The sequence below is a fragment of the Ruegeria sp. HKCCD6157 genome (genome assembly GCF_013110685.1).
GTDB lineage: Bacteria > Pseudomonadota > Alphaproteobacteria > Rhodobacterales > Rhodobacteraceae > Ruegeria.
Genome location: NZ_WVRB01000001.1, coordinates 1,250,567 through 1,307,400, shown reverse-complemented (window position 1 = coordinate 1,307,400; position 56,834 = coordinate 1,250,567). Strand labels below are relative to the sequence as shown.

The 56,834-nt window shown below is 59.3% G+C and carries 54 protein-coding genes (2 of these 54 running past the window's edge); 31 read left to right on the top strand and 23 right to left on the bottom strand.

Annotated features, from left to right (window positions below; translation table 11 throughout):
* Positions 1–984, bottom strand: partial view of a HupE/UreJ family protein gene (locus GS612_RS06210; protein WP_171639409.1) — the 5' portion only. It extends 159 nt beyond the left edge of the window; the window shows 984 of its 1,143 coding nt (coding positions 1–984); it begins with the start codon at positions 982–984; its stop codon lies off the left edge, out of view.
* Between the two features lie 171 nt (positions 985–1,155).
* Between GS612_RS06210 and GS612_RS06205 the strand changes: the two genes are divergently transcribed.
* The 3 genes from GS612_RS06205 (at position 1,156) to GS612_RS06195 (ending at position 3,699) form a co-directional block, all read left to right on the top strand.
* Complete coding sequence (locus GS612_RS06205; RefSeq protein ID WP_152458128.1) at positions 1,156–2,049, top strand: PfkB family carbohydrate kinase; 894 nt, start codon at positions 1,156–1,158, stop codon at positions 2,047–2,049.
* Positions 2,046–2,957 (top strand): pseudouridine-5'-phosphate glycosidase, encoded by a 912-nt coding sequence (locus tag GS612_RS06200; RefSeq protein ID WP_171639408.1) that lies wholly within the window; start codon positions 2,046–2,048, stop codon positions 2,955–2,957. The genes GS612_RS06205 and GS612_RS06200 overlap by 4 nt, the downstream gene beginning before the upstream one ends.
* Positions 2,958–3,021: 64 nt before the next feature.
* A complete protein-coding gene (locus tag GS612_RS06195) occupies positions 3,022–3,699 on the top strand; it encodes a DUF502 domain-containing protein (RefSeq protein ID WP_152458130.1) in 678 nt (225 codons plus the stop codon).
* On the opposite strand, the gene GS612_RS06190 is transcribed toward GS612_RS06195, so the two are convergent.
* Positions 3,700–4,725, bottom strand: coding sequence for a patatin-like phospholipase family protein (locus tag GS612_RS06190; RefSeq protein ID WP_171614145.1), 1,026 nt, complete (start codon positions 4,723–4,725; stop codon positions 3,700–3,702).
* 64 nt (positions 4,726–4,789) lie between these two features.
* The gene (locus GS612_RS06185; protein WP_171639407.1) at positions 4,790–5,563 is read right to left on the bottom strand and encodes a 3-hydroxybutyrate dehydrogenase; all 774 of its coding nucleotides are present in this window, start codon (positions 5,561–5,563) and stop codon (positions 4,790–4,792) included.
* A gap of 297 nt (positions 5,564–5,860) precedes the next feature.
* Here GS612_RS06185 and GS612_RS06180 point away from each other — a divergent pair, with 297 nt between their 5' ends.
* Entirely contained in the window at positions 5,861–7,678 is a 1,818-nt protein-coding gene (locus GS612_RS06180) for an extracellular solute-binding protein (RefSeq protein WP_171639406.1), read from the top strand.
* A 558-nt stretch (positions 7,679–8,236) separates the two neighbouring features.
* Complete coding sequence (locus tag GS612_RS06175) at positions 8,237–8,476, top strand: hypothetical protein (RefSeq protein WP_170344111.1); 240 nt, start codon at positions 8,237–8,239, stop codon at positions 8,474–8,476.
* Here the strand turns inward: GS612_RS06175 and GS612_RS06170 are convergent.
* A complete protein-coding gene (locus GS612_RS06170; RefSeq protein ID WP_171167898.1) occupies positions 8,465–9,088 on the bottom strand; it encodes a helix-turn-helix domain-containing protein in 624 nt (207 codons plus the stop codon). The two genes, GS612_RS06175 and GS612_RS06170, sit on opposite strands and share 12 nt — an antisense overlap.
* Before the next feature lie 64 nt (positions 9,089–9,152).
* Here GS612_RS06170 and GS612_RS06165 point away from each other — a divergent pair, with 64 nt between their 5' ends.
* The 4 genes from GS612_RS06165 to GS612_RS06150 all read left to right on the top strand — a co-directional run bounded on the left by GS612_RS06165 (position 9,153) and on the right by GS612_RS06150 (position 14,328).
* Entirely contained in the window at positions 9,153–10,670 is a 1,518-nt protein-coding gene (locus GS612_RS06165) for a class I adenylate-forming enzyme family protein (RefSeq protein ID WP_171639405.1), read from the top strand.
* Entirely contained in the window at positions 10,667–11,326 is a 660-nt protein-coding gene (locus GS612_RS06160; RefSeq protein ID WP_171639404.1) for a DsbA family oxidoreductase, read from the top strand. The genes GS612_RS06165 and GS612_RS06160 overlap by 4 nt, the downstream gene beginning before the upstream one ends.
* Positions 11,327–11,402: 76 nt before the next feature.
* Positions 11,403–12,611: a multidrug effflux MFS transporter gene (locus GS612_RS06155; RefSeq protein WP_171204855.1), complete on the top strand. Its 1,209-nt coding sequence runs from the start codon at positions 11,403–11,405 to the stop codon at positions 12,609–12,611.
* Between the two features lie 58 nt (positions 12,612–12,669).
* Positions 12,670–14,328, top strand: a complete 1,659-nt coding sequence (locus GS612_RS06150; protein WP_171639403.1) for a tetratricopeptide repeat protein — start codon at positions 12,670–12,672, stop codon at positions 14,326–14,328.
* A 142-nt stretch (positions 14,329–14,470) separates the two neighbouring features.
* On the opposite strand, the gene mfd is transcribed toward GS612_RS06150, so the two are convergent.
* Together mfd and GS612_RS06140 are read right to left on the bottom strand one after the other, a co-directional pair.
* A complete protein-coding gene (gene mfd / locus GS612_RS06145; RefSeq protein ID WP_171639402.1) occupies positions 14,471–17,929 on the bottom strand; it encodes a transcription-repair coupling factor in 3,459 nt (1,152 codons plus the stop codon).
* 21 nt (positions 17,930–17,950) lie between these two features.
* A complete protein-coding gene (locus GS612_RS06140) occupies positions 17,951–18,475 on the bottom strand; it encodes a component of SufBCD complex (protein WP_152458141.1) in 525 nt (174 codons plus the stop codon).
* Between the two features lie 120 nt (positions 18,476–18,595).
* Between GS612_RS06140 and hemB the strand changes: the two genes are divergently transcribed.
* The 4 genes from hemB to GS612_RS06120 all read left to right on the top strand — a co-directional run bounded on the left by hemB (position 18,596) and on the right by GS612_RS06120 (position 23,447).
* Entirely contained in the window at positions 18,596–19,594 is a 999-nt protein-coding gene (gene hemB / locus GS612_RS06135) for a porphobilinogen synthase (RefSeq protein WP_171231541.1), read from the top strand.
* A 141-nt stretch (positions 19,595–19,735) separates the two neighbouring features.
* Positions 19,736–20,311, top strand: coding sequence for a YSC84-related protein (locus tag GS612_RS06130; RefSeq protein WP_171228223.1), 576 nt, complete (start codon positions 19,736–19,738; stop codon positions 20,309–20,311).
* Between the two features lie 168 nt (positions 20,312–20,479).
* Complete coding sequence (locus GS612_RS06125; protein ID WP_171639401.1) at positions 20,480–22,942, top strand: penicillin acylase family protein; 2,463 nt, start codon at positions 20,480–20,482, stop codon at positions 22,940–22,942.
* Positions 22,943–23,051: 109 nt separating this feature from the next.
* Positions 23,052–23,447, top strand: a complete 396-nt coding sequence (locus GS612_RS06120) for a nuclear transport factor 2 family protein (protein WP_171639400.1) — start codon at positions 23,052–23,054, stop codon at positions 23,445–23,447.
* Between the two features lies 1 nt (position 23,448).
* Here GS612_RS06120 and GS612_RS06115 read toward each other — a convergent pair whose 3' ends face one another.
* From GS612_RS06115 to trkA, 5 genes are all read right to left on the bottom strand, one after another.
* Positions 23,449–23,754: a putative quinol monooxygenase gene (locus GS612_RS06115; RefSeq protein WP_171639399.1), complete on the bottom strand. Its 306-nt coding sequence runs from the start codon at positions 23,752–23,754 to the stop codon at positions 23,449–23,451.
* Between the two features lie 20 nt (positions 23,755–23,774).
* Positions 23,775–25,046: a GTPase HflX gene (hflX, locus tag GS612_RS06110; protein WP_171639398.1), complete on the bottom strand. Its 1,272-nt coding sequence runs from the start codon at positions 25,044–25,046 to the stop codon at positions 23,775–23,777.
* Positions 25,046–25,285: an RNA chaperone Hfq gene (hfq, locus tag GS612_RS06105; protein ID WP_005982826.1), complete on the bottom strand. Its 240-nt coding sequence runs from the start codon at positions 25,283–25,285 to the stop codon at positions 25,046–25,048. The genes hflX and hfq overlap by 1 nt, the downstream gene beginning before the upstream one ends.
* Positions 25,286–25,417: 132 nt before the next feature.
* A complete protein-coding gene (locus GS612_RS06100) occupies positions 25,418–26,956 on the bottom strand; it encodes a TrkH family potassium uptake protein (protein ID WP_171115655.1) in 1,539 nt (512 codons plus the stop codon).
* On the bottom strand, positions 26,956–28,332 hold the full coding sequence (gene trkA, locus GS612_RS06095; protein WP_152458149.1) for a Trk system potassium transporter TrkA: 1,377 nt from the start codon (positions 28,330–28,332) through the stop codon (positions 26,956–26,958). The genes GS612_RS06100 and trkA overlap by 1 nt, the downstream gene beginning before the upstream one ends.
* A 96-nt stretch (positions 28,333–28,428) precedes the next feature.
* Here trkA and GS612_RS06090 point away from each other — a divergent pair, with 96 nt between their 5' ends.
* The gene (locus GS612_RS06090; protein WP_171639397.1) at positions 28,429–28,908 is read left to right on the top strand and encodes a hypothetical protein; all 480 of its coding nucleotides are present in this window, start codon (positions 28,429–28,431) and stop codon (positions 28,906–28,908) included.
* 18 nt (positions 28,909–28,926) lie between these two features.
* Here GS612_RS06090 and GS612_RS06085 read toward each other — a convergent pair whose 3' ends face one another.
* The 5 genes from GS612_RS06085 to dusB all read right to left on the bottom strand — a co-directional run bounded on the left by GS612_RS06085 (position 28,927) and on the right by dusB (position 36,156).
* Entirely contained in the window at positions 28,927–30,336 is a 1,410-nt protein-coding gene (locus GS612_RS06085) for a sigma-54 dependent transcriptional regulator (RefSeq protein ID WP_152458151.1), read from the bottom strand.
* Positions 30,333–32,597 carry a PAS domain-containing sensor histidine kinase gene (locus GS612_RS06080; protein WP_171639983.1) on the bottom strand — a complete coding sequence of 755 codons (2,265 nt, stop codon included), beginning with the start codon at positions 32,595–32,597 and terminating at the stop codon, positions 30,333–30,335. Before GS612_RS06080 ends, GS612_RS06085 begins: the two co-directional genes overlap by 4 nt.
* A 123-nt stretch (positions 32,598–32,720) precedes the next feature.
* Positions 32,721–34,088 (bottom strand): response regulator, encoded by a 1,368-nt coding sequence (locus GS612_RS06075; protein WP_171639396.1) that lies wholly within the window; start codon positions 34,086–34,088, stop codon positions 32,721–32,723.
* A complete protein-coding gene (locus GS612_RS06070; protein ID WP_171639395.1) occupies positions 34,088–35,176 on the bottom strand; it encodes a nitrogen regulation protein NR(II) in 1,089 nt (362 codons plus the stop codon). Before GS612_RS06070 ends, GS612_RS06075 begins: the two co-directional genes overlap by 1 nt.
* Positions 35,173–36,156 carry a tRNA dihydrouridine synthase DusB gene (gene dusB, locus GS612_RS06065; RefSeq protein WP_256367743.1) on the bottom strand — a complete coding sequence of 328 codons (984 nt, stop codon included), beginning with the start codon at positions 36,154–36,156 and terminating at the stop codon, positions 35,173–35,175. The genes GS612_RS06070 and dusB overlap by 4 nt, the downstream gene beginning before the upstream one ends.
* A gap of 182 nt (positions 36,157–36,338) precedes the next feature.
* Here dusB and GS612_RS06060 point away from each other — a divergent pair, with 182 nt between their 5' ends.
* The 7 genes from GS612_RS06060 to GS612_RS06030 all read left to right on the top strand — a co-directional run bounded on the left by GS612_RS06060 (position 36,339) and on the right by GS612_RS06030 (position 43,522).
* Positions 36,339–37,469: a bifunctional 2-C-methyl-D-erythritol 4-phosphate cytidylyltransferase/2-C-methyl-D-erythritol 2,4-cyclodiphosphate synthase gene (locus GS612_RS06060; RefSeq protein ID WP_171639393.1), complete on the top strand. Its 1,131-nt coding sequence runs from the start codon at positions 36,339–36,341 to the stop codon at positions 37,467–37,469.
* A complete protein-coding gene (locus GS612_RS06055; RefSeq protein WP_171639981.1) occupies positions 37,466–37,963 on the top strand; it encodes a phosphatidylglycerophosphatase A in 498 nt (165 codons plus the stop codon). The genes GS612_RS06060 and GS612_RS06055 overlap by 4 nt, the downstream gene beginning before the upstream one ends.
* Positions 37,960–38,436, top strand: a complete 477-nt coding sequence (locus GS612_RS06050; protein WP_171639392.1) for a CinA family protein — start codon at positions 37,960–37,962, stop codon at positions 38,434–38,436. The genes GS612_RS06055 and GS612_RS06050 overlap by 4 nt, the downstream gene beginning before the upstream one ends.
* Positions 38,437–38,632: 196 nt before the next feature.
* Positions 38,633–39,814, top strand: a complete 1,182-nt coding sequence (locus GS612_RS06045; RefSeq protein ID WP_171639391.1) for an ammonium transporter — start codon at positions 38,633–38,635, stop codon at positions 39,812–39,814.
* A 142-nt stretch (positions 39,815–39,956) separates the two neighbouring features.
* Positions 39,957–40,637, top strand: coding sequence for an orotate phosphoribosyltransferase (locus GS612_RS06040; RefSeq protein ID WP_171115637.1), 681 nt, complete (start codon positions 39,957–39,959; stop codon positions 40,635–40,637).
* Positions 40,638–40,862: 225 nt separating this feature from the next.
* Complete coding sequence (locus tag GS612_RS06035) at positions 40,863–42,353, top strand: replicative DNA helicase (protein WP_171167861.1); 1,491 nt, start codon at positions 40,863–40,865, stop codon at positions 42,351–42,353.
* Positions 42,354–42,475: 122 nt separating this feature from the next.
* Positions 42,476–43,522 (top strand): Hint domain-containing protein, encoded by a 1,047-nt coding sequence (locus tag GS612_RS06030; RefSeq protein ID WP_171228207.1) that lies wholly within the window; start codon positions 42,476–42,478, stop codon positions 43,520–43,522.
* 46 nt (positions 43,523–43,568) lie between these two features.
* On the opposite strand, the gene GS612_RS06025 is transcribed toward GS612_RS06030, so the two are convergent.
* Complete coding sequence (locus GS612_RS06025; protein ID WP_171639390.1) at positions 43,569–44,108, bottom strand: GNAT family N-acetyltransferase; 540 nt, start codon at positions 44,106–44,108, stop codon at positions 43,569–43,571.
* Between the two features lie 240 nt (positions 44,109–44,348).
* Here GS612_RS06025 and alr point away from each other — a divergent pair, with 240 nt between their 5' ends.
* The 4 genes from alr (at position 44,349) to GS612_RS06005 (ending at position 47,812) form a co-directional block, all read left to right on the top strand.
* Positions 44,349–45,383 carry an alanine racemase gene (alr, locus tag GS612_RS06020; RefSeq protein WP_171639389.1) on the top strand — a complete coding sequence of 345 codons (1,035 nt, stop codon included), beginning with the start codon at positions 44,349–44,351 and terminating at the stop codon, positions 45,381–45,383.
* Positions 45,380–46,162, top strand: a complete 783-nt coding sequence (locus GS612_RS06015; protein WP_152458163.1) for an ABC transporter permease — start codon at positions 45,380–45,382, stop codon at positions 46,160–46,162. The genes alr and GS612_RS06015 overlap by 4 nt, the downstream gene beginning before the upstream one ends.
* Positions 46,159–46,905 carry an ABC transporter ATP-binding protein gene (locus tag GS612_RS06010; RefSeq protein WP_171639388.1) on the top strand — a complete coding sequence of 249 codons (747 nt, stop codon included), beginning with the start codon at positions 46,159–46,161 and terminating at the stop codon, positions 46,903–46,905. Before GS612_RS06015 ends, GS612_RS06010 begins: the two co-directional genes overlap by 4 nt.
* 454 nt (positions 46,906–47,359) lie before the next feature.
* Positions 47,360–47,812, top strand: a complete 453-nt coding sequence (locus GS612_RS06005) for a paraquat-inducible protein A (protein WP_171639387.1) — start codon at positions 47,360–47,362, stop codon at positions 47,810–47,812.
* A gap of 181 nt (positions 47,813–47,993) precedes the next feature.
* Here GS612_RS06005 and GS612_RS20505 read toward each other — a convergent pair whose 3' ends face one another.
* Positions 47,994–48,149, bottom strand: coding sequence for a hypothetical protein (locus GS612_RS20505; protein WP_253283784.1), 156 nt, complete (start codon positions 48,147–48,149; stop codon positions 47,994–47,996).
* On the opposite strand from GS612_RS20505, the gene GS612_RS06000 reads away from it, so the two are divergent.
* The 4 genes from GS612_RS06000 to purF all read left to right on the top strand — a co-directional run bounded on the left by GS612_RS06000 (position 48,142) and on the right by purF (position 53,031).
* Positions 48,142–48,744: a DNA repair protein gene (locus GS612_RS06000; protein WP_253286103.1), complete on the top strand. Its 603-nt coding sequence runs from the start codon at positions 48,142–48,144 to the stop codon at positions 48,742–48,744. The two genes, GS612_RS20505 and GS612_RS06000, sit on opposite strands and share 8 nt — an antisense overlap.
* Before the next feature lie 121 nt (positions 48,745–48,865).
* A complete protein-coding gene (gene radA, locus GS612_RS05995) occupies positions 48,866–50,230 on the top strand; it encodes a DNA repair protein RadA (protein WP_152458168.1) in 1,365 nt (454 codons plus the stop codon).
* Between the two features lie 41 nt (positions 50,231–50,271).
* The gene (locus GS612_RS05990) at positions 50,272–50,865 is read left to right on the top strand and encodes a CvpA family protein (RefSeq protein ID WP_171639385.1); all 594 of its coding nucleotides are present in this window, start codon (positions 50,272–50,274) and stop codon (positions 50,863–50,865) included.
* A 642-nt stretch (positions 50,866–51,507) separates the two neighbouring features.
* The gene (gene purF / locus GS612_RS05985) at positions 51,508–53,031 is read left to right on the top strand and encodes an amidophosphoribosyltransferase (RefSeq protein ID WP_171639384.1); all 1,524 of its coding nucleotides are present in this window, start codon (positions 51,508–51,510) and stop codon (positions 53,029–53,031) included.
* A gap of 24 nt (positions 53,032–53,055) precedes the next feature.
* On the opposite strand, the gene GS612_RS05980 is transcribed toward purF, so the two are convergent.
* Positions 53,056–53,331 (bottom strand): hypothetical protein, encoded by a 276-nt coding sequence (locus GS612_RS05980; protein ID WP_171639383.1) that lies wholly within the window; start codon positions 53,329–53,331, stop codon positions 53,056–53,058.
* On the opposite strand from GS612_RS05980, the gene GS612_RS05975 reads away from it, so the two are divergent.
* Both GS612_RS05975 and GS612_RS05970 read left to right on the top strand, forming a co-directional pair.
* The gene (locus GS612_RS05975; RefSeq protein ID WP_171639382.1) at positions 53,330–53,578 is read left to right on the top strand and encodes a hypothetical protein; all 249 of its coding nucleotides are present in this window, start codon (positions 53,330–53,332) and stop codon (positions 53,576–53,578) included. The two genes, GS612_RS05980 and GS612_RS05975, sit on opposite strands and share 2 nt — an antisense overlap.
* 42 nt (positions 53,579–53,620) lie before the next feature.
* Positions 53,621–54,265 carry an SDR family oxidoreductase gene (locus GS612_RS05970; protein WP_152458172.1) on the top strand — a complete coding sequence of 215 codons (645 nt, stop codon included), beginning with the start codon at positions 53,621–53,623 and terminating at the stop codon, positions 54,263–54,265.
* 60 nt (positions 54,266–54,325) lie between these two features.
* Here GS612_RS05970 and GS612_RS05965 read toward each other — a convergent pair whose 3' ends face one another.
* From GS612_RS05965 to GS612_RS05950, 4 genes are all read right to left on the bottom strand, one after another.
* Positions 54,326–55,168 carry an ATP-binding protein gene (locus GS612_RS05965; RefSeq protein WP_171639381.1) on the bottom strand — a complete coding sequence of 281 codons (843 nt, stop codon included), beginning with the start codon at positions 55,166–55,168 and terminating at the stop codon, positions 54,326–54,328.
* 116 nt (positions 55,169–55,284) lie between these two features.
* Positions 55,285–56,166: a twin-arginine translocase subunit TatC gene (gene tatC / locus GS612_RS05960; protein WP_171167848.1), complete on the bottom strand. Its 882-nt coding sequence runs from the start codon at positions 56,164–56,166 to the stop codon at positions 55,285–55,287.
* Positions 56,163–56,621, bottom strand: coding sequence for a Sec-independent protein translocase protein TatB (gene tatB / locus GS612_RS05955; RefSeq protein ID WP_152458175.1), 459 nt, complete (start codon positions 56,619–56,621; stop codon positions 56,163–56,165). Before tatB ends, tatC begins: the two co-directional genes overlap by 4 nt.
* A gap of 6 nt (positions 56,622–56,627) precedes the next feature.
* Positions 56,628–56,834, bottom strand: partial view of a twin-arginine translocase TatA/TatE family subunit gene (locus GS612_RS05950; protein WP_152458176.1) — the 3' portion only. The gene runs 9 nt beyond the window's last position; 207 of the gene's 216 nt are visible here — the last part of the coding sequence; its start codon lies beyond the right edge, outside the window — the gene reads right to left on this strand; the stop codon is at positions 56,628–56,630.

Genomic DNA, 56,834 nt, shown 5'->3' with positions numbered 1-56,834 from the left:
ATTTCCGACGCCAAACCCCAAAACAGCCGGGGCCAGATGATCGGGCGGCACCCCGATCTTTGTCAAATCTGAAGCCAGCGCCAATCCGTAAACACAGCCTGCGGCAAGCACCGCCAGCAGGCGCCAGACCTGCAAGTGCCGGGCCACCAGGTTCCATAGCGCCAGAATGATGATCGAAGCCACCAGGGCCTGATCCTGCAAGCTTTCCGGCAGGTCCAACACGCCGTACATGTCCAACCCGAGCCCGAAAAAAACCCCTGCTGCCAAAAACGCCACCTGAGACATCACAGGCCGCAGGCTCAGCGTCAGCATCACGAGTGTCAGAACAACGACGGTTGGCTTGAGGGGGCTTTGAACAAATCGGCTGATCCCCTTTGCCAAAAAGGTCTGCAATGTCTGCTCGGTCGTCAACGACGCCCCGCCCTGCAACGGGATCAACGGGCTGATTTCTCCGGCCGCCAGAAAGCCAGTATACGGGGCCACAACCTTTTGCTGGCGAAGCACTACCGACCCGCCTTGCAACGGCCAAGCCAGGCGCAGGTTCGATGCCTGATCCGACAAATGTGCGGTCAACAACAATTTGGAAACACGCACTTTTTCCACATCCCCCACAACGGGAATGCGCACACCTTCATAAGACAGGTCCAGGCGTTCAGGCGCTTCGACCACAAGGTTCTGCTTCCAGACCTGAACGAAATTTCTGATCTGCGGTTCCAGTTCCGATGACACCATTCGCCGCAGAGATCGGTACTTTGAATTGCCGGAATAAGCGTCGGGTTGTGTCGGATCGGTACCGACCAGCATGGCCTCGGCGTTCAGTTTCACCTCGAGAAACAGAGTGTCATCCTTGACCCAGAAATCAATGACCGTCGGCGGGGCCGTTTGCGCCTTTACGGATCCCGGATGCAAGGTCAGAAGAACGATAAAACTCAGGGCGCAGGTATTGAGGGCTCGGAGGATGGCACGGAAGACTGGGCCATTCATACGAAATGCTCCAACAGGAAAATAAAACCACCAATCATTGCTATTGATTGTTTCCGCGAAGGCCACGGATCGCAAGCCCAAAGGCCATATCGGCCCGGGCCGGTCGGGAATCTCTTGTTGCGATGACGTTCCGGCTTGCACGGGCAGCACCGCTGCGGCATGACGTCCCCTATGACTCAGAACACCAATATCCTGTGCATCGGTTCGGTCCTGTGGGACGTGATCGGCCGATCGGCCAGCGCCATGCGACAGGGCTCGGACGTGCCGGGCCGGATCACCCGCCTGCCCGGCGGCGTTGCGATGAACATTGCCATGACACTGGTTCGGTTCGGCATGACACCCACCCTGCTGACAGCCATTGGCCGCGATCCCGAAGGCGACGAGCTTGTCCATGCCTGTTCGCGCCTCGGCATGGTGACGGATCACATCTATCGGTCGCAGGATTTGCCGACAGACCGCTATATGGCCGTCGAAGGTGCGAACGGGTTGATCGCGGCGATTGCCGACGCGCATTCGCTGGAGGCCGCAGGCGCCAAGATACTGCATCCCTTGATGCACGGGCCTCTGGGCTATGAGAATGCACCATTTGAGGGCCCGATCGCACTGGATGGCAATCTGACACTGGACCTGCTGGAAGAAATTGCCCAAAGCCCTGCTTTTGCGCGTGCGGATCTGCGCGTGGCACCGGCATCGCCGGGCAAGGCCGAACGACTGCTGCCGTTCCTGAAACACGCCCGCGCCACACTGTACGTGAACCTCGAAGAGGCCGGTATCCTGTGTCAGCGCGAGTTCACCGATTCCGAATCCGCGGCCAAAGGCCTTCTGGATCGCGGCGCGCTGCGTGTGCTGGTCACCGACGGCGGCAATTCGGCAACCATCGGCAGCTCGACAGAAATCCTGACGCAAACACCCCCTGCCGTCCTGGTCACCCGCGTGACCGGTGCCGGTGATACCTTCATGGCGGCCCATATCGCCTCAGAATCCGGCGGTGCATCCAGTGACGAGGCTCTGACCCGCGCCCTGCACGCCGCTGCAACCTACGTTTCCGGAGAAACCCCACTGTGATCGACATCCAATACTCTGCCGAGGTTCGCGCCGCCAAGGACGCGGGCCTGCCCATCGTTGCGCTGGAAAGCACCATCATCACCCATGGGATGCCCTATCCGCAGAACATCGAAGTCGCAGCCCAGGTCGAACAGGACATCCGCGATGCGGGTGCGGTTCCTGCAACCATGGCCGTGATCGAAGGCAAATTGCATGTCGGGCTGGAGCAGGATCAGCTGCAATGGCTGGGTCAGGCACAAGGCGTTGCCAAGATCTCGCGCGCGGACATGGCAGCGTGCATCTCGACCGGTGGTACCGGGGCCACCACCGTTGCCGCCACGATGATCGCCGCGCATTATGCCGGGATCGAGGTTTTTGCCACCGGCGGTATCGGCGGCGTGCATCAGGGGGCCGAGACCACCTTCGATATCTCGGCCGATCTGCACGAGCTTGGGCATACGCCCGTGACCGTCGTCGCAGCCGGGGCGAAAGCCATCCTGGACCTCGCCAAAACGCTTGAGGTTCTGGAAACGCTGGGCGTGCCTGTGATCGCACATGGCCAGGACGAGTTTCCTGCGTTCTGGTCGGCAAAGTCGCCCTTAAACGCGCCCCTGCGCTTGGACAGTGCCGATGCCATCGCCAAAGCTCACACGACCCGCCGCGCGCTGGGTCTGCCCGGCGGGCAGTTGGTGGCGAACCCGATTCCGGCTGCCGATCAAATCCCGGCCGAGGAACTGGCCCCCATCATCGCCGAAGCCCAGTCAGATGCAGATGCCCATCGCATCACCGGCAAAGCCGTGACCCCCTATCTGCTGCAACGTATCTTTGAAAAGACCGAAGGCAGGTCATTGGTCGCCAACATCGCCCTTGTTCGAAACAATGCGCGTTTGGCGGCCAAGATCGCGCAAGCGCTCGTCAAACAGAGGTGACGTTAACCTATTGTACCAAGACCGTGGATTGACTACCTAAATCCGGAAACCATTCGGAACCGCAATGAATACACCCTTCGACGAAGAGCCTCACCGCCGCCCGGGCATGCTTTCACGGCTGCGCGCGTCCTTTCTGACGGGCATCGTGGTCATTGCGCCTGTCTGGTTGACGGTCTGGCTGATCTGGTCGGTGGTCGGCTGGATAGACAGCGCGGTCCTGCCGCTGGTGCCCCAACAGTTCCAGCCCGAACAATACGTGGGCATCAACCTGCGCGGTGTGGGTGTGGTGATCTTCCTGATCTTCACCGTTCTGGTCGGCTGGATCGCCAAGGGCATTCTGGGCCGTTCACTGATCCACTTCGCCGAAAGCGTTGTTGATCGGATGCCCGTCGTGCGCTCGGTCTATTCCGGGATCAAGCAAATCTCGGAAACGGTGTTTGCCCAGACCGAGCGTTCTTTTGAAAAAGCCTGCCTGATCCAGTACCCGCGTCGCGGGATCTGGGCCATCGGCTTTGTATCGACCAGCGCCAAGGGTGAGGTCAGCCAACGCGCCGAAACCGGTGGCGAGCTGCTGAGCGTGTTCGTACCCACGACACCCAACCCGACATCGGGGTTTCTGCTGTTCTTCCCCGCAGAAGACGTGATCCTGCTGGACATGAGCATCGAAGACGCCGCCAAGCTGGTGATTTCGGCGGGGCTTGTATACCCGAATGGAAAAGACCCGACACAGCCGCCCGAGTGATCAGCTGAACATCGCAGGCAGATCAATTGTGCTGGTCTGACCCAAATCGTCCTTATGGTTGGCAAGAAAACCGTCTGCGGCGTTCCGTCCGGCCTGTTTCAACTTATGCAGAATGACCGGATTGGGCACGGTTTTGGTGGCAACAGACAGGCTGTTCATCAACTCGTTATCTGCAATCAAGTGAACCAGCACGCGGCTCATCTCTCCGGCCGTCAGCTTGCCTTCTTTCAACAACCGCTGGACAAAGCTGATCGCCCGCAACTCGCGAAACAGGGATGAGTTGAAGCTGATCTCGTTGATCCGGTTCTGGATTTGCTGCGGCGTGATCGGAACCTCGTCGCGCTCCAGCGGATTGATGTTCACGATCACCACGTCATCCGGCAAATCATCGTTGAACAGCGGATAGAGCGCCGGATTGCCGGTATACCCTCCGTCCCAATAGGCTTCGGTCCGGTTTGTCTTCGGATCGAAAATCTCAACCGCCTTGAACAGGGTCGGCAAACAGGCCGAGGCCAGGATGGCGTCGGTGCTGATTTCGTCGCCGGTAAAGACGCGGATCTTGCCGCTGCGTACGCAAGTGGCACACACAAACAGGCGCGGGCCTTCATCTGCGCACACCTCGTCGAAATTGAACCTGTCCACCACCGGCTTCAAAGGGTTGCTGTAGAACGGCCCGTACGCATAGGGCGACACCATCCGCGACCAGGCATCCCCGATCGAAAACGGCACCGAATATTCCATCGCCTGCGCAATGGCCGCCGGTTCAAGGCCGCGAAACCAGTTGGCAAAGCGCATGTCGCCAATAGCGCCCATGCGCTTCCACAACCCGTCCAGGCGCGCCCGTGCACCTTCGCGCCCGGAATGAACCATACCAGACTTGTAGGCCGCACCGTTCAGCGCCCCTGCGGAAGTTCCGGTAATGGCAGCGACCTCGATGTCTTCCTCGTCCAAAAGACGGTCGAGCACACCCCAGGTGAACGCCCCGTGCGCCCCACCCCCCTGCAAAGCCAGATTGATCCGCTTCATGCCGCAACCCCTTCATCTTTTCCAAAATACTCCGGGGGTGTGGGGGCAGCGCCCCCACGAAACCTCAAAGCGCGGTCCAGCCACCATCGACGGAAATTGTGGTTCCGGTGATCTGAGCTGCCGCGTCCGAACACAGGAAGATAGTCGTTCCACCCAGTTGCTCGACCGTGGCGAATTCCTTGGACGGTTGCCGTTCCAAAAGAACGTTCTTCACAACGTCTTCACGGCTCATGTTGTATTCTTTCATCGTGTCGGGAATCTGGGACTCGACCAGCGGCGTCAGCACATATCCCGGGCAGATGGCGTTGCAGGTGATCGGCTCCTGCGCTGTTTCCAGCGCTACGGTCTTGGTCATTCCAACCACACCGTGCTTGGCCGCAACATATGCCGCCTTGAAAGGGGATGCCGTCAGACCGTGGGCCGAGGCGATGTTCACCACACGTCCCCAACCCGCCTTGCGCATCATCGGCAACGCGGCCGCCGTGGTGTGAAAGGCCGAGTTCATGTTGATTGCGATAATCGCATCCCATTTATCAACCGGGAATTTGTCGATCGGTGAGACATGCTGAATCCCGGCATTGTTCACCAGAATGTCACAAGACCCCGCCTGTTCGATCAAGGATCGGCATTCCTCGCCCTTGGACATGTCGGCCTTGATATAGCGCGCATTGGTCCCGGTCTCTTTCGCAATCTGCGCGGCAAACGCGTGATCTTCATCGCGATCGGTAAAGGAATTCAGAACCACATCGGCACCGGCCTTGGCCAGCTCGCGTGCGACGCCCAGGCCGATGCCCGAATTTGATCCCGTGATGATTGCCGTTTTGCCGGACAGGCTCATGTCCATTCTCCCTTAAGCGTTGATCAGGCGCACCATGCCATGCTGCACCTGCAAAGAAAACGGGGAAACATGTGGGATTGGAATACCGGCCTGAGACTTCCACAGGCAAAAAAAACGCCCGCACGAAGCGGGCGTTAAGTTATTGAGGCAGGTTTCATACAGGCAAGAAACCTATCGAGCAGTGCAACCTTTATAAGCAATTCTGCGCCTTGGTCCAAGCTAAAAGTTTGATAATAAGAAAAATCATCACTACGGTGAATACCAACAAAATAAGGCCAGAGCAGGATTGTTTCCAAAATGAGCCCGGATTTTCTCCGTCCGTTTCGATCACTTGTGGCGGGAATCGCCAGCATTTTCGTGATCTCTGTCGCCCATGCAGAATCGTCTCATGGCATAGCTATGTATGGGGACCCGGCCCTACCACCGGATTTTGTGTCGCTCCCATACGCCAACCCGGATGCACCCAAAGGCGGCAAAGCCGTGTTCGGAAACACGGGCGGCTTTAACAGCCTGAACCCGTTTTTGCAAAAAGGCACCTCGCCATGGCAATTGCCTTTTTGGACCCATGAAAGCCTGATGGGGCGATCCTGGGACGAACCTTTCACACTTTACGGGCTGTTAGCCGAATCAGTTGAGACCGATCCGGACCGGTCCTGGGTCGAATTCACCCTGCGGGAGGAGGCGCGGTTTTCCGACGGCAGTCCGGTCACGATCGATGATGTTATCTGGTCTTACGAAACGTTGGGCACGCAGGGGCATCTGCGCTATCGCGGTCTTTGGGGCAAGATCGACAGTATCGAACAAACCGGCCCGCGTTCGGTGCGGATCACGTTCAATGAACCCGACCGAGAGCTTGCGCTGCTGGCCGGGATGCGTCCGATCCTGCAAAAGGCGCAATGGGAGGGCAAGGATTTCGCGGATGCGCAACTTCATGATGTACCGATTGGAACTGGCCCCTATGTGATCGAAAGCTACGAAGCGGGACGCTTTGTGAATCTGCGACGCAATCCGGACTATTGGGGGAACGACATCCCGTTTCGCCGCGGCACCATGAACCTTGATGAGCTGCGGATCGAATTCTACGGCGACGGCAGCGTCTTGTTCGAAGCTTTCAAGGCCGGAGAGCTGTCAGCCGTGCGTGAATTCAACGCCGACAAATGGGACACGCAATACAACTTTCCCGCCGTGCAGCGCGGCGATGTCATCAAGACCGAAATTCCGCATGGAAAACCTTCGGGAATGACCGGGTTCGTGATGAACACAAGAAAGGCTCCGTTCGACGACTGGCGCGTGCGCGAAGCGCTGATGCTTGCGTTCAACTTCGAGTTCATCAACGACACGGTAACCGGTGGTGCGCAACCAAGGATCACGTCTTATTTCTCGGGGTCCGACCTTGCGATGCAGCCCGGCCCGGCCCAGGGGCAGGTAAAAGACCTGTTGCTTCCTTTCGCTGACATCCTGTTGCCCGGCACGCTGGAAGGGTATGAACTGCCGAAAGGCGACGGATCGGCCCGGAACCGGGCAAACCTCCGCAAGGCCGCCGGACTATTGGCCGAGTCAGGCTGGACCGTTCAGGATGGCGTGCTGCGCAATGCAAATGGCGATCCCTTTCAGATGACTTTCCTGCTTCAACAGGGTGACAGCGAGATGGCAACCGTGGTCGAGATCTATTCCCGCGCGCTGGAACGTCTCGGCATCCGGGTCACGACGGAACAGGTCGACAATGCCCAATATGTCGGGCGCACGTCTGAACTGGACTTTGACGTCACGATGTTCCGCCGGGCGCTTTCCCTGTCTCCCGGCAATGAGCAGCGTCTTTATTGGGGCAGCGAAACTGCCGATGCGCCCGGCACTCGCAACCTGATGGGCGTATCTTCACCCGCGGTTGATGCCATGATCGATGCCATGCTGGCCTCAAAAACCCGCGAGGATTTTACCGCGGCCACCCGCGCGCTGGACCGGGTATTGACGGCAGGCCGCTATGTCATCCCGATCTGGAGCTTTGACATCGGGCGCATCGCGCATGTCAAAGAGCTTAAGCACCCGGAAACCCTGCCTATCTATGGCGACGGTCCGCAGTACATGCCCGAAGTCTGGTGGTACGACGCCCGGTAAAAAGGCGCAAACCCAAGACCAGGCGTTGTACATGTGAATTCGGCTGGTCTTTCCAATTGAAGTTTCCGAAAGACGGAAGCTTGAAGTTCCAGCTGTTTCATACAAACAGAGCTCAGGAAATTTCCACCAATCGGCAAATTTCAGCACATTGCCATCCCACACAAGATATCGTTTGGCCGCATTGGAAGCATCGTAATCAGGGTCCAACATCGTCACATGCAAGCGATCCGGAAAGAAACACCCACAATCAGTTTTACTTGTCTGGAAAATATGCATATATTTTGCGCAGTTAAGCTTAATAACAAGCTGGCGATGACCCCGCCTCTCTGCCTGCCGGGACAATCTGGCGCTGCGGATTACAGAACAACCGGGCCCGCCACCACTCACACCAAATGTAGGCCCGTCGGCCCGTTGCGGAAACTTCGCAGCGGGCACTTTTCCCCTCAAGAAGGCAAGGTCCAGCGCTGCGACATTTTGTCATGTCTTACGTAACGGCACCCTATCCGTACTCTGAAGCGGGGGAGAGCAGTCCTAATCGTTGCGAAGGGAAGCTCATTGATGATGAACTGGACCGATCTTACAAACGACTGGAATGCGGCATGCGAACGCGCAAAGCGGCGTTTTCCGAACCTGCGTGACAAGGACATGATGCGCGTGTTGAAGGATCGAAAAGGGTTTGAAGCCTATTTGGCCGAACGTCACCAACTTACGATGAATGAGGCGCATGAAGAGGTCGAAGATTTCCTGTTCACCGAAGGGCTGAACCGGGAATTCAGCAGAACCGCTTTAGGCAAGTGATGTAACCCAAAGGATCGTCGCGTCTTCATCACTGACGGAAATCACGTTGTGGCCCATGCTGCCGTCGTAATACGCGCTGTCCCCTCTGCGCATCTCAACCGGCTCGTAAAACTCGGTGTAAAGCTTGACGACACCGGTCAGCACATACATGAATTCTTCGCCGTCATGGCGCACCCAGCCGTCAAATTCATCCATTGATCTTGCGCGGACCCGCGCACGATAGGGCAGCATCTGTTTCTTGGTCAGGGTTTCGGCCAGCAGCTCATGCTCATAGGTTGTGGTGGCATGAGCCGTGCCGTCGCCCACACGGGTGATCGCCATGCGTCCGATCACCTGATCGCGTTGGGGCGGCGTAAACAGTTGCGGAACAGAGATCTCCAACCCGGTCGCAAGCTTCTTGAGCGCGTCGTAAGTCGGCGACATCTGCCCGTTTTCAATCTTGCTGAGGGTCGAGCGTGCCAATCCGGCCTGACTGGCGGCCTGTTCCAATGTCCATTCCCGCGCTTTGCGCAGCTCTCGCACACGTGCGCCAAGGTCCAGCGGTTCGACTTCGGTATGGTCGCCAGAGTCGCGGGCAATTCGGATCAGAGATTTGGGATCTTGAGTGCTCATGACTCTTCTATAGGCCCGGCCAGCCATGCTTGCAACGCGGCAGGCGGCGCGATAGCCAGAGGCCATGTTGTCAATCTTCGATCAGGGGTCGCCCACACCCTGCCCCACGCCATTCAATCTGGCGGCCCATGTTCTGGGCCGCGCCGATCACGCGCCAGATAAAGTGGCTTTGTCAGTCTTACGTGAAAACGATACCCTGGATTGGAGCTTTCGCGATCTGAAAGCTGCTGTGCTGGGCACAGGCACGGGATTGCTGCGGGCCGGGTTGAAACCCGGTGATATCGCGCTGATGCGGCTGGGAAACACGGTGGATTTCCCGATTGCCTACCTGGGGGCAATTGCCGTGGGCATCGTGCCGGTTCCGACATCGTCACAACTGACGGAACCCGAAACCGCCAGGATGATCGACGAGCTTTCTCCGGCGGTGATTCTGCGTGATCCGGGCGTTGCCTGCGCCTCGCATTCCAAACAGATCGGGCTGGACGCACTGAAAGCGATGCGAAGCCTGCCCCCGGCAGAATTTGCCATGGGCGATCCGGAACGTATGGCCTATGTCGTCTATACCTCTGGAACCTCGGGCAAGCCTCGTGCCGTGGCCCATGCCCACCGGGCAATCTGGGCGCGGCAGATGATGGTCGATGGCTGGTATGGTCTGCGCGAGACCGACCGGCTGTGTCACGCCGGAGCATTCAACTGGACCTATACGCTGGGCACCGGCCTGATGGATCCATGGACCATGGGCGCAACTGCCCTGATCCCCGCGCCCGGCACCGAAGTCACGGCCCTGCCTGCCCTGCTGCGCCAGCATCGCGCAACGATCTTTGCAGCGGCCCCTGGGGTTTATCGCAAGATGGTGCAAGGGCGCGATCGGATGGAGCTGCCAGACCTGCGCCACGGCTTGTGCGCGGGCGAGAAACTGTCGCGCGCGCTGCACGAACAATGGCGAGAGACCACCGGCACCGAGTTGTTCGAAGCCTATGGCATGTCCGAATGCTCTACCTTCATTTCCTCCAGTCCGGATCATCCCGCGCGCAGCGACGCATTAGGGCAACCGCAACCGGGGCGTCGTGTGGCGATCCTTGGTCCGGACGGTCCGGTGCCGAAGGGGCAAGAAGGCACCATCGCCATTCACCGCACTGACCCCGGCTTGATGCTGACCTATCTCAACGCACCCGAAGAGGTTGAAACGCGGATGCAGGGAGAGTGGTTTCTGACCGGCGACCAGGGCGCCATGGCCGTGGATGGTCAGATCAGCTATCTGGGCCGCGACGACGATATGATGAACGCGGGTGGCTATCGCGTGTCCCCGGTCGAGGTCGAAGCCGCCCTGTCCCGCTTTCCGGGCATCACTCAGGTCGGCGCCGCCGCGGTCGAGGTCAAACCGGACACATTTGTGATAGCGGCCTTCTATACCGGCCCGGAAAAGCTGGACGATGCGGCCTTGCGCACCTATGTCGAAGCCAACCTGGCGCGTTACAAACAACCACGCGCCTTCATCCATCTGCCCGCCCTGCCGACCGGCGGAAATGGCAAACTCCTGCGCCGGGCGCTGCCGGCCTATTTCGAGGCACCAACAAAATGACCCAGACCGTCAAGCTCGACATCCTGTCCGATCCGATCTGCCCGTGGTGCTATATCGGCAAGACTCAACTGGACAAGGCGCTGGCCAACGTACCCGACCACCCCTTTGTCATTGAATGGCATCCGTTCCAGTTGAATCCTGACATGCCGGATGCGGGAATGGATCGGCGCGAATATCTCGAGCGCAAGTTCGGCGGCAAGGACGGCGCGGTTCGCGCCTATGCGCCGGTGGTGGAACATGCCGAAAAGGCCGGTCTGAACATCAACTTCGAGGCTATGAAGCGCACGCCCAACACGCTGGATGCGCATCGCCTGATCCATTGGGCTGGCATCGAAGGCAAGCAGAATGCCGTCGTCGACGCGCTGTTCGACGCCTATTTCGTGCAGGGTCGCGACATCGGCGACCACGAAGTCTTGGCCGATATCGCGGACAGCGCCGGAATGGACGCCGCCGTGGTCATGAAGCTGCTGAAATCAGACGCCGACCGCGAGGATATCCGCAGCCGCGATGCTCATTCCCGCAAAATGGGTGTGAGCTCGGTCCCAACCTTCATTGTCGCCAATCAACACGCAGTTCCCGGTGCCCAACCTTCTGAAATGTGGGAGAAAGTGATCGCCGAGATCATGTCTCAACTTGAGGCTTCCCCTGCAGAATAGCACAGAGGTCTGTGCAAAATTCCAGTCTGGCCTATGCCGGCCCGCCGTGATAGCGCGAACGGGTTAGGAGGTCTTCATGGCCAATCGCATGTCGAAGGCGGAATTCATTGCGCTGATTGCAATGATGTTCGCCACCATCGCGTTTTCGATCGATTCAATGCTGCCTGCGCTGCCCGAGATCGGCGCGCAGCTCAGCCCCGATGACGTTAACCGTGCCCAACTGATCCTGACGTCATTTGTGTTGGGCATGGGGATCGGCACGTTTTTCACAGGCCCGCTTTCGGATGCGCTGGGACGCAAGCCGGTCATCTACGGCGGCGCGGCTTTGTACATTGCGGCGTCTGCTGTCGCATGGGCCAGTTCTTCACTGGAACTGGTCTTGATTGCACGTGTGGTTCAGGGCCTGGGCGCCGCAGGTCCGCGCGTGGTGGCCATGGCGATCATTCGCGACTTGTATTCAGGCCGCGAAATGGCGCGTATCATCTCAATCGCGATGATGATTTTCACACTGGTACCCGCAGCGGCACCGATGCTGGGCGCCGGTGTGATCGCTTTGTTCGGATGGCGCGGGATCTTTGTGTCTTTCATTCTGTTTGCGTTGATCATCATTTCCTGGATGGGCGTTCGGTTGCCGGAATCTCTGGCCCGTGAAAACCGTCGTCCGTTCCGCATTCCGTTGATGTTCTCGGCCACGAAGGAAATGTTCTCGCATCCGACAGTGCGCCTTTCGATCATGGTTCAGACCCTGTGCATGGGGGTGCTGTTCACCATGCTGACAATGGTTCAGCCCGTTTATGACGTTATCCATGACCGCGCCGAAAGCTTTCCGTTCTGGTTCGGGTTCGTGGCGCTGATGTCCGGGTCTGCCAGTTTGCTGAACGCGGCACTAGTGGTGCGTGTGGGCATGCGCCGGATGGTGACATGGGCGCTGGGGGGGCAAATCGTGATTACCACCTTTGTCATGACTCTGAACGCCGCGCATCTTTCGCCAGACGCCTCATTCGCGCTGTTTGTGTTCTGGCAAACCATGGTGTTTTTCATGGCCGGCGTGACGCTGGGCAACCTGAACGCCATCGCGATGGAGCCAATGGGGCATATTGCCGGAATGGCAGCCTCGGTCATCGGATCGATATCGACGGTGCTGGCCGCTGCCATCGCCGCCCCGATCGGGTTGTTGTTCGACGGTTCGATCGCGCCTTTGACCTTCGGCATCCTGAGCATGTGCATTCTGGCCTTCGGGCTTATGCTGCACATGGGCCGCGTTGAAGAACGTCTGCCAGCCTGATCTGTGCGACTCGTCAGAAACACGCTACCCTCGACCTGAACCAAGCGGAGGGCTTCTGATGCGCGAATACTATGATCTGGGCAGCTATTCATGTCCGGTAACGACCTCCGTTCCCGAGGCTCAGCTGTGGTTCGACCGCGGCCTGAACTGGACCTATGGGTACAATCACGAAGAAGCCGTGGTTTGTTTCCAGCGCGCAGTCGAACATGACCCCCAATGCGCCATGGCATATTGGGGCGTCGCCTACGCGGCGGGACCGAATTACAACCTGCCATGGGACTTGCAGGACGAGCGGGGTCGCCGCAAGGCGCTGGCGCTGGCCTATGATGCCATGCAAAACGCCCTTCAATTGGCAGACGGCTGTACGCCCGTCGAGCAAGCTCTGATCCGAGCCCTCCCTTCGCGCTATCCGCAACGAGATCCGGCAGAGGACATGCACCGGTGGGATCACGATTTTGCCGAAGCGATGCGCGCAGCCTTCGCCGCGCACCGCGATCATGCGGACCTGCGCACGATCTACGTCGAGGCGCTTTTGAACCTGACGCCCTGGAAAATGTGGGACCTGCAAACAGGCCAACCGGCAGAAGGCGCTGCAACGCTTGAAGCGCAAGAGGCGTTGGAATGGGCCATGGCCAACGATCCGGCCGCCATGTCACATCCCGGCTTGCTGCATCTTTATGTTCACCTGATGGAGATGTCGCCCACGCCGGAAAAAGCTCTGAAAGCCGGTGATGTCCTGCGCACATTGGTACCTGATGCGGGGCACCTTGTGCATATGCCGACACATATTGATGTGCTGTGCGGCCATTATTACAACGTGGTGCATTGGAACGAAAAAGCCTCGGATGCGGATCTGAAGTATTACGAACGCGAAGGCGCGTTCAATATCTACACCGGCTACCGCCAACACAATTATCACTTCGCCATCTACGGCGCGCTGTTTCTGGGTCAGATCGAACCTGCCCTGCACGCCAATCAGGGTTTGTGGGATACAACACCAGAGGAGATGCTGCGCATCGAAAGCCCCCCAATGGCGGATTACTTCGAAAGCTACATGTCCATGGGGCCGCACATCCTGATCCGCTTTGGCCGCTGGGAAGAGGCCAAGGCGCTGGAGCTGCCCTCCGATCCGGATCTCTACCGCACCCTGACGGCCACCACCCACTACGCCCGCGCCATCGCACATGCCGCAACCGGTGACGTTGTCCATGCCGAAGCGGAAGAGAACCTGTTTCTGGCAGCCAGGGAATGCGTTCCGGAAACACGCAGGTTGCACAACAATCGCGTGATCGACCTGCTGGAAATCGCGGGGGAGATGCTGCGCGGTGAGATCGAGTACCGAAAGGGCAATTTCGAGATCGCCTTTGCCCATCTGCGCCGCTCGGTCGAACTGGACGACACCCTGCCCTATGACGAGCCCTGGGGCTGGATGCAGCCCACCCGTCACGCGCTTGGCGCATTGCTGTTCGAACAAGGTCATGCGGCAGAAGCAGAAGCCGTCTATCGCGAAGATCTTGGCCTTGGCGGCTCGCTCAGCCGCGCTTCGATCCATCCCGACAACGTCTGGAGCCTGAAGGGGCTGTACGATTGTCTCAAAGCCCGCGGGGAAGATGTTGAAATCCGACAGATCAAACAACGCCTCGACTTGGCTTTGGCCCGCGCTGATCGGGCGGTTGCAGCGTCTTGCTTCTGCGCGCAGGCTGCAATGCGTGTATAGGGGGAGATCGCGCTGCCGCACGATGCCTCCGGCGGGGATATTTTCAGCCAGATGAAGCTGGGATCCGTGACTTCATCTGGCCGCAAATATCCCGGGGGAGATGCGCGGAACGCGCATCGGGGGCAGAGCCCCAACTTGCTTATCAGCCAGCCTTGGTCTTCTTCTTTTCCGCGACCACTTTTTCAGCAAGATCGCGGGCAATTGCAAAGGCCCCTTTGATCTTGTCGCTGTCTTTCTTCCAATCCCGGCGCACGACGATCTTGTTATCCTTGACCTTGGCCATGCCGCGCTGGTTCTGAATGAATTCGACCAATCCCTGAGGCGATGCGAACTTGTCATTGTGGAACTGGATCGTCGCGCCTTTCGGGCCTCCGTCCAGCTTGGCGATGCCCGCCCGTTTGCACATGGCCTTGATGCGCACGACCAGCATCAGGGTATTCACCTCTTTCGGCAATTTGCCGAAACGGTCGATCAATTCCGCGGCAAAACCTTCCAATTCGACCTTGGTCGAAAGCGACGACAGGCGGCGGTAGAGGCCGAGACGAACATCCAGATCGGGTACGTAATCATCGGGTATCAGAACCGGCACGCCCAGATTGATCTGTGGGGCCCATTGGTCGTCAGCATCTGACAGCCCTTCCATCTCGCCGGCCTTGATCTTGGCAATCGCTTCTTCCAGCATGGATTGATAAAGCTCATAGCCCACATCGCGCATCTGACCGGATTGTTCCTCACCCAGCAGATTGCCAGCGCCCCGAATGTCGAGGTCCTGGCTGGCCAGAGTGAACCCGGCGCCCAGCGTGTCCAGCGAGCCCAGAACCCGCAGGCGTTTCTCCGCCGTAGCCGTCAGTTTCTGCCGCGGCTTGGTGGTCAGATAGGCATAGGCACGGGTTTTGGACCGCCCCACCCGGCCCCGGATCTGGTAAAGCTGCGCCAGCCCGAACATGTCGGCGCGGTGCACGACCATCGTGTTCGCAGTCGGAATATCCAAACCGCTTTCCACAATTGTCGTCGCCAGCAGCACATCATACTTTCCGTCATAAAACGCGTTCATTCGGTCATCGAGTTCACCCGCCGCCATCTGGCCATGTGCAACCACATAGGTCAGTTCCGGCAGCTGGCTTTTCAGGAACTCCTCGATCTCGGGCAGATCCGAGATGCGCGGAACCACGTAGAAACTCTGCCCGCCGCGATAGTGTTCGCGCAGCAGCGCCTCTCGGATCGTGACCGCGTCGAATTCGCTGACATAGGTTCTGATCGCCAGACGGTCGATGGGCGGTGTGCCGATGATCGACAGATCGCGCACCCCGGTCAGCGACAGTTGCAAGGTTCGCGGAATCGGGGTTGCGGTCAGGGTGAGAACATGGATGTCACTGCGCAGTTGCTTCAGCCGTTCCTTGTGTCCCACGCCGAAATGCTGTTCTTCGTCAATGACCAGCAGACCCAGATTGTGAAACCGTATGTTCTTGGCCAACAGCGCGTGGGTCCCGATCACGATGTCCACCGTTCCGCGCGCCAGCCCCTCACGTGTCTGCTGCGCCTCTTTGGCCGAGACGAAACGCGACAATTGCCGCACTTCCAGAGGGAAGCCGCGGAACCGTTCCCTGAAGCTTGCGGCATGCTGTCGGGCCAGCAGTGTTGTCGGTGCCACGACCGCAACCTGCACGCCGGACATGGCGGCGACAAAGGCGGCGCGCATCGCCACCTCGGTCTTGCCAAAACCGACATCGCCGCAGATCAGGCGATCCATGGGTGCACCAGAATGCATGTCTTCCATCACATCCGAGATGGCGCGCAACTGGTCATCGGTTTCCTGATAGGGAAAACGCGCGCTGAACTCCTCCCACGCGTGCGGCGGAGGGTCCATTACGGGGGCTTTTCGCAAGGCACGTTCCGCCGCGATGCGGATCAGCTTGTCGGCCATCTCGCGGATGCGTTCTTTCAGCCTGGCCTTCTTGGCCTGCCAGGCGCCACCGCCGAGTCGATCCAAGAGCCCTTCGTCATGGCCGTATTTCGACAGCAGTTCGATGTTTTCGACCGGCAGGTACAACTTTGCCTGCTCGGCATATTCCAGCAGCAGGCATTCATGGGCGGCACCGGCGGCCGTGACGACCTCCATCCCCATGTATCGACCAATGCCGTGATCCACATGCACCACTAGATCACCGGGGCTGAGGGATTGGGTCTCGGTCAAGAAATTCTCGGCCTTGCGGCGCTTCTTGGGTTGCCGGATCAGCCTGTCGCCCAGAACGTCCTGTTCGGCGATCACCGTAAGGTCGGGGGTCTCGAAACCGTGTTCCAGCGCCCAGACGGCAAGGTGCAGGCCGCGCTTTCCGATGTGCGTTCCATTGGCAATGGGAATCGCCTCGGCCAGACCTTCATCCTCGATCAGGCCGGTCAGACGTTCGCGCGCACCTTCTGAATAGGACGCGATCAGCACCGGACCTTTGTCGAGCTTGGCGGTAATGTGGCTGGCCAATGCACCGAACAGGCTGATGCTTTCCTGCTGACGTTCGGGGGCAAAGTTGCGCCCGATCCGCCCGCCCGCATCGATGACACCCGGGCCCGAGGCCTGTGGCAAGGGGCTGAACTGCATGACGCGCCGCCCCGCGACAGCCGCCTCCCACGCGGCATCATCCAGATACAGCAGCCCTGGGGGTGTGGGTTTATAGACCGTATCCATGCGGGATCGGTTTTCCAGCGCCAGACGCCGGGTTTCGTATTGATCGGCAATCGTCTCCCATCGGGCCAATCTGGCCGGTGTAACCTGATCATCGACGGTGATCGTGGCATCCGGCAGATAATCAAACAGTGTTTCAAGCTTCTCGTGGAAGAAGGGCAGCCAATGTTCGATACCCTGATGCTTGCGACCGGCACTTACCGCTTCGTAGAGCGGATCATCCGTGCCCGCGGCGCCGAATTCGATGCGATAGTTCTGGCGGAACCGCGTGATGGCCGCATCATCCAGAATGACCTCGGACACCGGCGCAAGTTCAACCACGTCCAGCTTTTCGGTCGTGCGCTGAGACACGGGATCAAAACGGCGCGCGCCGTCCAGTACGTCTCCGAACAGGTCTAGACGGACGGGGCCCGATTCACCCGGCGGGAAGATATCGATGATACCGCCGCGAATGGCGTAATCGCCTGGCTCCATCACGGTGGGGCTTTGCGTGAAGCCCATGCGCACCAGGAAGTTACGTAGCGCGGCCTCATCTATGCGCTGATCGACACGGGCGGTGAACGCAGCTTCGCGCAGCACGTCTCGCGCCGGGACGCGTTGGGTTGCCGCATTCAATGTCGTCAACAACACGAATTTCTGCGGCATCTGGTGAACCAGAGCCGCCAGCGTGGCAACGCGGGCCGCTGAAATGTCGGCATTGGGTGACACCCGGTCATAAGGCAGACAATCCCAGCCCGGAAACACGAAGACCGGCATGTCAGGGGCAAAGAAGGCCAGCGCCGCGCGCATCGCCTCCATCCGCTTGTCGTCACGTGCGACATGGGCCACCGGCCCGTTGCTGCGGGCGATTTCGTTCAGCACAAGCTGCGCGTCAAACCCTTCGGGGGCGCCGCCAACTGTCACGTGGTTCGGAGCCTTCATCGCCTCGCCTTTCAGATTTTGCTATCCCAGAACGCCAATCGAGATGTTCTGATACATGCCCCAGAACGAAGTGACCAGTATCGAGATCATGCCTATGATCTGGGTATAGAGCCGGCAGCGCGCAATGGTTTTCGAAACGGACTCGAGCGTCAGTTCCTGCCGCCGCAATCGTCGCGCGTGCACGATGTTCACCACCAGAACAAGCGTCAGTGGAAACAGAAGAAGGAACACGGCCTGCGCGAATTCGACGCCGTAATAGAACCCAAGCGTGGCCAGCCCTGTGAACAGAAAACACCCAAATGCCAACAGGATGGTGCCTGACATGTCGACGATCAACAGGATCCGGTTGGTGTGTATGCGAACGATGTCCAGTAGGTCGATCTCGACCTGCCCGCCAATGCGTCGGGCACGCACCACCAGATCGTAGGGAATGCCCATTACCCAGTGACTCGCCGAAGACCAGACAACCGCCAGCACGATCCAGAACCAGAGATTCGAAAAGCTGCGCATGTCGATGACTTCAAAGATCGAAGAGTACCAGTCCAAACCCAACCCTTTATTCAAACCACTCAGGGAGGATTGGCCACGCTGCCGCGTCCATTGATACCCTTGAGACCTTTGTGAATTCATGCCACCCAATGCACGAATGTTCAAGGAGAACGCGCCATGAAACCGACCATTGCCCCCTATCCCATGACCCGCTTTCGGCGTGCCCGTCAATCCCGGGCAATCCGCGGACTTGTGCGCGAGAACACCTTGACCACGGACGACCTGATCTGGCCCGTTTTCGTCCGCGACGGCGAAGGGGTTGAAGAACCTGTTCCCTCGATGCCGGGCGTGGTTCGCCGGTCGGTGGATCTGATTGCAAAAGCGGCCGTCGAAGCACAAGCGCTTGGAATCCCGGCGATATGCATCTTTCCCTACACGGATTCCGCGCTCAAGACCGAGGATTGCGCCGAGGCCTGGAACCCCGACAACCTGTCGAACCGGGCCATTCGGGCGATCAAGGCGGCAGCCCCCGACATTGCGGTGATGACGGACGTGGCGCTGGACCCGTACAATATCAATGGTCATGACGGCTATGTCGTCGACGGAGAGATCGTGAATGATCAGACCATCGAAGCGTTGGTCAAGATGACCCTTGCCCAGGCCGATGCCGGTGCCGACATCATCGGACCGTCTGACATGATGGACGGCCGGATCGGGGAAATGCGCCGCGCATTGGAAGGTGCCGGGCATCACAACGTGATGATCCTCAGCTATGCCGCGAAATACGCCAGCGCTTTTTACGGCCCCTTCCGCGACGCCGTCGGCGCCTCGGGCGCGCTGACCGGTGACAAGAAAACCTATCAGATGGACCCGGCCAACTCGAACGAAGCCCTGCGCCTGATCGAACGCGATCTGACCGAAGGCGCGGACATGGTGATGATCAAACCCGGAATGCCCTATCTGGATATCTGCCGTCGTGTGAAAGACAGCTTTGGTGCGCCCACCTATGCCTATCAGGTTTCGGGAGAATACGCGATGATCCAGGCGGCCGCCCAGAATGGCTGGATCGACGGAGAAAAGGCGATGCTGGAAAGCCTGCTGGCCTTCAAGCGCGCCGGGTGCGACGGTATTCTGACCTATTTCTCGCCTCAGGTTGCCCGCATCCTACAGGGCTAAAACCCCGAAGAGTCGCAACTTTTCGCCGACAAGCCCCCTTGAGCGGGCAGCTTTCCCGTGACACAACGCCCTAATCGGCGTATCCTTGCCGGCAAGATCGGGATCACCCGACATATCAGGCACAGTTACAGAGAAAAAACCATGAGCAGTTCCAACTCCCCCCGACTGAACCGTCGCGGCTTTGCCTTGGGCATGGCAGGCCTGTCCCTGACCGCCGCCTGCGGCAACGGCGTCGGCAATTCAAACTCGGCCATGATCGACGCCCGCGTCGATGCCACGCTGACCGAAATGTACAGCCGGTATCCCAATACCGTGGAAATCGCGAACAAGGCCAACGGCATGTTGGTTATGCCCCTGATCACCGACGCCGGATTGATCTTCTTTGGCGGTGCCTATGGCCAAGGCGCGCTGCGCATCAACGGCGCCACGGTCGATTACTATTCCGCAGTTTCCGGAACCGCAGGTCTGCAAATCGGTGCGCAGCAATATGCGCATATCCTGTTCTTCATGACCGAAGACGCGCTGAACGATTTCCGCCGTTCCAGCGGATGGACAGCCGGCGCCGATATTGGATATGTGGTTGACGCAACCGGGAATTCCTTGTCCACGGACACGACAACACTGCGTTCGCCGGTGCTGGCGGTGGTCTTTGGCCAGGCCGGCCTTAAATTCGGCGCGACCGTCGAAGGTACGAAATACACCCGCATCATCCCATAACCCGGATTACCACTTCCCCCACACACGGCCCCGTCGCAGCGAAACACTGCGGCGGGGCATTTGATTTCAACCCTTCCCGCGCAGGTTCTTGCCGCGTTCCTCTTTCGGTCGGACCGACCATCCTCTAGTCTCTGCGCAACATTCATCTGAACAAGAATAGGGGCAGTAATGGGTCTTGTTTTCCGCTGGCTGGTGCGCATCGCGTCGGGTCTGATCATCCTGATCCTCGCCGCCATGGGCCTTGTCTATTTTCTGGCCAGCCAATCCCTGCCGGACTATGACCAAACGCTTGAGGTCGACGGTCTGACCGCCCCGGTCGAGATCGTGCGCGACACCGCCAACGTGCCGCATATTCTGGGCCAGACCGATCCCGATGTGTTCTTTGGTTTGGGATATGCCCATGCACAGGATCGACTTTGGCAGATGACTGTCATGCGCCGCACCGCGCAAGGCCGACTGTCCGAGGTCTTTGGCCCGCGTACGCTTCACATCGACAAGCTGCTGCGCAGGTTGGACCTTTACGGGCTGGCCCACCGCTCGGTCGAGGCGCAGGACGATTATACCAAGGCCGCCTTGCGCGCCTATTCCGCCGGGGTCAATGCCCGCCTGACCGAGATCAACGAAGAGGCGCTGGGTCGCGGCGCGCCCGAGATGTTCCTGTTCAACGCCCCGGTCTCGCCTTGGCAGCCGGGTGACAGCATCGCGGTGATCAAGCTGATGGCGCTGCAACTGTCAGGCCACCTGACCGATGAAGTTCTGCGTGCGCGTACGTCCCTGATGCTGAACAACCCCGAACGTCTGGCCGATATCCTGCCCGACGTTCCCGGACCCGGCATCGCGGCGTTGCCGGAATATGCCGCCCTGTTCCCAAATCTTCCGCGGTATGCAGCGGGAACGGACTTTCCCGACACACCTCTTTCGCCCCTTCCCAAACGCGGTCTGGCCGGAGCTTCTAACGCCTGGACCGCCGCGCCGTCACGTTCTGCAAGTGGCGGAACCCTGTTGGCCAACGACCCTCATTTGGGTTTCACTGCGCCCGGGATTTGGTACCTGGCACATCTTGGCCTGGAAAAAGGCGGTGTCATCGGGGCCTCGATCCCCGGTGTGCCCGCCATCATGACCGGACGCAGCGACCGGCTGGGATGGGGGCTTACATCCTCGTATCTTGACGATCAGGACGTTCATATCGAGCAGCTGAATCCTGACAATCCCGAGGAGTACCTGACCCCGACCGGCTTCAAGGAATTCCAGACCCGCCCTTCGATCATCGAGATCAAGGGGGAAGCTCCGGTAACGCTGACCCTGCGCTGGACGGACAATGGGCCGGTGCTGCCGGGCACGGATTACAAGCTGGAAACCATCACGCCGCCGGGCCATGTGGCATCGCTGTCCTGGACGGCGCTCAGCCCGCAGGACACGTCGATGTCGGCGTCCATGGCGCTGATGAACGCCGACAACGTGGCGCAGGCCATCGCGGTAGGTGAGCAGTTCATCGCGCCTTCTCAGAACCTGTCGCTGGTCGACAAGGCGACCATCGGGATGAAGCTGATCGGCGCCATGCCTCGGCGTGATCTGCTAAATCAAAGTAGGGGGCGCATCCCCTCGCCCGGCTGGATCGAGGCCAATCGCTGGCAAGGCCGCCTGCCCTATGCCGACAACCCGGAATTCGTGGCCCCCGTCGGCGGGGTTCTGGGCAACACGAACAACAAGATCATCGACCGCCCCTTCCCGGATCACGTCTCGTATGAATGGGGCGATACGCAGCGCGTGCATCGTTGGGAGCGCCTGATGCAATCGCGCGAGGTGCATACCCGCGACAGCTTTATCGAGGCACAGCTGGACACGGTCAGCTTTACCGCGCGGTCCCTGCTGCCGCTGATCGGTGCCGATCTTTGGTTCACCGGGGCTTCGGCCCCCGAAGGAACGCCGGAACGCCAGCGCCAGATCGCGCTGTCGCTGCTGGCGGACTGGAACGGTGAGATGAACGAACACCTGCCCGAGCCGTTGATCTATGCGGCCTGGCTGCGTGCGCTGCAAATCCGGCTGATCTCGGACGAGCTTGGGCCTCTGGCCAGTGAATACAAACATGTCGAACCGCTGTTCATCGAACGGGTCTATCGCGACATTGACGGCGCGGGTGTCTGGTGCGACGTGATCCAAAGCGCACCGGTCGAGACATGCACCGAGATGGCGCGGCTTGCGCTGGACGACGCGCTGATCTGGATCTCTGAACGATATGGCAGCGCGCTTGAATCCCTTCGTTGGGGCGACGCGCATCAGGCAACTCATGATCACCCCGTGCTGGGCTCTGTCCCGATATTGCGGTTTTTTGTGAACATTCGCCAATCGACCAGCGGCGGCGACAACACATTGCTGCGTGGTCGAACATCGGGGGAAGGGCCTGATCCGTTCCAGAATGTGCACGGCGCCGGGTATCGCGGGGTTTATGACTTTGCCGACCCAAACAGCTCGGTCTTCATTACAGCGACCGGGCAATCGGGTCATTTCCTGTCGCGTTACTATGACGATCAGGCGCAGCTGTGGCGGCGTGGCGAATACATACCCATGTCACTGGATCTTGACCTGGCCCGCGCTGCGGCTGTCGGGGTAACCAATCTGATCCCGCGATAATCCGCCTATTCGGCAAGTCCCCGCCCTGTTCGCGGGGGCATCGTGGCACCCACAGCTTTATTCGCCTAACATGACGGCACCGATCATGTGGGACCAAAAGGGGGCGAGTATGGCCAGCATTCGGGATACTCTGAATAACCTCGCGCGAGACTACGCAATAGCCTGGAGCTCGGGTGACCCCGACGCGGTTGCCGGCTTCTTCGCGTCAAACGGGCAGGTCACCATCAACCGGGGCGACCCGATCGAGGGGCGCGCGGCGATCGCCGACATGGCCCGGAGTTTTTACGCGGATTTTCCGGATCTCGAGCTGCGTTGCGACATGATGCGATGGGCCGGATCTCATGCCATATTCGTCTGGACCCGCGAAGGGCACCATTCCGTAACCGGCAATCACGTCATAGCGCGCGGCTGGGAAGAGTGGGAACTGACGTCAGATTACTTTGTACAATCATCATCGGGCTGGTTCGACGCGGACGACCATCAACGGCAGATAGACGGGGCCTGACTCACCGTCCGCTGGATGCGCGTTCTATCCTGTAGTCCCGCGGTATCCCCTGAGTGACCCGCGACCAGTCAGACGCCCGTGTTCGGGCCTGATGTGCATCGAAAGCCTGCTGATCTGAAAACACTTCTGACACGTTGAACCGACCCGGACGGGACTGATCCTCGATCACGTCGAAGGATATGCAGCCCTGTTCCGCCCGGGTCAGTTTTACATGGTCCGGCAACGCCGCGCGCACCTCTTCCAGCCGGTCTACAGGCACATCGATATGGCCGGTCAGGAACACTCTTTGGTCCGGCTTGTCAGACATGGGCAGCGCTGTCCCCAAATCTACAACGAGTCAAACTGAGCCGCCTGTTTATCGGTCCACAATACCGTGATGCGGAAACCGTCATCGGTCTGTTCTTCTGTGCGCACCACATCCTGGCGGAACAACCAGGCCCGCTTGTCCCCGTCAGAGAAAGACAGATCCAATACCGCCTCACGCCGAGCACCTTGCAGATGCATCGCAATCTCGGACAGCAACGGCGCGATGCCTTCCCCGGTTACAGCCGAAATCGCGAATATCTCAGGATCTCGGTCCGCCCGCGCCAGCGTTGCCTCGCGCTCATCGGCGCTCAGCAGGTCTATCTTGTTCCAGACCTCAAGCCGAGGCCTCTCTTCGCCGACGCCGAGCGAGGTCAGGATCGCCTCGACATCCTGCGCCTGCGCCTCGGTTTCCTCGTGGCTGATATCACGCACATGGACGATCAGGTCGGCACCCAGGACTTCTTCCAGCGTGGCCCGGAAAGCTGCCACAAGCTCGGTCGGGAGGTTCGAGATAAAGCCCACCGTGTCCGACAGGATCACTTCGGGGCCGTCGGGCAACTGTACGCGGCGCATGGTCGGATCCAGCGTGGCGAACAGCATGTCCTTGGCCATCACTTCGGCCCCGGTCAGGTGATTGAACAGCGTCGATTTCCCTGCGTTCGTATACCCGACGAGTGCGACGATTGGATAAGGCACCTTGGCCCGGGCGGCCCGGTGCAGTGTCCGGGTCTTGACCACCTTCTGCAACTGCCGCCGCAAGCGTACCAGTTGCTCGTCAATGGCGCGGCGGTCGGCTTCGATCTGAGTTTCGCCGGGTCCGCCGACAAATCCCAAACCACCGCGCTGACGTTCAAGGTGTGTCCACGCCCGTACCAGCCGCGTCCGCTGATAGCTGAGCGCGGCCATCTCGACCTGCAACACCCCTTCCCGCGTGCGGGCGCGATCGCTGAAAATCTCAAGGATCAACCCGGTCCGATCGAGGATCTTGACCTTCCAAGCCTTTTCCAGATTGCGCTGCTGCACCGGGGTCACCGGCCCGTCGATCAGAACCAGCTCAACCTCGTTGTCGCGAAAACGCGCACCAAGTTCTTCAATCTTTCCGCTGCCGAACAAATACCCGGCCTGCGCGCGTTGAAGTCGCACGACTTCTGACCCGATCACGTCCAGATCGGGCAATGCGGCGGCCAGTGCCACCGCCTCTTCCAGCGCCGGTTCGGGGACACGGCGCTGTTCGTCTGATTTGATTTCGGGATGCAGCACCCAGGCCCGGGTGCGCGCCCGCTCATGTTCCATCAAGAGGCGTCTTCGCCCTCATACAGGTTGATCGGCTGTGACGGCATGATGGTCGAAATCGCGTGTTTGTAGACCAGCTGCGACTGTCCGTCGCGGCGCAACAATACGCAGAAATTGTCGAACCAGGTGATGACACCCTGCAATTTCACACCGTTGATCAGGAAAATCGTGACCGGAACCTTAGCTTTCCGTACATTGTTCAGGAAGGCATCCTGAAGATTCTGTCTGTCCGAAGCCATATTTTTATAATCTCGCCATTGTTCTTGCTACGCGCTGCGGACCAACGCGCTCCCTCCGGCAGAGTATGGAGTGCTACGCACAGATATTCCAGATGAAAAATCAGGCGTTAGCCGCCGCATGATGTGCCCGGCTCAATCCCGCCAAAGCGACGGGGTGATCAGGGCAATGATCGCCAGCGTTTCCAGACGCCCGATGACCATGGCCGCGCACAGCGTCAGCTTGGCGCTGGCAGAAAGATCGATCAGGCGAATTGGAACGTCGGTGGCCAACTCGATCAACGGCCCCGTCGTGCTGAGTGTGGCCACGCTCAGCACCATGGCCTGTTCGAATCCGGACCCCATCGCCGCAAGCAATAGGTTGAATACCGCAAGGGTCAGCGCAAAAAGCATCAGAAAGATCCAGGCGATGAACGCCCCGTCGCTTTGAATGCGGCGATTGCCACCCCCTGCACCGCTGACGGACGAGGGATAGATCAGGCGGTCGATCTCTCGTGCGCCATTCAGATACAGCGCGAAGACCCGCAACAGCTTGACCCCTCCGGCCGTCGTCGCGACGCCTCCGCCGATCAATGCCAGCCCCATCAACAGCAAACCGGGCGTTCCCAAACCCGACAGTTGCTGTGCGTCGTTCCAGTTCGCGCTTTCGAATCCGGCCGTCGTCAGGAAAGCCAGAACGGTGAACAGCATCCCCCAGATGACTTGCAACGCCTGCATTGGTTCCATTTGACCACCGATTTCCGTCACGCCCGCGACAACCCGGAAGAACAACAGGATTGCGACAGCAAGGACAATCATCAGACCGATGCGAAACTCTGGGTCCGTATCCAGACGGGAATAGCCTGTTGTCGCGGTATCCTTCGAAAAAGTCAGACGCGAGAGAGCAAAAAACAGGAACAGAAACAGGATGGCTTCGCCCGTAAACCCGGCCTGCGCCCCCTCCATGCCGCCTACCGGAGAGATTCCGGACGTGGCCATCACTGCCATCGCATGGCACACGGCCGTCAGACCGACTTCACCGGCGATCAACAGAAGAACCCAGATCACGGTCGTCAGCCCGACATAGACTGGCGTCAGGGTCCTGGCGACACGGATCAGACGGCCTCGCGGGTCCACGCGCTCGCTCTGTGCCACCCCTGACACCGGGCGCCCCGGCTGGCCTTTGGCAGTGACCTCGAACCCACCAAGCGACAGCGGCGCAAGGATCGCCGCAGCGGCGATCCACATAAGCAGGCCGCCCATCCAACCGACCATGGCGCGCCACAAATGCAACGGGGCCGTCAGGCGGGCCGGATCTGGAAACAGGTCCGCCCCCGTGGTCGTCAGAGAGCTGACCATATCGAAATAGGCGTTCAGAAAGGTGGTCGTTCCAAGTGCGTCGTGAAATGGGATCGCCAGAAAGATGGGTAGCAGCGTGAAACAGGCCAGCATCACCGCCAGCTGCCCCAACGTGCCGCGCCGGGGTATGCGGTTGGAGGACGCCATCGCAATGGTGGCAACCAGAAACAAGCCCAAGATCCCGGAATACAGAAAGGATCGTGACGTGTCGTGATCGTCCAGAGCCAACGCATAGATCGCTGGAATCCACATGGTCAGGGATGCAATGCCCCAGATCAGCAGGAACAACGGCAACCGCCGCAACAATCCAACCTGTTGTGTCCCTGCATGCGCCATCAGAAGAAATCGATTGAAACCTGCATCAGGCGTTCAACCTCTGGTACGTCCTTGGCCATGGCAAAGATTGCGACCACATCTTTTTCATCGATCCGCAGGCTGCCTGTCGGTCGCAAAACCTCGTCTCCCTTGCGGACCGCGCCCACAAGCACCCCCTCGGGAAAGTCGATATCGCGCAGACGTTGCCCGGCCATAGGCGAGGTTGACAGAACCTCGGCCTCGATCACCTCGGCCTCGGCGTCCCCTATGGAATAGACCTGACGCACCCGTCCATGCCGGATGTGCCGCAGGATCGAACTGACGGTCGTGGCCCGCGGGTTGATATAGGCATCGATCCCCAAAGGCCCCATCAGGGCCACCATGCTGGGATCGTTGATCAATGCAATCGCCAGAGCGCAGCCTTCGGCCTTGGCACGCACCGCAGCCAGCATGTTCGTACGGTCGTCATCTGTAACTGCCAGCATCGCATCGGCCCGCTCGATCCCCGCTTCGCTCAGCAACCCGGCATCCAGCCCGTCGCCATGCAGCACGATCGTCCGTTCCAGAGCCTCGGCGGCAAGTTCAGCGCAATGGCGGTCGCGTTCGATGATCTTGGCCCGCACGCGGCTTTCGCGTTCTTCCAGCGTTCTGGCCACTTCCAGCCCGACATTTCCGCCGCCCACGATCACCACGCGATCCTGCCGCTTCTGCGCCTTGCCGAACACCTCCATGGTGCGATCCACGTCCTTGACGTTGGTGAAGACATAGCATTCATCGCCCACGAACAGCTGATCCTCGGATTCGGGAGCGAACAGCGTGCCTTCGCGCCGCACCCCAACCACGATGGAACTGAGGGTCGAGAACAGATCCGTCAGCTGACGCAACGGTGTATTCACGATCGGGCAATCCTCTTCCACCCGCACCCCAAGCAGCTGCGCCTTACCGTCCATGAAAATCTCGGTGTCAAAGGCGGATGGGGCGGACAGGCGGCGCATGGCGGCGGCGGCAACTTCGCGTTCGGGGCTGATCACCACATCAATCGGCAGATGATCACGACGGTACAAATCCGAGTGAATCGCCTCGAGGTAGGATTTCGACCGCAGGCGCGCGATCTTGCGCTGGATCGAAAAGACCGAATGCGCCATCTGGCAGGTGACCATGTTCACCTCATCCGAATGGGTGGCGGCAATGATCATGTCAGCGTCACGGGCCCCTGCCCGTTCCAGCACGTCCGGATAACTTGCAAACCCGGCGATCCCCTGCACATCAAGCGTTTCAGTCGCCCGCCTTACGAGGTCGGGATTGTTGTCCACGACGGTAACATCGTTCAGCTCGCCCGAAAGATGCCGCGCGATCTGCCAGCCGACCTGACCAGCACCGCAAATAATGACCTTCATGCTTCTGGCCCTTCTGCCTGAAAGGATTGAATGACAGATGCCCCCAGAGCGGTCAATTGAATTGTCATCGCAGCCCGGCTGCGGCAAGATAAGCACATGAAAACGCTGTTTCCTATGCTGGTACCTTTGATGGTGCTGTCTTCTTGCGGACCACTTTCGCTTTACTACCGCGAAGGTGAAACCGTATCGCGCCTGCAAAAAGAGACCACTCAGTGCCAGCTGAAGGCGGTCAAAGAGGTGCCGGTAGCCAATCAGATCCGCCAAAGCCCGCCAACCTACTGGCCGGGGCGTACATATTGCGATGGCAGGGGTCATTGCTATCGATCACCCGGCTGGTGGCAGCCCGGCCGTGTTTATACCGTGGATGTGAATCAGGGCCTGCGCAACACGGTCGAAGCGCAATGCATGGCCCAGAAAGGGTTTCGACCCGTAAGCCTGCCGCCATGCAAGCAGAACGTAAAATCACGCGTGCCCGCAACGCGAACAACCACTTTGCCACCACTCAACAGCGCGTCGTGCTTTGTAAAATTCGATGACGGCTCATTTCAGATCATAACGCCTGGCCAGGCCGGCTGAGGCCGTGCGACCGGCAGATTATTCTGCCGGTTCGGGTTCATCGATTTGCGCCACGCGCGCACCGGATTTGTTCGAAGTCACCACGCCCAGAGATTTCAATTTCCGATGCAGGGCGCTGCGTTCCATGCCTACAAAGCTGGCCGTGCGGCTGATATTGCCGCCAAACCGGTTGATCTGTGTCAGCAGATATTCTCGCTCGAACGCCTCGCGGGCTTCGCGCAACGGCAAGGTGGCCAATGCGCCAGACAACACGACACGGCCTGAGTCTTCTGCCTTTTCTTCTTCGTTCGGCAACTCACGCGCCTCAATCGGGCCGGAGCCATCGCCAAGGATCAGAACCCGCTCGATCAGGTTTTTGAGCTGGCGCACGTTGCCGGGCCAGGTCATCGTCTGCAACAGCGCGACAGCCTCTTCCGAAAGTTCCCTGATCGGCAAACCCTGAGTTTCGTTGCACATCTCGATAAAGTGCTGCGCCAGAACCGGGATATCTTCGCGCCGATCTTCCAGTGACGGCACGGCAATCGGGACGACGTTCAAACGGTGGTACAGCTCTTCCCGGAACCGTTCAGCCGCGATTTCTTCGTCAAGATCCTTGCTTGTTGACGAGATCACGCGAAGGTCCACGCGCACCTTGTCACTGCCACCGACACGCTGGAACTGCTGATCCACCAGCACCCGCAGGATTTTTGATTGTGTCCCAAGGGGCATGTCGGCAACTTCGTCAAAATAGACCACGCCTCCATGCGCCTCTTCCAGCAAACCCGATTCCACGCCGCGTTCTGCCGATTCCCGGCCAAACAGCACCTCTTCCACACGTTCGGGTTCGATCCCCGCGCAGTTTACCGTGACAAATGGCGCGTTGGCACGATTTGAATGGGCATGGATATACCGTGCTGCAATCTCTTTGCCGGACCCAGCTGGGCCGCTTAGCATCACGCGGCCATTCGACTTGGTCACCTTGTCCAACTGCCCCTGCATGGCGCGGAACGCGGCGGATTTGCCGATCATGTCGGAATTGTTGACTTCTTTCCGCTTCAGAGACGCATTCTCGCGACGCAGGCGAGAGGTCTCCATCGCGCGGCGGATCACCACCATCAACTGGTCTATGTTGAACGGCTTTTCGATAAAATCATACGCGCCCTGCTTGATTGCGGCGACGGCAATTTCAATGTTGCCGTGGCCCGAAATGATCACCACCGGCACATCCGGGTTGTCGCGTTTCACCGCTTTCAGGATATCGATGCCATCCATGCGGCTGTCTTTCAGCCAGATATCCAGGATCAACAACCCCGGCGGTTCAGAGTTGATCGACGCCATGCACTCGTCCGAGTTGGCCGCCAGCCGGGTTGAATAGCCTTCGTCCTCCAGAATGTCGGACACCAGCTCGCGAATATCGCGTTCATCATCTACGATCAGAATGTCACTCATCTTTGGCCTGCTTTCAGTTTGTTGGTTCTAATTGCCTGCTTCTGTGGCGCTGCCGTTTGGGACACAGTAACCCCCGGCAATCGGATCACGGCCATCGCGCCAAAATGGTCCTGTCCGTCAAATACGGGCGCATCCTCGAGGGTCAGCGCGCCGCCATGCTCTTCAATGATCTTCTTGACGATGGGCAGGCCCAGCCCGGTCCCTTCGTCGCGTGTCGTTACATAGGGCTCAAACAGCCGTGCCCGATCCTCGGGCAGGCCGATCCCGTTGTCTGCAATGGTTATGACCGTACCCGCATCATCACTGGTAACCGTCACTTTGATCTGTGGCTGAAGGTTGTCGGGCGCCCCTTTTCCCTTAAGGGTTGCAATGGCTTCCCCGGCATTCTTGATCAGATTGGTAAGCGCCTGATTCAGCATGGTCGCATCCACATCGGCCATGATGGGCTGTTGCGGTAGATCGGCATCAATCTGCACATCCGGCTGCCCGGCCTGTTGCAGCAGGACCGCCTCATGCACCAGATCAACAAGGTTTTCTTCCCTGCGTTCTGGTTCAGGCATCCGTGCAAATTTCGAGAATTCATCCACGATGCGACGCAGGTCGTTGGTCTGCCGCACAATCACGTTCGTCATCGAATCCAGGCTGCTGCTGTCTTCCTCATCCAGTTTGCGCGAGAACTTGCGCTTGATCCGTTCCGCGCTCAGCTGGATCGGGGTCAGAGGGTTCTTGATCTCATGCGCGATGCGGCGGGCCACGTCACCCCAGGCCGCCATCCGTTGGGCGCTGACCAGATCTGTGACGTCATCGAAGGCAACCACATAACCTTCCAGGCCGCCATCTTCTCCGCGACGGATGGCCATGCGGACCAACAGGTTCTCAAGCCGCCCCTTGCGGGTCACTTTGATTTCGCCCTGAACGGCCTCTTGCCCGCTGTCCTTCAGACTTTCGAACAGGGGCAGAAATTCCGGCACCGCAATGCCGATGGCCAGATGCTGCTCGCCCCCGGTCCAATCCAGCAACCGCTCGGCCGAACGGTTCACGAATGTAATGCATCCTTCCGGGTCCACTCCAACGACACCCGAAGTGACCGAACTGAGCACCGAATCGAACAGACGGCGCCGGCTTTCAATTTGCCGCGTGTTCTCCAACAGCGTATCGCGCTGTCCTTTCAACTGCCGGGTCATCTGGTTGAAATACCGGCCCAGCATCGCGATTTCGTCGTCGCTGGCCTCTTCAATCACCTGGACGCTCAGATCACCGGCCCCAACCCGCTGCGCCGCGGTGGTCAACCGCCCCACGGGACGCGACAGCCGTTCCGCAAACCACATGCCCAGGGACATAGCCGCAAGGATCAGGATCAACGCAAAGCCCAGATACAACAGGCCGAACTCGAACAGCACCCTGCCCCGTTCGCTTTCCAGTTGCTGATAGAACTGTGCCGTTTCCTTGGTATCGTCAAGCAGCGTCAACAACTGCCCATCCACCTCGCGGCTGACATAGAGATAGCGATCCAGATAAGCCTTCAGAGGAACCAGCGCGCGGAACTCGTTGTTGGGCCAGTCGGCGATGATCAGCAGGCCCTTGTCGGTGGCTTCTGCAATCTGCTCGGGGGTTGGGGCTTCGTAGTTGAACAGGTAGGACCGGTCCCCGCGCGATTTGATTTCGCCACCACCGTCGATGACATAGGCTTCGCGCAGCCCCCGTTGAATCTGAGCTTGCCCCTGCGCCAGAACTTCGCGCAGTTCAGCGTCCGAGATATAGAAGTCCAGCGATCGGGCGTTGTCCAGATATCGCGCAAGAACAGACGCGTCTTGCGTTAACCCTCGGCGGTGTTCCTGTTCATACGCTTCTGCCGCCGTCAGCGAAGATCCCACAACCTGGCGAACGCGGTCGGAAAACCAGCCCTCAAGCCCGATATTGACGGTCAATCCGGCGAAAATCGCCACGGTCACGGTTGGAACCAGCGCCAGCAGAGTAAACGCCCCGATCAGGCGCAAATGCAGGCGCGAACCCGCCGATTTGGCCCGACGTGCGGCAATCAAGCTTCCAACCTGCCCAAGCACAAGTGCTGCAACAACCAGAACGTATACGAGATCGGCCAATAGAATCAGCCGCAAAGTCGGTGCCGTGGCGCCAAGATCGAAAGGACCGATGACAAGGTAGGTGGCCAGCGCCAGAACAGGCCCCATGAGAACCAGGCCAAACGTGCCAAAATTGCGCAGTTTCCGTGATTTACGCCATCGACTGATCGATGGGATCATCCCGCTCTGTGCTCGGGTTGCCACTGTCTGCCCTCATCCTGATGTGCCGCTTGCGCGGCTTACCGCCATATATCGTGATCTTTTCCCAACAGATGCCGGGATGCCACGGTTTGTGTGGCGATATTACATCAGTTTGCGTCGACGTGTCACCTGAATATCGAGATCCGTAATCTTTTTTCGCAACGTATTTCGGTTGATTCCCAGCAAATCGGCACATTTCGCCTGATTTCCGCCAGTTGCATCCAGCGCGATTTCGATCAGTGGCGCCTCAACTTCCCGCAAAATACGCTGATACAGGCCCGGGGGCGGCAGAATGTTGCCGTGCAGGTCAAAATACCTCCGCAGATGCCGCTCGACCGAGGTCGAAAGCTTTTCGCGCTCACCGCCGCTCAGGACCGGTTCCGCCTCTGGCTGGCTGCCAAGCACCGTTTCCACTTCGGCTTTCGTGATTTCATCAGCACGGCTGGTCAGACCCAACCGGCGCACGGCATTTTCCAGTTGCCGCACGTTCCCGGGCCAGGAATAGCGCCGCACCAGTTCCACCGCCTCGGGGCTGAGCCAGCGTTTAGTGCCGTTTTCCCGCTCTTCCCGAGCCAGAAAGTGCTCGGCCAGCAGCGGAATGTCATCCACCCTTTCACGCAGTGATGGAACGTGGATCGTCGCCCCGCACAAGCGATAATAAAGGTCCTGACGGATGCGCCCGTTCTCCATCCCTTCGGTCAGGTCTGATTGGCTGGTGGCCATGAAACGGGGAACGTGATCGCCCGGTGTGTCCATCATGCGGACGATGCGCGCCTGAACCTCATCTTCGATATCTGCGATTTCGTCTATCAACAGCGTACCGCCGCGAACCCGCGCCATTACACGGGCCGGGCCTTCCAGATCGCGCAATTCGGCAGCGGTGACAGTGACAAAGGGCAAGGTTCGACGGTCGGAAAAATCGTGAATGGCTCGGGCAATCAGTGACTTGCCCGTGCCGCTTTCACCGGAGATCATGACCGAGAGATCCGTGTTCATCACCCGGGCGACCAGCCGGTAAAGGGCCTGCATCACCGGTGTTCGCCCGACCAGAGGCAGTTCTTCGGGGCGCTCGCTTGTGCCCACGACCGGCTCTGGCTGGGCGCGTTGCTTCTGATCCAGCGCCCGCGCCGTCCGTTTCATCAGATCCGGCAGGTCGAAGGGTTTTGGCAGATAATCGTACGCATCCGCCTCTGTCGCCTGAATCGCCGTCATGATGGTGTTTTGTGCGGAGATCACGATCACCGGCAAACCGGGGCGGTCTTCGGCAATCTTCGGCAGCATCTCAAGACCGTTTCCATCTGGCATGACCACGTCGGAAATCACCACGTCCCCTTTCCCCTCGCCGACCCAGCGCATCAACGTGGTCAGTGATGAGGTCGCATGCACCTTGCACCCGGCACGCGTGAGGGCCTGTGTCAGAACAGTGCGGATCGTGCGATCGTCGTCCGCGACCAATACGGTGCCATCCATCAGGTGCTCTCCTTCTTGTCCTCGATTGCGTCTCGCGGCGCGCGGCGCAGCGACAGTTTGAATACCGTTCGCCCGGGCACGGATTCGGCCGAAATCCAGCCGTCATGGTCCGAGATGATCTTGCTGACCAGCGCCAGCCCCAGGCCGGTGCCGTTTTCCTTGCCGGATACGAAGGGATCAAAAATGTCGCCGCGGATGTCTTCTGGCAGGCCCGGACCATCATCGATGATCTCGATCTGCAAAGGCAGCGAATGCCCTGACCCGTCACTGCGACGCAACCGGAAGGAATGTTCGAAATAGGTCCGCAGGCGGATCGTTCCGCCCTGCGGTCCTGCCGCTTCGGACGCGTTCCTGAGCAGATTCAGGATCACCTGCAGAATCTGATCCGGGTCTCCGTAAGCCAGCGGCAGCGACGGGTCATAGTCTTCGACGATCGTCATGTCAGCGCCAAATCCCAACAATGCCGACCGTCTTGCGCGATCCAGCACATCGTGGATGTTGACCGGCTTGAAGTCAGGTTTCTGAAGGTTCCCGAATTGCTCGACCTGTTCCAGCAACTTCACGATCCGGCGGCTTTCGGCAACAATAAGGTCAGTCAGTTCAAGATCTTGCGGCGGTATATTCATGCTGAGCAACTGCGCCGCACCGGTGATCCCGGCCAGCGGATTCTTGATCTCGTGCGCCAGCATTTCTGCCATACCGATGGCGGATTGTGCCGCGGATTTGACGGTATTCCCGCGCGTCATCCGACCTGCCAGTTCACGAGGCGATATGATCATGATCATGGAGCGCGGATGCCCGACCAAAGGCGCAATCTGCAACGCGCATTGCAGTGGCGCTCGGCTACCCGACCCCACATCCACATCATTCACGAACAATGGCGTGCCCTGCCAGCGGGCGCGCTCGAACGCCTCTTCCAACGGCGCGTCCACGGCGATCTGATCCCACACTGGATGGCCGATCACCGATTTGCGCGACGCGTTCAGAAACCCCTCACCCGCAGCATTCACATCGGATATCCGATCCTGTTCATCAATAATGAACGCCGGAACCGGCAGCGAGTTCCAGATGCTGGCATCGGAATTCATGCCGCCACCTCGTCCGTGTCACTGAGCGCATCTGCCAACAGGCGCAGAACTTCCGCCGGATCGCGCGACGTCAGCACCGCCCGGCGCAAGGGCGCAGTCGTTGCGGATTGGTCCATGTACCATCCCAAGTGCTTGCGGGCGACACGCAGACCCAGATCAGTGCCATAGAAATCCAGCATCGACTGATAATGCGCACAAACCATATCAACCAGATCATGACCGGTCGGAATCTCGGGCGCCTCGGCCCCGTACAGGTCGTGGCAGACTTGCGCCAACACCCAGGGCTTGCCCTGGGCGCCACGACCGACCATCACCCCATCCGCGCCGGATTGGCGCAACGCGGTTCGGGCGGCGTCAGTGTCCACGATGTCTCCGTTCGCGATGACCGGGATCGATACGGCCTCTTTCACCGCCCGGATCGCCTTCCAATCGGCGTGACCCTTGTAGAACTGACAGCGTGTGCGGCCATGGATCGTGACCATCTGAATGCCCGCGTCCTGAGCGCGGCGTGCCACGTCGGGCGCGTTCAACAGAGTGTCGTCCCATCCCAGCCGGGTTTTCAGCGTCACCGGCAGATCGACCGCGCCCACAACGGCCTCGATCAGTGCAAGCGCGTGGTCCGGTGTTTTCAGCAGGGCCGAGCCGGAATAACCGTTTGTTACCTTCTTGGCGGGGCACCCCATGTTGATGTCGATCACACGCGCGCCACGGTCGGCCACCTGACGGGCCGCCTCGGCCATCCAATGGGCCTCGCGCCCGGCCAGTTGCACGGCGGTGTTTTCCACATCCGCGGACAGTTCGGCCCGTTCCCGCACGCCGGGCTTGGCCTGCACCATCTCTTGACTGGCGACCATTTCACTGACGACCATACCCGCGCCGAAACGCATCACCAGATCGCGAAACGGGCGGTCGGTGATTCCGGCCATGGGGGCCAGCAAAACAGGCGGTGCTATTTCCTTGTCGGCAAGGTGCAGTATCAACGTGCTTAATCCTTGGGCAGTTGTGGTTTTGATATCGTTTTCTGCGCATATGAACAACAAATCGACACGCAGCAAGCCCGCAAAATCATCATTTGCCTATTTTTTAATCACATGACCATGGGTGATTGCCTCTGCATTCACCGCCGCCTAAACAATGTCCACCACGAGGAGAGCGCGCACATATGACAACCGCCGCCATCATAGTCGCCGCCGGTCGCGGGTCGCGTGCCGGGGGTGGCGTGCCAAAGCAATGGCGCAGCCTTGCGGGCCGGCGGGTGGCCGATTGGACGATCGCGCGCTTTCGCGGACAGGTGGATCACATTGTTCTGGTGTTGTCCGACGAAGACAGCGCCGCATGGGAAGAATTCCGTGAAACCGAGCTGATCCTGGCTGCGGGCGGAACGGATCGCGCGGGATCGGTGCGCAATGGATTGGCTGCACTGGCCGACCGGAACGTACAGCGCGTTTTGATCCACGACGTTGCAAGGCCTTGCGTCACACCCCGCATCATCACCGACGTTCTGAACGCCCTGGAAACATGTCCGGCGGCGGCGCCCGGGCTGGCGGTGACCGATGCGCTGTGGGTTGGGCATGAACAGGCCGTGACCGGTACGCAGGATCGCAGCAACCTGTTCGCCGCGCAAACTCCGCAGGGGTTTCACTATGACACCATCACCGCCGCCCACGCCGCCCATCCGGGCGGCGCTGCGGATGATGTCGAGGTGGCCCGCGCCGCCGGCCTTGATGTCTGCATCATACCGGGCGATGCGGACAATCTGAAAATCACCCGACCCGAGGATTTTGCCCGGGCGGAACGCATAATGGGAACGGAAATGTATGTAAGGCTGGGCAACGGGTACGATGTGCACCGTTTTGGCGATGGGGATCATGTGATCCTTTGCGGTGTGAAAGTGCCACATGACCGCGGACTGCAAGGCCATTCGGATGCCGATGTCGGAATGCACGCGGTCACCGATGCGATCTATGGCGCACTGGCGCAGGGCGATATCGGGCAGCATTTCCCGCCTTCGGACCCGCAATGGAAAGGCGCCGCCAGCGAGATTTTCCTGCGCCACGCGGTCGAGCTGGCGGGGCAGATGGGATACCGTATCTCGAACGTCGATTGCACGCTGGTCTGCGAATATCCAAAGATTGGCCCTCATGCACCAGCCATGCGAGAAAAAATGTCTGAAATCATGGACCTGCGTGCAGATCAGGTTTCGGTCAAGGCGACAACGTCCGAGCGTCTGGGCTTCACCGGCCGCAGCGAGGGCATCGCCTCTTTGGCCACGGCATGTCTGGTGAAAGCATGAACGCGGCACAGATAATCGGGACTGTCGGTGGCGTTGGCTATTTGCGCCCTGCCCCGGGCACCTGGGGATCCCTGGTGGCCCTGCCGATGGCCTGGGTATTGCACACAATGGGTGGTTTCCCGTTGCTAGCCGTCGCAACGGTTGCGGTTTTTGTCGGCGGCCTCTGGGCCACAAGCGTGATGACCGAGGGTCAGGATGACCACGACCCGTCCGAAATCGTCATTGATGAGGTCGCAGGCCAGTTCATTGCGCTTTGGGCAATTTCCTATCCGTCCTGGGCGCATGGAGTCGACATTACCGCGCTCTGGCCCGGCTGGGTTGCCGGGTTCATCCTGTTTCGTCTATTCGACATCACCAAACCCGGCCCTGTCGGCTGGGCCGATCGCCGCGGCGATCCGATGGGCGTGATGCTGGATGACGTGATTGCAGGTATATTTGCAGCCATCGGAGTGATGGTTCTGGCAGGTATTGCACACGGAGTTCTGGGGCTATGAACGTGACAGACCTGCTGGACCGCGCCAAGGCGCAGGGCGTGATGATCGCCACCGCCGAAAGCTGCACCGGCGGCATGGTCGCTGCGGCCCTGACCGATATTCCCGGCAGCTCTGCGGTCGTGGATCGGGGTTTCGTCACCTACACCAACGAGGCCAAACAGGACATGCTGGGCGTTCGGGCCGAAACGCTGAACGCGCACGGTGCGGTGTCCGAACAGGTGGCCCGTGAAATGGCAGATGGCGCGCTGCGCAACTCACTGGCGCAACTTGCCGTCTCGATCACGGGAATTGCCGGGCCGGGCGGGTCCGAATTCAAACCCGAAGGGCGTGTTTGTTTCGGCTTGGCCGTCAAGGGACAGCCGACGCATGTTGAAACCGTCGAAGTCGGCGCACCCGGTCGCGATGCCGTGCGGCGCGCGGCGCGTGACCACGCCTTGACCCTGCTGTACACGGCCCTTTCCGCAGACGCCTAAACTTTCAGCACATGGCCAAAAAACCGCTTCTTTTGAAGTCAGTTGAAAAAAGGCTGCCAAAACAGGCACTTTTTTTCGCTTTGCCTCTTTTTTCTCCAACCGACGGTGGCTTGAAACAGCCCACACCGCTCACGCAGCGCCGATCCCTGCCCAGTTTCCACGGATCCGCGCACTCATTCGGAAGGGAGAATGGCCCATGAACGGAGCCGATACAGCCTGGATCATCGTTGCAACCACGTTGGTCCTTTTCATGACATTGCCAGGCCTCGCCCTGTTCTATGGCGGGCTCGTGCGTGCCCGAAATGTTCTCAGCGTTTTCATGCATTGCTTTGCCATTGCCTGTTTGATGAGCGTCCTGTGGCTGGTCGCAGGGTATTCCATCGCGTTCGGACCCGGTGAAAGCGGGCTTTGGGGTGGTTTGGGCAAGGCCTTTCTCAACGGCGTCGATGTGGACAGCCTTGCCGGAACCCTGCCCGAGATCCTGTTCTTCGCCTTCCAGATGACCTTTGCCATCATCACCCCGGCGTTGATCGTGGGCGCCTATGTCGAACGTGTGGGCTTTGGCTTTGTCCTGACTTTCTCGGCGCTGTGGATGCTGCTGTGCTATGCGCCCGTGGTGCACTGGATCTGGGGTGGCGGGATGCTGGCTGATGGCGGCATTCTGGGCGAGATCGGTGTGCGCGACTTTGCAGGCGGCATCGTGGTGCATGAAACCGCTGGTCTGGCAGCACTGATTGTCGCGGTCATCCTCGGGCCGCGTCGCAACCGCACCACTCCGCCGCACAACCCCGGTTATGTCATGGTCGGCGCCGCAATGCTGTGGGTCGGCTGGTTCGGTTTCAACGGTGGTTCGCAACTGGCCGCCGATGGCGGAGCGGCGATGGCCCTGACCGTCACGCACCTGTCCGCGGCTACAGCATCGCTAAGCTGGGCCCTGTGGGAGCGTATCCGCTTTGGCAAGGCCTCGATGGTCGGTCTGGTCACCGGCACAATCGCGGGTCTGGCCTCGATCACGCCCGCATCGGGTTTCGTCGGTCCGGTTCAGGCCCTGATCATTGGCGCGGTGGCCGGTGTTCTGTGTCAGGAAGCCGTCAGCATCGTGCGCAACAAGCTGAATATCGACGACACGCTGGATGTCTTCGCCGTGCATGGTGTCGGCGGTATTTTCGGCACGCTCATGATCGCCCTGTTTGGCCTTGGAACCTGGACCGCTCAGTTGGGCGGGCTCGTTATCGTGGGTGCCTTTACGGCAGTTGTCACGTTTGTGTTGGTCAAACTGGTTGCACAGATCACGCCACTTCGCGTAGACGCCGAGACCGAGACAAATGGCCTCGACCTCTCGGTACATGGCGAGCGGGCCTATGACATGAGCAGTTAAGCCCACCTTGGCTGCCCATCGCCCGTATGGGCAAAAGCGGACCTCTTGGGGGTCCGCTTTTCTTTTGTCCAATCCCTCTCGACTCCGGCCCAAGGGTCGGGCTATCAGCCCGCAACGTGTTTTCAGCCCCGAGGTTTGCGCCATGATCCCCAGTTCTTTTCCCGACAGCACCGAAATCGCCCGCCTGACCGCACGGATGCTGCTGGAGATCAAGGCCGTGCATTTCAACTCGCGGGAACCGTTCACGCTGGCCAGCGGGCTGCCCAGCCCGACCTATATCGACTGCCGCAAACTGATCTCGTATCCGCGCATCCGCTCGACCCTTATGGATTTCCTGACCGTTACGGTGATGCGGGAGGCTGGCTTTGAGGCATTCGACAACATCGCAGGCGGGGAAACGGCGGGCATCCCCTTTGCCGCCATGGTCGCCGAGCGCATGGCTCTGCCCATGACCTACGTGCGCAAGAAACCTAAGGGCTATGGCCGCAACGCCCGAATCGAGGGGGCGATGAGCGAAGGTGAGCGTGTGTTGCTGGTTGAAGACCTGACCACTGATGGCGGCTCGAAACTGTCCTTTGTCGATGCGATCCGCGAAACCGGTGCCACCTGCGGGCACACCGCCGTCATCTTCTACTATGGCATCTTCCCCGAGACCGAGAAAACGCTGGGTGATCATGGCGTCAAGCTGCACTCGCTCTGCACATGGTGGGATGTTCTGGCCGAGGCCAAGGCACAGAAAGCCTTTGATCAGGAAACACTTGAGGGTGTCGAAGCTTTCCTGAACGACCCGCGCGGATGGCAAGAGGCCAATAAACCAGCGTAAACCTCTTGTGGAAGGATTGGGGATAAACCCGAAAGAATCGGGCACCTCGCCACGATATGTGGTGACTTTTCCGACAATTCCTACATAATAAGCGATGCATATGCAGGCATCCAAGCGGTCTGGAAAGTTATCCCTAGGCTTTACCCCAAGTTAGTCACAGGTATTTCCAGATAGCTTGCGGTGACGTTTCGCGTGTAGAACCTCGGAACGGGCAGCGGGGACAAAATGAACGAGATCAGCAGTATCGAGCAGGCAGCGGCACAAATTCAGAACGCCGAAACCATGCCGCATTCCATTGAGGCCGAACAACAGCTTCTGGGTGCGATCCTGACCAATAACGACCTGTACGACCGGGTCGCCTCGATCATCGGGGCTGAACATTTCTATGATCCGGTCCATGCCCGGATTTACGAGGTGGCCTCGGCCCGTATTGCAAAGAATGCGCTCGCCTCGCCCGTGACGCTCAAATCATTCATGGCCGAGGATGAGGGCCTGAAGGAACTGGGCGGTCCCGCCTATCTGGTCAAACTGGCCGGCGCTTCGATCAGCGCATTCGCGGTGCACGACTATGCCCAGATGATCTATGACCTTGCCATCCGGCGCGAGCTGATCCGGCTGGGCCGCGACATCTCGGACAAGGCGGCGCGGGTCGATGTCTCGAGCGAGCCGAAAGAACAGATCGTCGAGGCCGAGCAGCAGCTTTATCAGCTGTCCGAGCAGGGCCAGACCGAGCAAGGCTTTCAGTCCTTCCTCAAGGCTGTTACCGAAGCCGTCAACGTCACCAACGAGGCCTACCAGCGCGGCGGCGGCATGGCCGGAATTTCCACCGGTCTGGCCGATCTGGACAAGCAATTGGGTGGGTTGCACCCGTCTGACCTGATCATTCTGGCCGGGCGTCCATCCATGGGTAAAACCTCGCTGGCGACCAACATCGCCTTCAACGTTGCCAAGGCCTACAAGCGCGGCACAAAGCCCGACGGCAGCGAAGGCGCGGTCGATGGCGGCGTTGTTGGCTTCTTCTCACTCGAGATGAGTGCGGAACAGCTTGCGGGCCGGGTTCTGGCGGAAGCCTCGGAGATTTCCAGCCACAAAATTCGTCAGGGCGACATGACCGAGGCCGAGTTCCGTCGTTTTGTGGATGCGGCGAAAGAGCTGGAAGCCTGTCCCCTGTTTATTGACGACACCCCTGCCTTGCCGATCTCGCAACTTGCCGCCCGGGCACGTCGGTTGAAACGAACGCACGGGCTGGACTTGCTGGTCATCGACTATCTACAGCTCTGCCGCGGCATGGCCGACAACCGGGTGAACGAAATCGCTGAGATTTCGATGGGCATGAAAGCTATCGCCAAGGAACTAAACATCCCGGTCATTGCTCTTTCACAGCTGTCGCGCCAGGTGGAAAACCGCGACGACAAGCGCCCGCAGCTGTCCGACCTGCGCGAATCCGGCTCGATCGAGCAGGACGCCGACGTTGTGATGTTTGTGTTCCGCGAGGAATACTACAAAGAGCGCGAAAAGCCCGGCGATCACGAACTGGAAAAGATGGAAGAGTGGAAGCAGGCGATGGAACGTCTGCACGGCAAGGCCGAAGTCATCGTCGGCAAGCAACGTCATGGCCCCATCGGCACGGTCGAGTTGTCGTTCGAAGCCCAATTCACCCGCTTTGGCAATCTGGTCAAACCCTGGCAACAGGGTGGTGAAATCGAGGGCTATTGATCGCGGACAGAACACCTGCCCCAGGTATGAAACGCCAAGCCCTTTGGTGTTTTTCCTGCCCGGTGTTAACGTGACGGTGACGTTCAACGCAACGCGCCAAACCCGCCCGGAGACCCACTGATTTGCCCGCGATCATATCGGAAATAAGATATCGCAACGGCCCGAACTTTGCTCCGGACGGAGATTTCATTGAAATCCGGGTTCCGACCGGAACCGACGTCACCGGCTTGCAGGTCGATGTTTACAACCCCAATGGCTCGGTGCGCAGTTCGACGGATGTCGACAATGGAACGATGACCACTGTGGGCGGGTTCGACTATTACGTGATTTCGGCGCGCATCAACCGGTTTGGGGCGGTCTCTCTTTCGGACAATGGTTCGGTCCTCAGCTTTGTATCCTTTGACTCGCAGGTGACTGCGACACAGGGACCGGCCAGCGGCCAGACCTCGACCCAGATCGGCAGCAACGGCACGGACGATACCGCGTCTCTGTCATCGAAGGACGGAGTGAACTTTGTTGAGGATCCCAATCCCAGCCCCGGCGCCCCCTGTTTTGTTTCGGACACCCTGATCCTGACGGACCGTGGCGAAATCAGCGTTCAGGATATCCGCCCCGGTGACAAAGTGATGACGACCGAAGGCAGCGCGGCCACCGTTCGGCTTGTTCTGTCCCGGTCATTGCGCCAGGCCGATCTGTTGAAATCACCCGAACTGCGCCCAGTCCGCATTACGGCCGGCGCCCTGGGGCACGGCCTGCCCCGCCGAGACCTGACGGTTTCGCGACAGCACCGAATGCTGGTCCGATCGGACATCGCGCAGCGCATGTTCGACACAAGAGACGTTTTGGTCTCGGCCATCCGGCTGACAGACCTGCCGGGCGTTTACGTGGATTACGATGCGACGCAGGTGGTTTATCATCACGTTGTCTGTGACCGTCACGTGGTTCTTTTTGCCGAAGGCGCGCCAAGTGAAAGCCTGTTCACCGGCCCCGAAGCCCTCAAATCCCTTCCGCCCGAAGCGTTGCACGAGCTGTTGCAGATTTTTCCCGATCTCGACTGCAATAAGGATATGGACCCTGCCTTCTATATCCCCAGCGGCAGGCGACAGAAAAAGCTGGTGGCCCGACATGTCCGAAACAGCAAGGCGATCATAGATGAGGCTCTGTTCTAGGCTGTGGAACCAAGGCCATCGACCAAAGCGAAAAAACCGATCCCGCCTACCACAGCAATGGATTGTTCAGCGCGGAAACGCATCGCGACGGGCCTTTCATCGGTTTCAGGTCAAAACCGTCCAGCGCCTGTCCCAACCAGCCGTGCGGATGGCTTAGTTTCAGCGGTGGCTGGGCAGTATCCTCGGTGATCTGCACAAAACCCGTTTTGCAATAATAGGCCGGGTCGCCATAGGTCAGTGCCACATCCACACCTGCAGCCCGCAAGCGATCCAGACCATAGGAAATCAGCGCCTGTCCAATACCTGTTTTTTGCCTGTCCGTTTGCACGGCCATCGGCGACAGGATGAACACATTGCGCGTATCCTGCGAAAACGTCATCCGGGAAAAGATGGCACAGCCAAGCAGCTCGTGATCCTGTTGAGCCGTGCACACCAGGATATCTTCAGGCGGCGTGCTGTTGAGCAATTCACGTACGAAACCACCTATTGCCGCCCCTTCCTCTGGCCCTTCCGATGCGGAAAAAACGTCTGCAAAAAGACGGATGATCTCTGACGGGTCCCGAGTCAAACCGGTAGAAAAATCCATGGCTCCCTCATGAGTTGACGCTGCGCCCGGTCTTTGCCGGAACCGAACGATCCGGTTCCCAGGATCGCTTTAACGTTGATGTGAAGACAATCCCCAAAACCTGCAACCATGGCGGAATGCTGCCATTTCTTCTGGTTTTATGGCGTTTTCCGTAACAACAGACCAAACACCAACATAAACCGACAGGTAAATGCGCCATTCCCTCTTGACCTTGGACGGCGCAATGTCATGAACAGTGCCATGAGTACTGCACGTTTGACGATCAAACTTCAGGCGCTCGCCAGCAATTGGCGGGCGCTCGACGCGAAAACCGGGGTCGAAACCGGCGCCGTGGTCAAGGCCGATGCCTATGGGCTGGGTGCCGGGCCCGTCAGCGATACGCTGGCCGAGGAAGGCGTTCGCAAGTTTTTTGTGGCGGCCGCAGAAGAAGGCGCCGCTGTCCGCAATGCGGTCGGCCCCGGCCCGATGATCGGAGTCTTTTCCGGCCATATGGAGGGCGACACAGACCTTCTGCGCGCCAACGACCTGACGCCGCTGATCAACTCGGGCGAGCAGTATCAGCGCCATATGGAGGCCCTGCCCGACCATCCCTTTGGCATTCAGCTGGACAGTGGCATGAACCGGCTGGGGCTGGAACCCGCCGACTGGGCCGAACTACGCCAAAGGGCCGAGGCCCTGAACCCAGCCGTTGTTATGTCTCATCTGGCCTGCTCGGACGAGCCGGACCATCCGATGAACCGGCAGCAGCTCAAAACCTTCCGCGAGATGACCGACGGCATCGCCGCGCCGCGTTCTTTGGCTGCGACCGGCGGTATGCTTTTGGGGCCCGAGTTCCATTTCGATTTCTGCCGCCCGGGCATCGGCCTGTATGGCGGCCTGCCCTTTGCGGATGCCAAACCCGTTGTCACCGTCGATCTGCCTGTCATTCAGGTGCGCAGATTGGCCGTGGGCGAAACCGTTGGTTACGGCAACAGTTGGGTGGCGCGCCGGCCGTCCCGTATCGCCACCGTCGCGGCCGGGTATGCGGACGGCCTGCATCGCGCCATCGGGGGCGGCATCGACGCCTTCGCCGGAAATCAGCCCTGCCCGGTTGTTGGCCGTATCTCGATGGACCTGATCACGGTGGACGTAACAGACCTGCCCAAAGACCCGGAACGCCTGCGTATCCTGAATGGCCATCAGACCGTCGATGACCTGGCCGAAGCTGCCGGTACAATTGGCTATGAAATCCTCACATCAATGGGCAATCGCTATTCGCGGGGCTATGTGGAATGAACCCGCTCACCGCGCTCGGAGGTCTGGGCCGCACAGTTCTTAGCCTGCTTGCGGCCTTTGGCCGGGTGGCACTGTTCGCGCTTGATGCGATTTCGCATATTCTGCGCCCCCCCTTCTATCCGCGCGAATTTGGCATGGCTCTGCTGAACATCGGCTGGCTGTCTCTGCCGGTCGTCGGCCTGACCGCGATTTTCACCGGCGGTGCGCTAGCGTTGCAGATCTACGCTGGCGGCGCGCGTTTCAACGCCGAAGCGGTGGTGCCCCAGATCGTCGCCATCGGCATGGTGCGAGAGCTCGGCCCGGTTCTTGTCGGCCTGATGATTGCCGCCCGCGTGACATCCTCGATCGCGGCCGAGATCGCCACGATGAAAGTGACCGAACAGATCGACGCGCTGGTCACGCTGTCCACGCATCCGATGAAATACCTCACCGCCCCGCGGGTTCTGGCCGCCCTGATCACAGTGCCGGCTTTGGTGGCAGTGGGTGACATCATCGGAATTGCCGGCGGCTACACCGTCGCCACGCAAAATCTGGGCTTCAACCCGGCCGCCTATCTGAAAAACACGGTCGATTTCCTTGAAACCCGCGACATCGTCTCGTCGCTGGTCAAAGGCGCGGCTTTTGGTCTGATCGCGGCGATCATGGGCTGTTACTACGGCATGAATTCCGGCCGTGGCGCACAAGGCGTGGGCCGCGCCACCAAAGGCTCGGTCGAGGCCGCGGCGGTGTTGATCCTGGCCGCAAACTTCGTTCTCACAGGGGTATTCTTCTCGCTATGATCCGGATGGAGAACGTACATAAGGCCTTTGGCGACAACCACGTGCTGCAAGGCATGAACCTTGAGATCCCCAAAGGCACCTCGATGGTCATCATCGGCGGTTCGGGCACCGGAAAATCGGTCGCGCTGAAATGCATTCTGGGCCTGATCAAACCCGACAGCGGCATGATCTATGTGGACGGCAAAGACGCCAGCAAGGGCGACCGAGATGCCTTTCTGGCCCGGTTCGGGATGCTGTTTCAGGGCGCGGCCCTGTTTGATTCACTGACCGTCTGGCAGAACGTCGCCTTCCGCCTGCTGCGTGGTTCTCTGAAACGTCCGACCGAGGAAGCCCGCGAAATCGCCATCGACAAACTGCGCCGCGTGGGTCTGAAATCCGACGTGGCCGACCGCTTTCCGGCCGAGTTGTCAGGCGGCATGCAAAAACGCGTGGGCCTTGCCCGCGCCATCGCCGCCGAGCCCGAGATCATCTTTTTCGACGAACCCACCACCGGTCTTGACCCGATCATGTCCGGCGTCATCAACGATCTGATCCGCGAAATCGTGACCGAGATGGGCGCCACCGCGATGACCATCACCCACGACATGAGTTCCGTCCGCGCGATTGCCGACAACGTGGCCATGCTGCACGGTGGTGTCATCCAGTGGACCGGCCCGGTCAGCCAGATGGACGCCTCGTGTGATCCCTATGTGGAGCAGTTCATCAGTGGGAGCGCAGAGGGGCCGATTGAGGCGGTGCGGTAGTAGATTTTCCGGACGGTCGAATAGTGAAACCTACACTATTTTGCTCCTGAGTCTTCGCTTTCACGCGAATGGGCTGAGACCCTTTTAAGCAGTAAAAAAATTGTCCAAGGTATCAATAACGGAAACAACCAAACCGCATATGGAACAAGGTGTACAGATCTGCTTTCTAGGTAGAATTCTGGTTCGTAAACAACATAGTAAATCAATACAGTTTCCGTAATAGCAACGATTAAGAATACCTTATAGATTCCTCTGCTTTCAGGAACTTCTTTGAAAAAACGGACTATTTGCGACACACTTGGCATTGCCTAAGCCACCCAACTTTGAATGCTAACTTGTCAGATATCTTACACTTACATCATACAGCGCAAACCTGATCTGGCTATGCTCTGACCAATCACGGCAGAGTTAAGTGATACTTGATACGTATTAATGGCTTAGCTAGGTGTCCTAAATGACCCTCCGCTTCGCCACCCTCTCGCTCCTGATCCTCTACCCCATCGCGTGGTTCGCCCCGCTGATGCGCGCGGGGTTCCTGCCGATCTTTGGCCTCAGCGAAATCAGTGTCATCACCGGCCTCCAGTCGCTTTGGAAATCCGACGTTTTCCTCGCCCTGATCGTCACCATCTTCGCCCTCTTCGCCCCCTACATCAAAACCATCGGCACCGCGCTGATCCAATGGAACCTGCTGGATGCCCGCGTCCAGCCTGCGCTCAGCATCCTCGGCAAACTGGCCATGGCGGACATTTTCCTGATCGCGCTTTACATCACATTGGCCAAGGGCATCTCATACGCCACCGTTGAGACCGCATGGGGTCTCTACCTGTTCACGGCCTGCATTCTGGCCTCCATCGTGCTTGGCCATATTACAGAGATGACATCCACTTCACGAAAAGCTCAGACCTAATTGATTGAAAACACAAATCTAAGTATCATCTTTATATTTCGAGCAGCAGTGTTTTGTAGTTTTCGGGTCCGCAGCGGATCGCACGCAATCGTTAGATTACCTTCCGCTTTGGCCCGGTGTGTACCGGTTTGAGAAGGAGATCGACGATCATGGCCGCCCTCCGCAGTATTACATTGCAATTTCAGAATGCCTTTTTAAGACTGACTTTTTTCCTGATCTGTTTGGCGGCCTTATTGGCCGTTTCAGCCACACTGTTATCCGCTTTTGGCGTATTGCCCTGGCTTTCTATGCAGGCCGGATTTGGCGAGGCACCAGCAAAGGATGCCGGCATGTTCATCCAGATTGGCCTGACAGCGCTGATTCTCATGCTGGCGTTTTACCTGCCGGCAAATGCCCGAATGATGGCGCTGGAAAACAACCACCGCAAATTTGCGCTCAATATGCAGGACATCGCGGACGCGTACCAAATGGCCCATGCCGCCGATCGCGGCGGGCTGTTCATGATGTCGTCCGAGTTTGACGCCGTCAAGGAACGCATGGGGTTTCTGCGCCAGCACCCCGACCTGCAATCGCTCGAGCCCGAGATCCTGGAACTGGCCGCGCAGATGAGCCAGATCAGTCAGGAACTGGCCCGGACCTATGGCGATGCGCAGGTCGAACGCGCGCGGATGTTCCTGCAACAACGGCAGGAAGAGATCGAACTGTTTCAACAACGTCTGGAAGAGGCGCAGGTCATCCAGAACGAATTGCGTCAATGGACGCGGGATGTGGAAATGGAAGAGACGATCGCCAGGTCGCAACTTACCCGCCTGCGGGATGAGCTGTTCGAGCTTCTGCCCGAATTGTCGACCCAACTGCACACACCGCGCAACAATGGCGCCTCAAAGGCGTCCAGCGTGGTTGCAATGTCGCCCCTTCGACCGGCGGAATAGGCGCGCCAGCGCCCGCTTCGGGCGATGGCCCAACCGGGCCTGAGGCCGCAGCGCGCCATCGGCGGTGAGGAAAGCCCGCAAGGGCTTGAAGAACCGCCCAAGCTCGGGCACCAAGTGCGTCATGGCAAAGACGACATCCTTCTCCTGCTCGGCCTGCGGTGCGACGCATACAAGATGGTCCGGACGCTGCGACGGTTGCGGCGAATGGAACACCATTGTTCAGGACGCGCCCATATCGACTGGCCCGGCCAGAAAATCCCTCGGCGGCAAACGCGGCCAGTCCATCGCACTCACGGATTTGTCCACCGAGGAAACACCGCCGCCCCGCACCCTCTGCGGGGTCGAGGAGCTGGACCGCGTCTTGGGCGGCGGGCTGGTCCCGGCCTCCGCCCTTTTGGTGGGCGGAGACCCCGGCATCGGGAAATCCACCCTGCTGCTGCAAGCCGCAGCGCGTTTTGCGCGTGCTGGCGTGAAAACCATCTATGTCTCGGGCGAAGAAGCCAGCGCACAGGTTCGTATGCGCGCGCGTCGTTTGGGGCTTGAGGACGCCCCCGTTCAACTCGCTGCCGAAACCAACCTGCGCGACATCCTCACGACGCTGGAGGCCGAAAAACCGGGCCTGGCCATCATCGATTCGATTCAGACGATGTGGGCAGACAATGTCGACAGCGCACCCGGTTCCGTATCACAAGTCCGGGCCGCCGCCCATGAACTGACCACGTTTGCGAAACGGCACGGTGTTTCGATCATCATGGTTGGCCACGTCACCAAGGAAGGCCAGATCGCGGGCCCTCGTGTGGTCGAACACATGGTTGATACCGTCCTATATTTCGAGGGCGAGCGCGGCCACCAGTTCCGCATCCTGCGCGCGGTCAAGAACCGCTTTGGGCCAGCGGACGAAATCGGCGTATTCGAGATGACCGGCAAGGGTCTGGCGCAAGTGACCAACCCCTCGGCCCTGTTCCTGTCCGAACGTGGCAGGCCAAGCCCCGGCTCTGCTGTTTTTGCGGGCATTGAAGGCACCCGTCCCGTGCTGGTCGAATTGCAGGCTCTGGTCGCACCCTCGCCCCACTCACAGCCCCGCCGCACCGTTGTTGGGTGGGACAGCGGGCGGTTGGCAATGATCCTTGCGGTGCTCGAGGCCCGCTGCGGCATTCCTTTTGCCGGGCTCGACGTCTATCTCAACGTTGCCGGAGGTCTGAAAGTCAGCGAACCCGCCGCCGATCTGGCTGTGGCTGCCGCCCTTCTCAGTGCCCGAGAAGACACAGCATTGCCCGCCGACACCGTCGTATTCGGAGAAATCTCGCTGTCCGGGGCACTTAGACCGGCCCCACAGACCGAAAACAGGTTGAAAGAAGCGCAAAAACTTGGTTTCACGGCGGCAATTGCTCCGGCTGGTGGCAAAACCGGCACTGTGGCAGGTCTGACACTCACCCGACCCTCTGATTTGGTGGGGTTTGTTGGCGAAACCTTCGGAGCAGGTTAAAGTCGCGCCTTGAGGGGCAGAATAAAGAACAGGCGAGGGCCATGGAAGGTTTTACAATAATTGACGGGGTCGTCGCCCTGATCATCGTGCTGTCGGGCTTGCTGGCCTACTCACGTGGCTTCATGCGCGAAGTTCTGGCCATTGCAGGCTGGGTCGCGGCGGCCGTTCTGGCATTCATCTTTGCCCCACAGGCCGTACCGCTGGTCAAGGAAATCCCGGTGGTCGGAGATTTCCTGCGCGACAGCTGTGAACTGTCGGTGATCACCGGCTTTGCAGCCGTCTTTGCCTTGGCTTTGATTGTGGTCAGCATCTTCACGCCGCTGTTTTCATCGCTGGTCCAGCGCTCGGCTTTGGGCGGCCTGGATCAGGCGCTGGGGCTGTTCTTCGGCATAGCACGCGGCATTCTGCTGGTTGCAATCGCCTTCTTTGTCTATGACACGGTCATGACTGGCCAGTCTTATACAATCGTGGACGAAAGCCGCTCGGCCAAAGTGTTCGAGCAGTTCAGCAGCCAGATTGAAGAGCAAAACCCCGAAGCCGCTCTGGGTTGGGTGACTGCACAATACGAGGAACTTGTTGCCAGCTGCACGGCAGGAAACGAACTACCCGAAACCACGGCACCAGCTGACGGGTAAACTCAAGGTGCATTGCATGATGAAAGCCCGGCACTGTCCGGGCTTTTTCTATTCAAATGTACCCTTCCCCGCCACATACCGTGCAGCGGATCGTTTTCAGCCCGAAACACCCGTCGCATCGGCTGGAGATCGGTTTGCCAAGAATATCCCGGCTTTTGACAACTTCGCCCGCCCCGTTGCAGATCTGACAGGGCGCCCGGCCCATTCCCCGGCACCTGTGGCACCGTTGTTTGATCCGCTCCTGCTTCTTTTGAGGCTTATGTTGCCACATTTCGGCCCTTTGCGTGCTTCACCCATCCTGATTTGCACATATTAATTGGCATGACAGCACATATGATTGCACATGTCATCTCCTTCGTGAACTTGCCCCGATCTGCGAAATCCTGACCTGCGGCAATAGGTGAGTGTGATCCTTTGATGACAGCCACGCCATTAGGCATTATGTGGAGGCCAACCCGCCACGGAATCGGAGCCACCGATCTTGTTCTTTCTGTTCGAATGCGCGCTGGTCGTTGTGATGGTCGCCCTATTGGCGTCGTTGTCGCCTGCCACCAAACCGACCGCACGCGCCTTGCAGAGGATCCGAAGCCGAACGGCGGTCAACCCTCTGGTCAAATCGTCATAGAAGTTGGAGCCCCGTAAATGTGTGGGATTTTGGGAATCGCAAGCCGAACACATGATGTGTTTGCCGAAATCTATGACGGGCTGCTGATGTTGCAGCACCGGGGTCAGGATGCCTCAGGGATCGTGACCTATAACGGCGAATTCTTCCGAGAAAAGAAGGCCAACGGACTGGTCAAGGATGTGTTCAACGCCCAGGATGCAGAAACCCTGTTGGGTCGTGTGGGCATGGGGCATGTGCGCTATCCGACGGCGGGGTCCCTCAGCGCGGCCGAAGCGCAACCCTTTTTCGTGAACGCCCCTTACGGCATCTATCTGGTTCACAACGGCAACATCACCAACACCGCTGAGCAGCGCGAAAAGGTTACCGGCAAATACAGCCGGCACCTGCGCACCACGTCAGACTCTGAAATCCTTCTGAACGTCCTGGCCGACAAAGTGGCGGACGCGATCAAGGTGAATGGCAACGGCGAACCCATCCGCAATCTGTTTGCCGGTGTGAAGATGACGATGGAACGCGTTCAGGGCGCCTATTCCGTGATCTGTCTGGTCGCGGGTGTCGGTATGCTGGCCTTCCGCGATCCGTTTGGCATTCGCCCACTTTCGGTCGCCAAACGCGAAGTGGACGGAGACGGTGATGATTATGCCTTTGCCTCGGAAGACGTGGCCTTTGGCATCAACGGCTTTGAAAAGCTGCGTGATCTTCGCCCGGGTGAGGCGATCCTGATCGATCTGGACGGCAACATGCACGAGTTTCAGGCGGTCGAAGGCAAGCTGACACCCTGCATATTCGAATATGTCTACCTGGCGCGCCCGGATTCTTTGCTGGACGGTGTTTCGGTTTACAAGACGCAAATGCGCATGGGCCAGACGCTGGCGAAACAGATTCAGGACTCGGGGCTGGAAATCGATCGGATCATTCCGGTGCCCGACAGCGCCCGCCCCGTGGCCCTGGAAGCCGCAAAGATCACCGGCATCCCCTATCGTGAAGGGCTGGTGAAAAACCGCTATGTCGGGCGTACGTTCATCATGCCGGGTCAGGCGGAACGGCAGAAATCCGTCCGCCGCAAGCTGAATGCCGTGCCGCTGGAATTCGACGGCCACAGTGTTCTGCTGATCGACGATTCCATTGTACGGGGCAACACCATCAAGAAGATCGTTCAGATGTGCCGCGATGCCGGGGCCAAGAAGGTCTATGTCGCCAGCGCCTCGCCGCCGGTGAAATACCCCAATGTCTACGGTATAGACATGCCCACCAAGGCCGAACTGATCGCGAACGGCAAGGAAATCGAAGAGATCCGCGAAGAACTGGGTGCCGACGCCCTGTTCTATCAGCACCTGGAAGATCTGATCTGGGCCGCCAAGGAGGGCAATCCCGAGATCGAAGCCTTCGACTGTTCCTGTTTTGACGGCAAATACATCACGGGCAGCGTCAGCGAAGGTTATCTGGACAATCTGGAGAACAGCAGCCGTGTCAGCCAGAAGCGCGCCGACATGCAGGTTCCGGGCGGGTCCTGGAACGCGGCGAAACTGGCCTCGGGCTGAGCGGACGAAACGGGACTGACACAGTCAGTTTTCCGTTCTGAAAAGCGAATCAAAACGGCGGAACATCCCGGCCAGCCGATAGCTTTCGACCGGCCTGATTGCTGTCATCGGATGTGGATGAGTGGAAATTTGCCACAACCAGTCGGCGAATTCCACGCAATCACAAGGGCTTTTTTCAAGGGCGCCAAATCGTGATGACACCTGTCCTTGCAGCGCTTTTGTTCGCTTGAGCGTTTTGCTATCTGGCCGCGACCACTCACTCAAAAAGGGGTTCGGGCCACGCCCCGGACCGCGGATCATGTCAAACGCCAAAGTCCAAAGCGCGGCCACACAGCGGGGCGCGCTGAAGAAGAATTCCGTCTTGGTTCTGGGCGTATTCGGGCCGAAAGCGGATATGCGCGCCCTGATGCGACTGTCATCAGGCCGCGTGAAAGAAGTAAAACCCGGAAGCCGCGTTGCCTCGGGCACAGTTATCGCGATTGATGAGCATGGCATAATGCTGCGACAAAGCGGCCAGACCCGGCGTATCGCCATCCCCGGCGGCTGATCACATCTTGACGCCCCGCGCGCGGGGGTTCAAACCGCAGGCATGACCGATACGACCAAAATCGCCCTGATAACCGGGGCCTCGCGCGGGTTGGGCGCCGCCCTAGCCGAAGCGCTAGCGCCCGAATACCACATCGTCGCCGTCGCCCGGACCACTGGCGGGCTGGAAGAACTGGACGATCGCATCAAGGCCAAGGGTGGCTCTGCCACGCTGGCACCGATGGACATCACCGATCCGAACGCGATGGCAACCCTGTGCCGCGGGATCCATGACCGTTGGGGCAAGGTGGATTTGTGGCTGCATACGGCCGTTCACACCTCGGCGCTGACGCCGGTACATTTCGTCGACCCCAAGGAATGGACCAAGGCAGTCAACACGAATGCAAACGCAACCTCGGTTCTGATCCCATATGTCTCGCCCCTGCTGGGCGAAAACGGCCACGCGGTGTTTTTCGATGACCCGAAAGCCGGCCAGAAGTTCTATGGCATCTATGGTGCCACCAAGGCCGCGCAAATGGCCTTGGCCCGCAGTTGGGCGGCCGAGACCGAACGCACCGGTCCGCGCGTTTCGATCGTGGAACCAGCACCGATGCCGACCGCCGTGCGTGCCCGGTTCCACCCGGGCGAAGATCGCGATGCACTGACGAGCACGGCTGATGAGGCCGCCCGGATACTGGCGCTGCTTTAGGAAATGGCCCTGACGGGCCATGCCTCCGGCGGGGATATTTTTGGCCAGATGAAGCCGGGATCAGGCGATATGAACGCCGTTGCGCCCAGCCAGATCGACGAAGAACTGCCACGCGACACGGCCTGAACGCGATCCGCGTGTGGCCTGCCATTCGATTGCTTCGGCACGTAGGGTTTCGGCATCGACCGAAACGCCATAGGCCGCGCAATAGCGGTCGATCATGGCAAGATATTCGTCCTGATCGCAGGGGTGGAATCCCAGCCACAAACCGAAGCGGTCGGACAGTGATACCTTTTCCTCGACCGCCTCGGACGGGTTGATGGCGCTGGAACGTTCGTTTTCAATCATGTCCCGCGGCATCAGGTGACGGCGGTTCGAGGTTGCGTAGAACACCACGTTTTCCGGGCGACCTTCGATACCGCCATCCAGAACGGCCTTGAGCGATTTGTAATGCTGGTCATCGTGACTGAACGAGAGGTCGTCGCAAAACAGGATGAACCGATAAGGCGCCGCGCGCAGGTGGTTCAGCAGACGCGCGACCGAGCCCATATCCTCGCGCTGTAGCTCCACAAGCTTCAGGTCAGGATGATCTGCGCTCAGCGTGCCGTGGACGGCCTTCACGAGGCTGGATTTGCCCATCCCGCGCGCGCCCCACAACAGTGCATTGTTTGCCTTGTAGCCGGCCGCGAAGCGGCGGGTGTTGTCAAGTAACGTGTCGCGCGACCGATTGATGCCGACCAGAAGATCCAGATCGACGCGATTGACCTGTTCAACCGGTTCCAGGCGTTCCGGTTCCACATGCCAGACAAAGGCCGGGGCCGCATTGAAATCCGGTGTGGCCAAAGGCGCCGGCGCCATGCGCTCCAACGCGGCAGCAATACGGTTCAGGGCTTGGTCGTCCATCGGCTCCTCCGGTCAGATACGGATCGGTTCAAAGCATGTTCTGATTGGCGCAACAAGGCCCGCGAACGAGAAAGGCGCGCCCAAACGGGGCGCGCCTCGGCTGTTGTTTCAGCCGGTTACTTGTCGTCTTCGAATTCCCGCATCAGATCTTCGTCCGCTTCGGCTTCTTCATCGTCATAATAGCCGTCGGCCCGCAACTGCTCTTCTCGCTTCCTTTCAACCCGGGCAACCAGGAAGATCGAAATCTCGTAGAGGCCATAGACCACGACAAAAAGGATAATCTGCGTGATCACGTCAGGAGGCGTCACTATCGCCGCCAGCACCAGAATGCCGACCACAGCATATTTGCGCACGGCCCCCAAACCCTCGGCGCTGACCAGACCTGCCTTGCCCATCAGGGTCAGAAGAACCGGCAATTGGAAGCACAGCCCAAAGGCCACGATGAACTTGATCGTGAGGTTCAGGTATTCCTGTGCCGAGCCCTGAAACACCACGCTCAGCGGCGCGGCCGTCGCGCCATCAGCCACGGCTTCGCCTTCAGCGCCGAATTGCTGGAACCCAAGGAAAAAGTCATAAGCCAGGGGCGTGACGACATAGAAGGCAAAGCTCGCGCCCAGAAGGAACATGAAGGGCGAGGCCAGCATGAAGGGCAGAAACGCATTCTTCTCTGACTTGTAGAGGCCCGGAGCCACAAAGCGCCACATCTGCATTCCGATATAGGGAAACGCCAGAATGAACCCCCCCAAAAGCGAGACCTTGATCGCGACAAAGAACCCTTCCTGCGGCGAGATGAAGATCAGGCCGCAATCCTGTCCGCGCTCGGTCAGGACCTCACACAAAGGGTTGGTCAAAAAATTGAAGATTGGCGTGGCCACCGTAAAGCAGATGATCATCCCGACCAGAAAAGCCACGACGCAGTGGATCAACCGTGTACGCAGCTCGGCCAGGTGCTCGATCAATGGGGCCGAGGTATCTTCGATCTCGTCGGTCTTGGTCATGTTTCGCCTTCAGTCTTCAGCGCCGCTTCGGCTTCTTCGGCCTTGGCCAGGGCCTCGGCAGCTTCCTTGGCCTTGCGCTCGGCGGCAGCGCGGGCCGTTGAGGCCTGAATTTTCTTGGCCTGTTCGGCTCGCTCGGCTGCCAGTTTGCCGGTTTCGCTGTCAGGATCGAACTTGGTGGGATCCATGCTTTTTGCCATATCCTGCGCAGCTTGTTTCACGCCGTCCATGGCCGAGCCAACCGGATTCGCGGCGGCGTTGAGACCTTTCTTGATCTCGTTCACACCGGCCTGATCGGCAGCCTCGTTCATGGCGCTGCTGAATTCGCGTGCCATGCCACGGGCCTTGCCGACAAACCGCCCGACATTGCGGAACAAAACCGGCAGGTCCTTCGGCCCGACGACGATCAGGGCGACAATGCCGATGACCAGAAGTTCGGTCCAGCCCAGATCAAACATCTGCGCTTACGCCTTGTCTTTCTCGGTTTCAGGCGTCACGTCCTTGGCCAGTTCCGACGCGTCCTGTTCCAGTTCTTCCGAACCGTCCTTCACGCCCTTCTTGAACGCGGTGATACCTTTGCCGACTTCGCCCATCAGCGAGCTGATCTTGCCGCGACCAAACAGAACCAGAACCACAACGGCGATCAGCAGAAGACCGGGAAGTCCAATATT

Coding starts and splice junctions, on each gene's coding strand:
- GS612_RS06205 (WP_152458128.1), top strand. CDS start 1,156: ATGACTCAGAACACCAATATCCTGTGCATCGGTTCGGTCCTGTGGGAC.
- GS612_RS06195 (WP_152458130.1), top strand. CDS start 3,022: ATGAATACACCCTTCGACGAAGAGCCTCACCGCCGCCCGGGCATGCTT.
- GS612_RS06190 (WP_171614145.1), bottom strand. CDS start 4,725: ATGAAGCGGATCAATCTGGCTTTGCAGGGGGGTGGGGCGCACGGGGCG.
- GS612_RS06185 (WP_171639407.1), bottom strand. CDS start 5,563: ATGAGCCTGTCCGGCAAAACGGCAATCATCACGGGATCAAATTCGGGC.
- GS612_RS06180 (WP_171639406.1), top strand. CDS start 5,861: ATGAGCCCGGATTTTCTCCGTCCGTTTCGATCACTTGTGGCGGGAATC.
- GS612_RS06175 (WP_170344111.1), top strand. CDS start 8,237: ATGATGAACTGGACCGATCTTACAAACGACTGGAATGCGGCATGCGAA.
- GS612_RS06170 (WP_171167898.1), bottom strand. CDS start 9,088: ATGAGCACTCAAGATCCCAAATCTCTGATCCGAATTGCCCGCGACTCT.
- GS612_RS06165 (WP_171639405.1), top strand. CDS start 9,153: ATGTTGTCAATCTTCGATCAGGGGTCGCCCACACCCTGCCCCACGCCA.
- GS612_RS06160 (WP_171639404.1), top strand. CDS start 10,667: ATGACCCAGACCGTCAAGCTCGACATCCTGTCCGATCCGATCTGCCCG.
- GS612_RS06155 (WP_171204855.1), top strand. CDS start 11,403: ATGGCCAATCGCATGTCGAAGGCGGAATTCATTGCGCTGATTGCAATG.
- GS612_RS06150 (WP_171639403.1), top strand. CDS start 12,670: ATGCGCGAATACTATGATCTGGGCAGCTATTCATGTCCGGTAACGACC.
- mfd (WP_171639402.1), bottom strand. CDS start 17,929: ATGAAGGCTCCGAACCACGTGACAGTTGGCGGCGCCCCCGAAGGGTTT.
- hemB (WP_171231541.1), top strand. CDS start 18,596: ATGAAACCGACCATTGCCCCCTATCCCATGACCCGCTTTCGGCGTGCC.
- GS612_RS06130 (WP_171228223.1), top strand. CDS start 19,736: ATGAGCAGTTCCAACTCCCCCCGACTGAACCGTCGCGGCTTTGCCTTG.
- GS612_RS06125 (WP_171639401.1), top strand. CDS start 20,480: ATGGGTCTTGTTTTCCGCTGGCTGGTGCGCATCGCGTCGGGTCTGATC.
- GS612_RS06120 (WP_171639400.1), top strand. CDS start 23,052: ATGGCCAGCATTCGGGATACTCTGAATAACCTCGCGCGAGACTACGCA.
- GS612_RS06115 (WP_171639399.1), bottom strand. CDS start 23,754: ATGTCTGACAAGCCGGACCAAAGAGTGTTCCTGACCGGCCATATCGAT.
- hflX (WP_171639398.1), bottom strand. CDS start 25,046: ATGGAACATGAGCGGGCGCGCACCCGGGCCTGGGTGCTGCATCCCGAA.
- hfq (WP_005982826.1), bottom strand. CDS start 25,285: ATGGCTTCGGACAGACAGAATCTTCAGGATGCCTTCCTGAACAATGTA.
- GS612_RS06100 (WP_171115655.1), bottom strand. CDS start 26,956: ATGGCGCATGCAGGGACACAACAGGTTGGATTGTTGCGGCGGTTGCCG.
- trkA (WP_152458149.1), bottom strand. CDS start 28,332: ATGAAGGTCATTATTTGCGGTGCTGGTCAGGTCGGCTGGCAGATCGCG.
- GS612_RS06090 (WP_171639397.1), top strand. CDS start 28,429: ATGAAAACGCTGTTTCCTATGCTGGTACCTTTGATGGTGCTGTCTTCT.
- GS612_RS06085 (WP_152458151.1), bottom strand. CDS start 30,336: ATGAGTGACATTCTGATCGTAGATGATGAACGCGATATTCGCGAGCTG.
- GS612_RS06080 (WP_171639983.1), bottom strand. CDS start 32,597: ATGATCCCATCGATCAGTCGATGGCGTAAATCACGGAAACTGCGCAAT.
- GS612_RS06075 (WP_171639396.1), bottom strand. CDS start 34,088: ATGGATGGCACCGTATTGGTCGCGGACGACGATCGCACGATCCGCACT.
- GS612_RS06070 (WP_171639395.1), bottom strand. CDS start 35,176: ATGAATTCCGATGCCAGCATCTGGAACTCGCTGCCGGTTCCGGCGTTC.
- GS612_RS06060 (WP_171639393.1), top strand. CDS start 36,339: ATGACAACCGCCGCCATCATAGTCGCCGCCGGTCGCGGGTCGCGTGCC.
- GS612_RS06055 (WP_171639981.1), top strand. CDS start 37,466: ATGAACGCGGCACAGATAATCGGGACTGTCGGTGGCGTTGGCTATTTG.
- GS612_RS06050 (WP_171639392.1), top strand. CDS start 37,960: ATGAACGTGACAGACCTGCTGGACCGCGCCAAGGCGCAGGGCGTGATG.
- GS612_RS06045 (WP_171639391.1), top strand. CDS start 38,633: ATGAACGGAGCCGATACAGCCTGGATCATCGTTGCAACCACGTTGGTC.
- GS612_RS06040 (WP_171115637.1), top strand. CDS start 39,957: ATGATCCCCAGTTCTTTTCCCGACAGCACCGAAATCGCCCGCCTGACC.
- GS612_RS06035 (WP_171167861.1), top strand. CDS start 40,863: ATGAACGAGATCAGCAGTATCGAGCAGGCAGCGGCACAAATTCAGAAC.
- GS612_RS06025 (WP_171639390.1), bottom strand. CDS start 44,108: ATGGATTTTTCTACCGGTTTGACTCGGGACCCGTCAGAGATCATCCGT.
- alr (WP_171639389.1), top strand. CDS start 44,349: ATGAGTACTGCACGTTTGACGATCAAACTTCAGGCGCTCGCCAGCAAT.
- GS612_RS06015 (WP_152458163.1), top strand. CDS start 45,380: ATGAACCCGCTCACCGCGCTCGGAGGTCTGGGCCGCACAGTTCTTAGC.
- GS612_RS06010 (WP_171639388.1), top strand. CDS start 46,159: ATGATCCGGATGGAGAACGTACATAAGGCCTTTGGCGACAACCACGTG.
- GS612_RS06005 (WP_171639387.1), top strand. CDS start 47,360: ATGACCCTCCGCTTCGCCACCCTCTCGCTCCTGATCCTCTACCCCATC.
- GS612_RS06000 (WP_253286103.1), top strand. CDS start 48,142: ATGTTCATCCAGATTGGCCTGACAGCGCTGATTCTCATGCTGGCGTTT.
- GS612_RS20505 (WP_253283784.1), bottom strand. CDS start 48,149: ATGAACATGCCGGCATCCTTTGCTGGTGCCTCGCCAAATCCGGCCTGC.
- radA (WP_152458168.1), top strand. CDS start 48,866: ATGGCAAAGACGACATCCTTCTCCTGCTCGGCCTGCGGTGCGACGCAT.
- GS612_RS05990 (WP_171639385.1), top strand. CDS start 50,272: ATGGAAGGTTTTACAATAATTGACGGGGTCGTCGCCCTGATCATCGTG.
- purF (WP_171639384.1), top strand. CDS start 51,508: ATGTGTGGGATTTTGGGAATCGCAAGCCGAACACATGATGTGTTTGCC.
- GS612_RS05975 (WP_171639382.1), top strand. CDS start 53,330: ATGTCAAACGCCAAAGTCCAAAGCGCGGCCACACAGCGGGGCGCGCTG.
- GS612_RS05980 (WP_171639383.1), bottom strand. CDS start 53,331: ATGATCCGCGGTCCGGGGCGTGGCCCGAACCCCTTTTTGAGTGAGTGG.
- GS612_RS05970 (WP_152458172.1), top strand. CDS start 53,621: ATGACCGATACGACCAAAATCGCCCTGATAACCGGGGCCTCGCGCGGG.
- GS612_RS05965 (WP_171639381.1), bottom strand. CDS start 55,168: ATGGACGACCAAGCCCTGAACCGTATTGCTGCCGCGTTGGAGCGCATG.
- tatC (WP_171167848.1), bottom strand. CDS start 56,166: ATGACCAAGACCGACGAGATCGAAGATACCTCGGCCCCATTGATCGAG.
- tatB (WP_152458175.1), bottom strand. CDS start 56,621: ATGTTTGATCTGGGCTGGACCGAACTTCTGGTCATCGGCATTGTCGCC.